This is a genomic window from Sphingobacterium sp. UBA1498 (assembly GCF_002325125.1).
Lineage (GTDB): Bacteria > Bacteroidota > Bacteroidia > Sphingobacteriales > Sphingobacteriaceae > Sphingobacterium.
The window spans coordinates 461,371-519,041 of the sequence record NZ_DCRG01000005.1 but is presented as its reverse complement, the minus strand read 5'-3'; the positions used below and the strand labels follow the sequence as shown (position 1 = coordinate 519,041).

General features: G+C 39.5%; 45 protein-coding genes (2 of these 45 only partly in view). 26 read left to right on the top strand and 19 right to left on the bottom strand.

The features are described from left to right. Positions 1 to 1,995, top strand: the 3' portion of a protein-coding gene (locus tag B3139_RS07045) for a GH92 family glycosyl hydrolase (RefSeq protein ID WP_293881262.1). Its footprint begins 306 nt before the window's first position; only the last 1,995 of its 2,301 coding nucleotides appear in the window; the start codon falls outside the window, past its left edge; its stop codon occupies positions 1,993 to 1,995. A 33-nt stretch (positions 1,996 to 2,028) separates the two neighbouring features. Next, complete coding sequence (locus B3139_RS07040; RefSeq protein WP_293881260.1) at positions 2,029 to 4,275, top strand: GH92 family glycosyl hydrolase; 2,247 nt, start codon at positions 2,029 to 2,031, stop codon at positions 4,273 to 4,275. A gap of 78 nt (positions 4,276 to 4,353) precedes the next feature. Here the strand turns inward: B3139_RS07040 and B3139_RS07035 are convergent, their stop codons facing one another. Genes B3139_RS07035 through B3139_RS07025 form a run of 3 tightly spaced genes read right to left on the bottom strand, consistent with a single transcriptional unit; the run spans position 4,354 to position 5,415 of the window. Continuing rightward, complete coding sequence (locus tag B3139_RS07035; RefSeq protein WP_293881258.1) at positions 4,354 to 4,902, bottom strand: GNAT family N-acetyltransferase; 549 nt, start codon at positions 4,900 to 4,902, stop codon at positions 4,354 to 4,356. Between the two features lie 26 nt (positions 4,903 to 4,928). Beyond that, positions 4,929 to 5,159: a hypothetical protein gene (locus tag B3139_RS07030; RefSeq protein ID WP_293881256.1), complete on the bottom strand. Its 231-nt coding sequence runs from the start codon at positions 5,157 to 5,159 to the stop codon at positions 4,929 to 4,931. Between the two features lie 7 nt (positions 5,160 to 5,166). Next, positions 5,167 to 5,415: a redox-active disulfide protein 2 gene (locus B3139_RS07025; RefSeq protein ID WP_209575907.1), complete on the bottom strand. Its 249-nt coding sequence runs from the start codon at positions 5,413 to 5,415 to the stop codon at positions 5,167 to 5,169. A 626-nt stretch (positions 5,416 to 6,041) separates the two neighbouring features. On the opposite strand from B3139_RS07025, the gene B3139_RS07020 reads away from it, so the two are divergent. Next, positions 6,042 to 6,947 (top strand): hypothetical protein, encoded by a 906-nt coding sequence (locus tag B3139_RS07020; protein ID WP_293881182.1) that lies wholly within the window; start codon positions 6,042 to 6,044, stop codon positions 6,945 to 6,947. Between the two features lie 62 nt (positions 6,948 to 7,009). Here B3139_RS07020 and B3139_RS07015 read toward each other — a convergent pair whose 3' ends face one another. Continuing rightward, the gene (locus tag B3139_RS07015) at positions 7,010 to 8,119 is read right to left on the bottom strand and encodes a glutaminyl-peptide cyclotransferase (protein ID WP_293881180.1); all 1,110 of its coding nucleotides are present in this window, start codon (positions 8,117 to 8,119) and stop codon (positions 7,010 to 7,012) included. Positions 8,120 to 8,314: 195 nt separating this feature from the next. On the opposite strand from B3139_RS07015, the gene B3139_RS07010 reads away from it, so the two are divergent. Further along, the gene (locus B3139_RS07010) at positions 8,315 to 9,079 is read left to right on the top strand and encodes a DUF72 domain-containing protein (RefSeq protein ID WP_293881178.1); all 765 of its coding nucleotides are present in this window, start codon (positions 8,315 to 8,317) and stop codon (positions 9,077 to 9,079) included. A gap of 13 nt (positions 9,080 to 9,092) precedes the next feature. Here B3139_RS07010 and B3139_RS07005 read toward each other — a convergent pair whose 3' ends face one another. The 6 genes from B3139_RS07005 to B3139_RS06980 all read right to left on the bottom strand — a co-directional run bounded on the left by B3139_RS07005 (position 9,093) and on the right by B3139_RS06980 (position 13,773). Beyond that, on the bottom strand, positions 9,093 to 9,425 hold the full coding sequence (locus B3139_RS07005) for a hypothetical protein (RefSeq protein ID WP_293881176.1): 333 nt from the start codon (positions 9,423 to 9,425) through the stop codon (positions 9,093 to 9,095). Positions 9,426 to 9,436: 11 nt separating this feature from the next. Further along, positions 9,437 to 9,757, bottom strand: a complete 321-nt coding sequence (locus B3139_RS07000) for a hypothetical protein (RefSeq protein ID WP_293881174.1) — start codon at positions 9,755 to 9,757, stop codon at positions 9,437 to 9,439. A gap of 30 nt (positions 9,758 to 9,787) precedes the next feature. Next, positions 9,788 to 10,102, bottom strand: coding sequence for a hypothetical protein (locus B3139_RS06995; protein ID WP_293881172.1), 315 nt, complete (start codon positions 10,100 to 10,102; stop codon positions 9,788 to 9,790). 365 nt (positions 10,103 to 10,467) lie between these two features. Further along, positions 10,468 to 11,547, bottom strand: coding sequence for an L-dopachrome tautomerase-related protein (locus B3139_RS06990; RefSeq protein WP_293881170.1), 1,080 nt, complete (start codon positions 11,545 to 11,547; stop codon positions 10,468 to 10,470). Between the two features lie 332 nt (positions 11,548 to 11,879). Continuing rightward, a complete protein-coding gene (locus B3139_RS06985) occupies positions 11,880 to 12,530 on the bottom strand; it encodes an alpha/beta hydrolase (RefSeq protein WP_293881168.1) in 651 nt (216 codons plus the stop codon). A 178-nt stretch (positions 12,531 to 12,708) separates the two neighbouring features. After that, positions 12,709 to 13,773, bottom strand: coding sequence for an NADH:flavin oxidoreductase (locus B3139_RS06980; RefSeq protein WP_293881166.1), 1,065 nt, complete (start codon positions 13,771 to 13,773; stop codon positions 12,709 to 12,711). Between the two features lie 111 nt (positions 13,774 to 13,884). On the opposite strand from B3139_RS06980, the gene B3139_RS06975 reads away from it, so the two are divergent. Further along, on the top strand, positions 13,885 to 14,232 hold the full coding sequence (locus B3139_RS06975) for a winged helix-turn-helix transcriptional regulator (RefSeq protein ID WP_293881164.1): 348 nt from the start codon (positions 13,885 to 13,887) through the stop codon (positions 14,230 to 14,232). 497 nt (positions 14,233 to 14,729) lie between these two features. On the opposite strand, the gene B3139_RS06970 is transcribed toward B3139_RS06975, so the two are convergent. Beyond that, complete coding sequence (locus tag B3139_RS06970; protein ID WP_209575891.1) at positions 14,730 to 15,263, bottom strand: NADPH-dependent FMN reductase; 534 nt, start codon at positions 15,261 to 15,263, stop codon at positions 14,730 to 14,732. Positions 15,264 to 15,503: 240 nt separating this feature from the next. Beyond that, positions 15,504 to 16,037: a GNAT family N-acetyltransferase gene (locus tag B3139_RS06965; protein WP_209575890.1), complete on the bottom strand. Its 534-nt coding sequence runs from the start codon at positions 16,035 to 16,037 to the stop codon at positions 15,504 to 15,506. A 327-nt stretch (positions 16,038 to 16,364) separates the two neighbouring features. Here B3139_RS06965 and B3139_RS06960 point away from each other — a divergent pair, with 327 nt between their 5' ends. Both B3139_RS06960 and B3139_RS06955 read left to right on the top strand, forming a co-directional pair. Beyond that, positions 16,365 to 17,063, top strand: a complete 699-nt coding sequence (locus tag B3139_RS06960; protein WP_293881160.1) for an RNA ligase family protein — start codon at positions 16,365 to 16,367, stop codon at positions 17,061 to 17,063. After that, the gene (locus B3139_RS06955; protein WP_293881158.1) at positions 17,063 to 18,172 is read left to right on the top strand and encodes an AAA family ATPase; all 1,110 of its coding nucleotides are present in this window, start codon (positions 17,063 to 17,065) and stop codon (positions 18,170 to 18,172) included. The genes B3139_RS06960 and B3139_RS06955 overlap by 1 nt, the downstream gene beginning before the upstream one ends. A gap of 61 nt (positions 18,173 to 18,233) precedes the next feature. On the opposite strand, the gene B3139_RS06950 is transcribed toward B3139_RS06955, so the two are convergent. Beyond that, on the bottom strand, positions 18,234 to 18,728 hold the full coding sequence (locus tag B3139_RS06950; RefSeq protein ID WP_293881156.1) for a hypothetical protein: 495 nt from the start codon (positions 18,726 to 18,728) through the stop codon (positions 18,234 to 18,236). 288 nt (positions 18,729 to 19,016) lie between these two features. Between B3139_RS06950 and B3139_RS06945 the strand changes: the two genes are divergently transcribed. Then, complete coding sequence (locus B3139_RS06945; RefSeq protein ID WP_293881154.1) at positions 19,017 to 19,592, top strand: Crp/Fnr family transcriptional regulator; 576 nt, start codon at positions 19,017 to 19,019, stop codon at positions 19,590 to 19,592. 31 nt (positions 19,593 to 19,623) lie between these two features. On the opposite strand, the gene B3139_RS06940 is transcribed toward B3139_RS06945, so the two are convergent. Then, entirely contained in the window at positions 19,624 to 20,109 is a 486-nt protein-coding gene (locus B3139_RS06940) for a hypothetical protein (RefSeq protein ID WP_293881152.1), read from the bottom strand. Between the two features lie 672 nt (positions 20,110 to 20,781). Here B3139_RS06940 and B3139_RS06935 point away from each other — a divergent pair. The 3 genes from B3139_RS06935 (at position 20,782) to B3139_RS06925 (ending at position 24,546) form a co-directional block, all read left to right on the top strand. Then, the gene (locus B3139_RS06935) at positions 20,782 to 22,173 is read left to right on the top strand and encodes a 3-keto-disaccharide hydrolase (RefSeq protein WP_293881150.1); all 1,392 of its coding nucleotides are present in this window, start codon (positions 20,782 to 20,784) and stop codon (positions 22,171 to 22,173) included. 11 nt (positions 22,174 to 22,184) lie between these two features. After that, positions 22,185 to 23,600 (top strand): Gfo/Idh/MocA family protein, encoded by a 1,416-nt coding sequence (locus B3139_RS06930; protein ID WP_293881148.1) that lies wholly within the window; start codon positions 22,185 to 22,187, stop codon positions 23,598 to 23,600. Positions 23,601 to 24,048: 448 nt separating this feature from the next. Then, a complete protein-coding gene (locus B3139_RS06925; protein WP_293881146.1) occupies positions 24,049 to 24,546 on the top strand; it encodes a DinB family protein in 498 nt (165 codons plus the stop codon). A gap of 29 nt (positions 24,547 to 24,575) precedes the next feature. Here B3139_RS06925 and B3139_RS06920 read toward each other — a convergent pair whose 3' ends face one another. Further along, positions 24,576 to 24,944, bottom strand: coding sequence for a winged helix-turn-helix transcriptional regulator (locus B3139_RS06920; protein WP_293881144.1), 369 nt, complete (start codon positions 24,942 to 24,944; stop codon positions 24,576 to 24,578). Between the two features lie 468 nt (positions 24,945 to 25,412). On the opposite strand from B3139_RS06920, the gene B3139_RS06915 reads away from it, so the two are divergent. From B3139_RS06915 to B3139_RS06860, 12 genes are all read left to right on the top strand, one after another. Next, positions 25,413 to 26,093 carry a response regulator transcription factor gene (locus tag B3139_RS06915; protein ID WP_293881142.1) on the top strand — a complete coding sequence of 227 codons (681 nt, stop codon included), beginning with the start codon at positions 25,413 to 25,415 and terminating at the stop codon, positions 26,091 to 26,093. A gap of 2 nt (positions 26,094 to 26,095) precedes the next feature. Then, positions 26,096 to 27,442 carry a sensor histidine kinase gene (locus tag B3139_RS06910; protein ID WP_293881140.1) on the top strand — a complete coding sequence of 449 codons (1,347 nt, stop codon included), beginning with the start codon at positions 26,096 to 26,098 and terminating at the stop codon, positions 27,440 to 27,442. A gap of 90 nt (positions 27,443 to 27,532) precedes the next feature. Beyond that, the gene (locus tag B3139_RS06905; protein ID WP_293881138.1) at positions 27,533 to 28,804 is read left to right on the top strand and encodes a TolC family protein; all 1,272 of its coding nucleotides are present in this window, start codon (positions 27,533 to 27,535) and stop codon (positions 28,802 to 28,804) included. Beyond that, positions 28,804 to 29,910, top strand: coding sequence for an efflux RND transporter periplasmic adaptor subunit (locus B3139_RS06900; RefSeq protein ID WP_293881136.1), 1,107 nt, complete (start codon positions 28,804 to 28,806; stop codon positions 29,908 to 29,910). Before B3139_RS06905 ends, B3139_RS06900 begins: the two co-directional genes overlap by 1 nt. A 1-nt stretch (position 29,911) precedes the next feature. Continuing rightward, a complete protein-coding gene (locus B3139_RS06895; RefSeq protein ID WP_293881134.1) occupies positions 29,912 to 33,007 on the top strand; it encodes an efflux RND transporter permease subunit in 3,096 nt (1,031 codons plus the stop codon). A gap of 439 nt (positions 33,008 to 33,446) precedes the next feature. Further along, positions 33,447 to 34,346, top strand: a complete 900-nt coding sequence (locus B3139_RS06890; protein WP_293881132.1) for a dihydrodipicolinate synthase family protein — start codon at positions 33,447 to 33,449, stop codon at positions 34,344 to 34,346. Between the two features lie 168 nt (positions 34,347 to 34,514). Next, positions 34,515 to 35,972 carry an aldehyde dehydrogenase (NADP(+)) gene (locus tag B3139_RS06885; protein WP_293881130.1) on the top strand — a complete coding sequence of 486 codons (1,458 nt, stop codon included), beginning with the start codon at positions 34,515 to 34,517 and terminating at the stop codon, positions 35,970 to 35,972. Positions 35,973 to 36,010: 38 nt separating this feature from the next. Continuing rightward, the gene (locus B3139_RS06880; RefSeq protein ID WP_209575847.1) at positions 36,011 to 37,009 is read left to right on the top strand and encodes a 4-hydroxyproline epimerase; all 999 of its coding nucleotides are present in this window, start codon (positions 36,011 to 36,013) and stop codon (positions 37,007 to 37,009) included. Positions 37,010 to 37,032: 23 nt separating this feature from the next. Continuing rightward, positions 37,033 to 38,295 carry an NAD(P)/FAD-dependent oxidoreductase gene (locus tag B3139_RS06875; RefSeq protein WP_293881126.1) on the top strand — a complete coding sequence of 421 codons (1,263 nt, stop codon included), beginning with the start codon at positions 37,033 to 37,035 and terminating at the stop codon, positions 38,293 to 38,295. Between the two features lie 31 nt (positions 38,296 to 38,326). Then, on the top strand, positions 38,327 to 40,099 hold the full coding sequence (locus B3139_RS06870; protein ID WP_293881124.1) for a DUF885 family protein: 1,773 nt from the start codon (positions 38,327 to 38,329) through the stop codon (positions 40,097 to 40,099). A 6-nt stretch (positions 40,100 to 40,105) separates the two neighbouring features. Then, positions 40,106 to 41,530: an APC family permease gene (locus B3139_RS06865; protein ID WP_293881122.1), complete on the top strand. Its 1,425-nt coding sequence runs from the start codon at positions 40,106 to 40,108 to the stop codon at positions 41,528 to 41,530. After that, entirely contained in the window at positions 41,517 to 43,748 is a 2,232-nt protein-coding gene (locus B3139_RS06860) for a S9 family peptidase (protein ID WP_293881120.1), read from the top strand. The genes B3139_RS06865 and B3139_RS06860 overlap by 14 nt, the downstream gene beginning before the upstream one ends. Before the next feature lie 130 nt (positions 43,749 to 43,878). On the opposite strand, the gene B3139_RS06855 is transcribed toward B3139_RS06860, so the two are convergent. The 3 genes from B3139_RS06855 to B3139_RS06845 all read right to left on the bottom strand — a co-directional run bounded on the left by B3139_RS06855 (position 43,879) and on the right by B3139_RS06845 (position 49,217). Further along, positions 43,879 to 45,552 (bottom strand): M1 family metallopeptidase, encoded by a 1,674-nt coding sequence (locus B3139_RS06855; protein ID WP_293881118.1) that lies wholly within the window; start codon positions 45,550 to 45,552, stop codon positions 43,879 to 43,881. A 21-nt stretch (positions 45,553 to 45,573) separates the two neighbouring features. Next, positions 45,574 to 47,748 carry a S9 family peptidase gene (locus B3139_RS06850; RefSeq protein WP_293881116.1) on the bottom strand — a complete coding sequence of 725 codons (2,175 nt, stop codon included), beginning with the start codon at positions 47,746 to 47,748 and terminating at the stop codon, positions 45,574 to 45,576. Positions 47,749 to 47,828: 80 nt separating this feature from the next. Then, positions 47,829 to 49,217: an aminopeptidase P family protein gene (locus B3139_RS06845; RefSeq protein WP_293881114.1), complete on the bottom strand. Its 1,389-nt coding sequence runs from the start codon at positions 49,215 to 49,217 to the stop codon at positions 47,829 to 47,831. A gap of 505 nt (positions 49,218 to 49,722) precedes the next feature. Here B3139_RS06845 and B3139_RS06840 point away from each other — a divergent pair. The 3 genes from B3139_RS06840 (at position 49,723) to B3139_RS06830 (ending at position 55,990) form a co-directional block, all read left to right on the top strand. Then, entirely contained in the window at positions 49,723 to 50,607 is an 885-nt protein-coding gene (locus B3139_RS06840; protein ID WP_209575832.1) for an AraC family transcriptional regulator, read from the top strand. 594 nt (positions 50,608 to 51,201) lie between these two features. Then, positions 51,202 to 54,435 (top strand): SusC/RagA family TonB-linked outer membrane protein, encoded by a 3,234-nt coding sequence (locus B3139_RS06835; protein ID WP_293881112.1) that lies wholly within the window; start codon positions 51,202 to 51,204, stop codon positions 54,433 to 54,435. A gap of 52 nt (positions 54,436 to 54,487) precedes the next feature. Further along, positions 54,488 to 55,990: a SusD/RagB family nutrient-binding outer membrane lipoprotein gene (locus B3139_RS06830; RefSeq protein WP_293881110.1), complete on the top strand. Its 1,503-nt coding sequence runs from the start codon at positions 54,488 to 54,490 to the stop codon at positions 55,988 to 55,990. Positions 55,991 to 56,825: 835 nt separating this feature from the next. Here B3139_RS06830 and fabF read toward each other — a convergent pair. Beyond that, a protein-coding gene (fabF, locus tag B3139_RS06825; RefSeq protein WP_209575826.1) for a beta-ketoacyl-ACP synthase II crosses the window boundary here: on the bottom strand, positions 56,826 to 57,671 show its 3' portion. 393 nt of this gene lie beyond the right edge of the window; only the last 846 of its 1,239 coding nucleotides appear in the window; its start codon lies off the right edge, out of view — the gene reads right to left on this strand; the stop codon is at positions 56,826 to 56,828.

Here is a 57,671-nt window from a genome sequence, read left to right as displayed (position 1 = left end):
GGTTTTTCACATGTCAATTTAAGTGGAGTAGGGTGCCCAGATATGGGAAGTTTGTTGTTAATGCCAACCTCAGGAAAACTGGAGGTTGATTATCATCAATATGGGAGTACCTATACGGAGGAGGTTGCCCATCCAGGCTATTACAGCAACGTATTGAAGAAATATGGCATTAAAACGGAAGTTTCAGCAACAACCCGTGTAGGTGTTTCTAAATTTACTTTTCCAAAAGGACAGGCAAATATCCTGCTTAATTTGGGCGAAGGTTTAACAAATGAAACGGGAGCAACGGTTCGTTATGTGAGTGATACTGAAATAGAAGGGTCTAAGTTGTTGGGTTCTTTTTGTTATAGTAATAATCAGGCTGTTTACCCAATTTTCTTTGTCATGCGTGTCAATAAAAAGCCCGCGAAAAGAGGTTACTGGAAATTTCAGCGTGCGGGAGAAAAATGGGAAAATGACTGGAATAAGGATGCTGGAAAATATAAAATTTTCACAGACTATACAGATCAGCTTTCTGGAGATGATCTTGGTGCATTTTTTAGCTTTGATGTGCAAGAGAATGAAAGTTTAGAAGTTCAGCTTGCCGTGTCGTTTGTGAGTGTCGATAATGCCCGTAAAAATCTGGAAGCTGAGCAGGCTGATTTCGAATTTGAGAAAACGCATCAACAGGCTTCTTTGCAATGGAATAATGCCTTGTCGAAGATACAGGTAGAGGGAGGAACGGAAGATCAGAAAACAGTATTCTATACAGCACTATATCATGCCATGATTCATCCTAATGTTTTACAGGATGTGAATGGCGAGTATCCCGCCATGGAAAGCAGGAAGACTCTGGTAGCAGATCATAATCGTTATACGGTGTTTTCACTATGGGATACCTATAGAAATGTACAGCCGCTTATGTCGTTGGTTTATCCGGATAAGCAGGTTGGTATGATACGTTCCATGATCGATATGTATAACGAAAACGGCTGGATGCCCAAATGGGAATTGTATAGCCGAGAAAGCTATACGATGGATGGCGATCCCGCAGTTCCTGTGATCGTTGATGCCTGGATGAAAGGTATTCGGGATTTTGATATTAATACAGCTTACGAGGCATTTTTGAAATCTGCCACTACAACTGACTCAACAAATAAAATTAGGCCTGACAATGCGGATTATGTGAAGTATGGGTATGTTCCGTTGCGCGATTCATTTGATAATTCCGTATCTCATGCGATAGAATATTATGTTGCTGATTGGAATTTAGCGCAGTTGGCCGGATCATTGGGGAAAACCAAAGATGCTCAGCTTTTTGCTAAGCGAGCACAAGGATATAAACATTATTATTCTTCGGAGTATGGGACTTTCAGACCTATTCTTCCTAACGGCGAGTTTTTAAGTCCATTTAGCCCATTGATGGGCGCCAATTTTGAACCTAATCATGGTTTCCATGAAGGTAATGCTTGGAACTATAGTTTTGCAATCCCGTTTGATATTCCTGGTTTGGTGAAATTGATGGGCGGAAAGCAAAAATTTGTAGATCGGCTTCAGGCAACGTTCGATAAGGGATATTTTGACGTGACAAACGAACCGGATATGCTGTATCCACACGTGTTCTCAGAAATTAAAGGCGAAGAATGGCGCACCCAAAAGTTAGTTAAAGAAATACTTGAAAAACATTTTACCAATAGCCCCGGCGGTATACCTGGTAATGATGACACCGGGACGATGTCTACATGGGCACTCATGAACATGATCGGAATTTATCCTTTCTGCCCGGGTAGACCAGATTACACCGTTGTAACCCCTGTGTTTGATAAGGTAACTATTCAGCTCGATAAGAAATTCTATCCACATGCCGATAAAGTAACCATAAGACGCCAAAAACTGGGTAGTGGTGAATATATCAAAAAAATAGTTATCGACGGAAAACCATTCAATGGATTTAAAATCAGTCACCAAACTTTAGTCAATAGCAAGGATATTCTAATAGTTACTGGAAATAGATAGATAAGCCAACTAAATTGAAAACTGATTTACACAATGAAATATATTAATTATGCGGTTTGCGCAGGCCTTTTGTCTTTAATTGGTTGTGCTTCACTAAAAAGCTCTGATAAAAGTTTTTATGCAACGGATGTAAACCCTTTTATCGGAACGGACTTTACCGGAAATACATATCCAGGTGCACAATTGCCCTTTGGGATGGTACAGCTAAGTCCAGATAACGGGCTGCCTGGCTGGGATCGTATTTCCGGATACTTTTATCCCGACAGTACAATTTCTGGCTTTAGCCATACACATTTAAGCGGTACGGGGGCGGGTGACTTATACGATATATCTTTTATGCCGGTAACATTGCCCTACCACGAAGCGGAAGCTCCTCTTGGTATACATTCTAAGTTTTCACATAAAGACGAAAAAGCACATGCAGGATATTATCAGGTGAAACTACTTGATTATGATATCAATGTAGAGCTGACGGCAACAGCACGGTGTGGCATTCAGCGCTATACTTTTCCAAAGGCAGAATCTGCCGTATTTTTAGATTTAAAGAAAGCAATGAACTGGGATGCGACTACAGATTCACGCATCGAAGTGGTAGATTCTGTGACTATTCGGGGCTACCGTTTTTCTGAAGGTTGGGCCAGAGGACAACGTGTTTATTTTGAAACTCGTTTTTCCAAGCCTTTTAGAGCTGTTCATATTGACAGTACGGAAATATTATCACGAGCCGATTCAATAGCCAAGAAAGCAATGCGAATTGGTACAGCATATAAAGCCCGATTTGATTTTAAAACTGCCGATGGAGAACAGGTAACGCTCAGCACAGCACTTTCGGGTGTAAGCATGGAAGGTGCGTCCAAAAATTTGAAAGCAGAAGTTCCAAAAGATGATTTTGACTATTATTTGAAAGAGGCAGAGCAAAATTGGAACAAGGAATTGGGCAGGGTAGCCATCGAAACCAAAAACAGAGAAGAGCAGATCAAATTCTATACAGCGTTATATCATTCCATGCTTGCACCGACGATTTTTAGTGATGTTGATGGTGGTTATATGGGGGCTGACCGAAAAATACATCAGGCTGAAGGATGGACCAACTACAGCACGTTTTCGCTTTGGGACACCTATAGAGCTTCCCATCCCTTATTTACTTATATTGATCCTAATCGTGTAAACGATATGATTAAGTCGTTTATCGCTTTTTATGAACAAAATGGCCGACTGCCAGTATGGAATATTTATGGAAGTGAAACTGATATGATGATCGGGAATCATGCAATTCCTATAATTGTAGATGCATATTTAAAAGGAATCGGTGATTTTGACGTTTCAAAAGCATTAGAAGCCTGCGTTGCGACAGCAAATATCGACAATTATAGAGGCATAGGACTGTATAAAAAATTGGGCTATGTACCTTATGATGTCAAGGATGAGTATAATGCTGAAAACTGGTCACTATCAAGGACACTTGAATATGCATATGATGATCACTGTATCGCCATGATGGCAGATAAGATGGGAAAGAAAGAGATTGCAGGAAAATTTTTGGCTAGAGCGCAGAACTACAAAAATGTGTATAATCCGTCGACTTCATTTATGCAACCCCGGGATAGTAGAGGTAAATTTATTACCCCATTTGATCCCGAAGACTATAGTGCACACATCTGTGAGAGTAATGCTTGGCAATATTTCTGGTCTGTCCAACATGATATCCCTGGATTGATTAAACTTGTTGGTGGGACCCAACGTTTCGCCCAGAAGTTGGATAGTATGTTCACATTTCATCCTTCGGATACCAGTAAACTTCCAATTTTTAGCACAGGAATGATTGGTCAATATGCGCATGGTAATGAACCAAGCCACCATGCCCTCTATTTATTTAATGCCGTTGGACAGCCTTGGAAAACACAGCAATATGCTGCAGAGGTTATGAATAAACTTTATTTAAATACACCTGCTGGATTGAGTGGAAATGATGATTGTGGGCAGATGTCAGCTTGGTATGTATTCAGCTCATTGGGTTTTTATCCGGTAGATCCTATCAGTGGAAAATATGAAATCGGCACACCTTTGTTTGAAAAAGCCGAATTGAAGCTTTCCAATGGAAAGAAATTTACTGTGAAAGCTAATCAGGTGAGCAGATCCAATATTTATATCCAAGCGGTTACCCTTAACGGTAAACCTCTTGAAACAAGTTATATTACACACGAACAGATTATGTCTGGTGCTACATTAGTGTTTGAAATGGGCAATAGACCGGGACCGGTGTGGTACAAAAATAAGTAGCACTATTCCTATTTACGTAGATCTTTTTAAGAGCAGCCTTCAAATGAATAGTTAATGAATTTGGAGGCTGTTTGTTTGCTAGGCCGGATTATTCAGGCTTTTGTAAAAGTAGGTTGTACTACATGGCAAACCATTGGGAAGAAGTGCGTAATTGGGAATATCACCGACAATAGTCCAGCCATATTTTTGGTACATAAAATATGCAGGGCTATCCGTTACCGTGTCGAGTACCATGAGTGTCTTATTTAGAGCAATGGCTATCTTTTCAATTCGCTGAAGCAATTTCTGTGCAATGCCCATTCTCCGAAAGTCAGAATGAACTAACATTTTTGCAACGTCTGCACGATGTGCTTGATTAGAAGGAAGATCCGTTTGCAATTGAACCGTTCCTGTGATCTGATTTGTCACGTTATTTTTGGCAACAATTAATACAGTTTTATGCTGTTTGACCTTATCCAGCACTTCGGTCCAAAATCTGTTTGCCTGTTCAACCGTCAAGTCGTCCATAAAACCGACAGAGGCGCCTCCTTGAACAATGTTTAAAGTTAAGTTTGTAAGTTCGTTGATTAAGATGTCACTAGATTCTTTGATTTCCTCAATGACAAAATCTGTATTGGAAGTAAGCATGGAGCTGCATGTTTGATTGTAAATCTTTATTCACTACGAGTAAATGCAAAATAGATGACATATAACCATCCGAGTATTCCGTGAATTAAAGCTAAAAGTATTGATCTATTACGGTCCCAAGAAGTGACGACGGCAATGACTGATCCAAGGCCTATTCCCGATTGCGTAATAGTCTGTGTCGTTGATTTACTTATCTCCTGACCAAATAATGTACCCGAAGCGAATATAAACAGGATAAATAACGTAAGCTGTTTCATTATTATTTTAGTGAGCTTCTCTTATTTTGAGCTCTTCATTGATTTCTTTTACTCTTTTGAAATTGAGAATTGCAATTGGGGATAAAGCAAAGGGAATGGCCATTAGTGCACTAAACCCTTTAGCGATTGATGTATATATTCCCATTCCCAATAAGATAAAGAGCATAATGGTTAGCATCCAAGTGACTACAAGTGTAGTTTTTCTATTGTTATGCAACTCTTCGATAGTCATTCCGTTTAAAGGTCTATTATTCATAATTTCTTCGGTTTATACCTCTAATTTCTGTAATTCTTTTTAAGAAACAAAGTGTTTTATGTTAAATGTCGTGTAAATATTGATAGATTCAACGCTTTTTATGAAAATGTTAAAGAAATTTTGGGAGTTTGGTCATTTTAAAGCGAAATGATGGGGCTGTTTTATTTCAAAGTTGCATAAAATAACATATCGCCATCTGATTCGTAAGGATTATTTAATCGGCTGCGAATCTTAAAATAGACATGGCGAATATAAAGTGCCAAGGAAGTAAAATTTTAAAAATATGTTATTTGCAGAATAAGATTGATACGCTAAATTGTTATTCAGTAAAGCAGCCGGTCATGGTGGATGGCGATCGTGATGTCAATAAATAGCCAATAATTGAATGCGGCACGCGCTTTGACAATGATATTTTGGGCATAAGAATCGGTGCAGATGAGTTTGTAAGCAGCAAAAGCGGTAAAAAGGTAGCTATGGTTTTTACGAGGTTCAGATCGTCGATGAAATGGTGATTATCGATTAAATACGGGAGGAGAAGTCTGCTCAAAGATCAATTGTCTCTCTTGAATCCATTTGGATAGAAATTTGACAGGAAAATAGTGTAAAATATTTAACTTAATGTTGCGATGATAAAACAAAGAAATATGTGGTATTTGCTCATCATTTTATCAATGATGGCATCATCCTGTAAGAGTAAAATAACGGGACAGCAGTCATTGATAAAACCGTCGCCAACACCACACTCACTTGCGGATACAACGAGATCGGATGAAGTGAATCCCGATTGGTATCGTGAATATTTTCGTCAGGTTGTAATGATAGACAATGGTTTTGTGACCCAAAAAAAGGGGAGTTATTTAATAGATCTTCCTTTGCAGATCCTTCCAGATTCTACCTATATTTTCTTTTTGAACGCTAGAATTCCAGTGGAGTTATTTAAAAGAGCAAATGAATTTTATCCCGATCTTCAACAATTTGTGTTGATTGTACCAGATTGGGCATTTTATGATCAGATCGCTGAACAGGCGTCAAAACAAGGAATGTGTATAGAACCGACGACGACCAATTTTTATTATTTGATAAATAGACAGGACGGTGTGGTTAGGGTTGATAGTATTCGTCGTTCAGGTGACGACAATCCGGGCTTTGATTTCTTTAAACCCGTATCTCCTAAAAATATGCTGACAGTTTATAGGAAGGAAAGTTATGGATCCGTCTGTTGTCCACGTGATCCGAAATGGGATAGTGCTGATGAAGATGAATCTTTCTTACGTGATTTTGAAAAACGGAATTACCTGAACGTTACAAGGGGGAGATATGTACAAATGGAAGGAAAAGAAGGTGAAAAGAGTATCTACTACACGTTGCCTGAATTATCCTCTGTACAGCGATTGGATTTCTTAGCTAATAAATATGCACAATGGACTGGTGCTAAAGATAACCACGAAACACCTATTTTATCTCAGCTATTCGCCCCACAAATTGTTCCAATGGTAACGAAAGGATTTAATAAAATGAAGGAGTTGCCCTAACGCGAGAAGTCATAGGTCAGATGATTCGATAATACCATATTTTTTCCTCATTTGGGATAAAGCTATTCGATCAGCTTAATCTCAAACATTTTATCCCAATTTTTGCCAGTCACAAAGAAGGTGTTCGATTTTCGATTGTAGGCGATACCATTGAGTACATCCAAATCGACATGTTGCGTTACATTTTCACGTAATTTGGAAAGATCCACCAATGCCTCCACAGTACCTGTCATAGGGTCGATCCGTCCAATGACATCTTCCATAAAGAAATTTGCATAGATTTTTCCCTTTACCCATTCCATTTCATTGATTTGATCGATCATAGCTGTGTTCGTCGCGGCACGAATATAGTCCAATTTTGAGAAGTTATGTGGATGGAGTGTATAAATGTAATCCGAACCATTGGACATGTATAGGTTTTTACCGTCAGAAGTCAATCCCCAACCTTCCATTGGCTGAAAGTAAGGTAGTGTACTAATAACGGCTAAGGTGTTTATATCGTATACATAGGCTATATTATTCTTATAGGTCAATTGATACAATTTGCCATTTAGGACAGTGGCGCCTTCGCCAAAAATTGAATCATCCAATTCAATTTTCTTGATGGGTGCACCAGTTTTAGGATTTGTAATGCGAATGCTCGATTTACCTTTATTTCCACTTGGGCCAATACCATTTCCCGTGCTTTCGATCAGGTTATCACCATAAAACTCTAAGCCTTGAGTATAAGCTTTAATATCATGTGGATAAATATTTACAATGCTATACTGGAGCAAGCGAGGAGGAGTAGAAGCGAATAAATCTATACTTACTGTATTTTCTTCTTGTTTTCCATCACTAAACACGACTGCTTTAACAATCTGTTTGCCAAATTTTTCATGTTTTAATGCATATTTGAAAGACTCATTGCCACTTACTTGTCCAATTTGTTTATTATTGATGTAATAGACCACAGTGTCTAATTTCTGCTTCTTCTCATGGTTTATTTTTAAAACCAGATCTTCTCCCAGTGCATAGTGCTGTTTGATACTGTCAAAGGTAAATGTTGGACTTTCCTCGGGCTGTCCAGATTGGGAATTTGAAGTGGTATTGGTGCTATTCTGGTTATTTTCATTACAGCTGCTCAAAACGGCCATAATCATGAAACTAATTAGATAAGATTTTTTCTTCATTGAGATGGTATGCTTGATTTATCATCCTGTAAGCAGGAAAAAGAGATTCCTGAAAAGAGCGGCTGTTAAATATCCCGTTACCCAAACTTAAGTAAATTGTTTTTTATATGCAATTCAATTACTTTTTATGTAAAAACGTGAATCTTTTTTGACGGAAAAATGAACCATTGTATACAGTTCAATTGTTATAACGATATGGAACACTCTTATTTTTCTGGAACAAGTGGTATTCTTTTGCCTTATAAAAATAGAAGTTTTTATCCCGAGCATTTAGAGGGGAAGAGCCGACTTGCCGTATATAGCTTATTATTTAATTCTTTGGAGGTGAACAGTTCTTTCTATAAAATTCCCCGTGAAGAAACTGTCCGAAGATGGTCCGAAGAAACAGCCGACAGCTTTCGATTTACTTTTAAGCTTTGGAAAGGAATTACGCATCAAAAGGAACTCGGGTTTGATCCACAAGATGTAGTAAGATTTCTCTCCGTTATTGATGCCGTCAGTCAAAAGAAAGGATGTCTGCTTATACAACTACCGCCATCATGTAAATTTACTTCCATTGGAAAGCTTACTGAACTATTGGACTGCATCAGTCAGGATAAGAGAAGTGAGGCCTGGCAGGTATGCGTAGAATTTAGAAATGACTCTTGGTATAGGGAAGAAACTCTGATTCTTTTAAAATCATATGGAATGCATTTGGTGATCCATGATAAGGATACTCTTGGAATGCGTCTTCAATATACCGACACAAAGATTATCTATATGCGCTTCCATGGGCCAGATGGTGATTATAGGGGAAGCTATTCGGACAGTGTATTGAAGGAATATAGTACCTATATAAATGGTTGGATTGCAGAGGAAAAAGAGGTATATACTTATTTTAATAATACCATTGGAGCAGCAATTGAAAACCTGAATACATTAGCTAGATATATCACAGTAGGCAAAGCATTTTCGATTTAAAGCTATCGTCTCTTTAAAAGATTTGATTACGTATATATTCCGTTCCCATATAACCATCCCAGCCTTCATGCCCACGCATAATTCGCTGGTAAACTGCTGCTAATGCCTGAACTTTCGTCAATAATGGGATACCCCTCCTTATGCAGTCATGATCGAAGAAAGTTCCAGTGTTATCGTACCATTGAAGCCAGCCAAGTAATTCTTGTCTAGTCATCAACTTTAATTTATCAAAGAGCATTTTATCCTTCAATCCTAAAAGCTGATAACGCCAATCATTTCGATTCGATTCCATTGCTATAATTTTTGGCAGCTGGAGATCGATGATGTGTTTGATAAAAGATTCCATTATTCCAAATTTTAGTTGTTGAACATAAGTTGTGCATGCGTGCTTGAAAGGGCACTATATTTTCTTTTCATGTGGATGCGTAAGATTTCTTTGTATATATATTCGATAGCCTTGCTTTTAGAGATTTGCTGTACTCCATTTTCAATGCATTTGCGATCTGTATAGTTTCCTTTAGGATTATTCCACTGTAGCCAATCAAGCAACATTTCTTTTTCAAGTTTTTCAAGCCTTTGCTGTAAGCCGGCTAATTCACTTTCTCTAAGTTGTTCGCGCCAGTCGGACCAAACGGAATTAGATATTGTTACTCTTTTCTCTTTAAATTTGTTTTCCATGTATTTTTTTAATCTGATTTATAAAATCTGTTAGATGACTAACTTGCTGATAATAGCGTTGCCTAGTTTATTTTGCATGAATAGCTTAATCTGTTTTAGTAATTCCGGGCTTACTTCGGGGATTCTTTCTAGGTCCCGTATAAACCACTTCTGAATAACTGGAGAGTGTTTAGAACTTGGGTCATATTTAACAACCTCAGCTCTGGATGATTTCCCTTCAGGATCGTAGTATGACCACAGTACGATGAAAATCGTATTTGGGTCTTCATCGGGGTAGGGGGTATGAAAGCGAACGATGTCACCAACGTGTAAATCCTTATTGTCATATGTTGCAATCTGTTCCATAAAAGGCGCGTCTAAAACTGATAACCAAATATACTAATAATGTTAGTATTTAAAAATTTTTACTAAAAATTTTATATTTTTGATAGACACGCGTTGGTGCTGATGGAATGAACGTATCCTTTAAGCTGTTTTTAGCTCCATTTTATTCGTATTGTGATCTGCTGGTTGAATTTTGGGGACTTAGATTTTGCCTATTCTCGCGTTTTGATGATCAATAATGTTGGGGCGTGATGCGTTCAACTTCATGGGGGGAAGAGTTCGTATGAATATGGATAGTTGCAACGCATGCACCGTTATATTTAACGGTGCATGGTATATCACTTCTGTAAACAGCAGTATCCTATAATGTGTTGTATTTAATCGTTTTATTTGTTGTTAGACTCACTATTTGAGTTAGGTAGTTTTACTTTAAAGATATAATAAGGCAATTCAACCTTGTCGATTCCCTTGTTCCATTGTGGATCCTTAAAAAGTTGTGGGCAAGAGAAATAAAGATATCCATCTTCGCCGATCCCCATAGAATCAGGCCATAATATGCGTGGGTCTTGAACTAGGGTATGCAGTTTTCCATTAGGACTTAAATATTTTATACTATAATCGATGGATGAAGTTAGGTAAATATTTCCGTTTATATCTGACAGTAATCCATGTGTGATACCTACTTCTCCTTTGTCTTCAACTTTCGCCTCCAAATCTTGTTTCGTTAACGTAGAATCGGCCAAAAATTCTGTCGCGATACAGTATAAATGAGTTTGATTGATCGGCTTGAAGTATAAATATCTAAAGTCGTGACTTAAGGCGATGCCATTCACATTGGAAGAAAAAGGTTTTTCGTTCAGATTACGCATATCATTACCTTCGTATCTTAAAATCACTTCGGGATCAGCGAGCGTAAAATGGCTTCCAGCTAAAGCCTTCCTGCTATTTCCAGTTTTGAGGTCCAAAACAATAATGGCCGCCTGACCGGGGTCGGAGAGGTAAGCTAAATTTTTCACCCTATCAATGCGCATATCATTTAGACCCGATTTGGTTTTATCAAGGTCGTCGAAACTATAAATACGTTCAATTTGATCTTTCTTTGTGTCGATTTTCAATAATTTGAACTGTCCTTCGGTTGGTTTTTCATCATTACCAAAAATTGATCCAGCAGATGATGGCTTAGAATCTAATACCCAGAGATTGTCATCGGCATCGACAAAGATATCCTGTACATTAACAAAGTGGGAATTCTCAATTCCTTTTTTATTCCATTCAGCATCAGGATAAGGGGTCGGTTTTCCATTGATGATTTCGGTCAGTGCATACTTGAAATGTTTAGTTTGTTTCGGGAAAGAAACAAATAGCCGGTTGCTGGATGTAACGCTTACACCAATGGGACGGTATGGTCCCAAATCCACTGCAATCTCTAGTTGTGGTTGTTTTGAATTATTAAGTTGAGCCTTCATGTTTAGAAAAAAGATGTGAAATAATAGAAAACTAAAAAGAAGCCTTTTTCGCATGTTCTTGTGTTAAGTTAAACAGTTTTATTCCCTCAGCGTTACAAAACGGTATGTTATAAACTTCATAGCCGGCAGATGCATTAATAAAATAACTGTCTTTCTGCAATTATTGTTTTAATAAAAAGAAGCTTTAAACAGTTTTATAGTTGTATGGTCTTAATTTTAATAATTTTTCTTTATAGCTATCCTTATAGCGAATAAATGGTTCCGATTTGGAATCCCTTGGATTTTATATACCAAAAATCTCAGGTAAGGTGATTTTAGTAAATGCCCAGCAATTAGATCAGTATTTCTCTTAAAAGCTTTTCAACTTCGCCAGCGTGTGTGACCGTCATAAAATGACCAGCGCCTTTAATCACAAAACTGGGCTTTAGACTTTTGATCGGGATAATACGGTCTTTGTCTCCATGTATATGGACTAAATTACTTGGAATAAATCTGTTTTTCCATCGGAGAATCTCATGTATTGCCCAGGCCATAAAGAGTGGATCCGTATCGAATAAAATCTGCTTTAATAGCAGAGAATCTTCTTTACTTCGGATACAAAAAAAATAGTCCGACAGAAAATTGTGCCATTTTAGGAAGCTATTGGGTACCAACCGATTGATGTGCAGCCAGCTTGCTAATCTGTAACTCAATGGGAACTCATGACTTCCTTTAGCCGAAGCAAGGAGAATAACTTTTTTGACAGCGATGATTTTGGCAATTTCAATCGCCAACATTCCACCAAAAGAAAGCCCGATAAGAATGGGCTGTTTTACCGTGATTTTTGCAGATAACCTTTTTGCATAAGTGGCCAGAGGCTCTTCGGCTATTGGTGTAATCCAATCCAGATATTCGATGTCAAGCGAACCAAAGTTTATTTTGTTAAATACCCTCTTGTCTACACCTAATCCACTAATGATATATATTTTGGTATCTGTTATCATTTTTTAGTATTGGTTACATGCATTGAATGAAGTTTCTAGATACATTTAAGGAGCCAAGTTGCTGAAACTGTCGCGATAAATGAATAGGGGCAAAGTAATGATTAAAAATCAATTTTTCACCCCTATCATTTATAATGTAATAACGCAATTTTTGTGAAGTGGTTATTAGAGATTCCTGTTAAGACAGGCTAGCTAAACTTTTAGCTTCAAAAGTAGAAAGTTCATTGTATTTTTCGACTTTAACTTTCTTTACCCAATTTGGATCTTGCAGGAGAGCCCTTCCCACGGCGACAAGGTCAAAGTCGCCACGTTCATACCGACGGACCAATTCGTCCAGCGAAGCAGGAGAAGATTTGAATTCGGAGTTTGTAAATACTTCGCCAAAGTCCTTATCAAGGCCTACAGATCCAACCGTGATCGTGGGTTGTCCTGAGATCTTTTTAAGCCAGCCGGCGAAATTTAAATCACTATCTTCAAACTCCGCTTCCCAATAGCGGCGTTGACTTCCATGAAAAATGTCAACACCAGCATCCGTTAATGGTGAAATCCAATCTTCCATCGCAGCAGGCGTCGGTGCGATTTTGGCAGTATAGTCCTGTTGTTTCCATTGCGATAATCTCAGGATAATCACAAATTCCGACCCTACGGCTTTTCGCATCGCTTTAACGACTTCAACTGCAAATTTAGACCGCTCCTTAATGGTTTTGCCGCCAAATTCGTCAGTTCGATGGTTCGTTCCCTCCCAAAAAAACTGATCAATCAAATAACCATGGGCGGCATGAATTTCAAAAGCATCAAAACCGAGCTCTTTTGCAGACTTGGCGGCGTCCGCGTATGCTTGTATTGTTGATTCAATATCAGCCAATGTCATTGTATCCGGACCCTCAAATGCTGAAGGTGGCGTCCACTGCATTGGGGTATAACCGACATGCCATAGTTGAGGCGCTATTTTGCCACCTTTGTTATGTACAGCTTCGACGATGTTCTTCCAGCCAGTAAGTGCTTGTTCACCATAAAAGTTGGGAATGTCCTTTAAATTCTTTGAAGAAGGTCTTTCGATTACTGTACCTTCCGTTAAGATTAGTCCAACATCACCAGCAGCACGTCGCTCATAATAACCAGCTACGGCACTATCGGGAATTCCGTCCAACGAAAATGCTCTCGTCATTGGTGCCATGACAAAGCGGTTTTTCAATTTTAAATTTTTATATTCAAATGGATTAAAAAGTGTTTGTATGCTCATTTTTCTTGTTTTAAATTATAAATCTTTACAAAGATATTCTAAATAGTGTATATTTGTAACTATTATTAGTATAAACTAGTTACCTTTGTGTAACTATTCTCAAAATATCAAATGAAAAGGACTGAATTTAAAAGTTGTTCCTGTGCAATGCAGCGCTCGATGGCAATTTTAGGCACAAGGTGGAAGCCTGTCATTATTTATACACTGCGGGACCGCAAAGCCCGATTTGGTCAGCTCGATGCACTTATAGAAAATATTTCACGCAAGGTTTTGACCAGCTCATTAAAAGAATTGGAGGAGGATGGTGTTATTCTTAGAGAAGAATATAAGGAACTGCCACCACGTGTCGAGTATTCTTTGACCGAAAAAGGTAAAGCCTTAATCCCCATTATGTGCCAGTTGGCACAATGGAACGAAATCTTTTATAAGGAGGATCAGGTACCAGAATTGATCGCGTAAAAAGTAAATCTCATATTACCGTTTCTGTACCGATTTTGTGTTAATCCTTGCCTGATGGATAGCATAGCATTGCCCCTATGTGACGGTGTATTCTTTCCTGGTGTCTTGATATTTGATCTTTCTTTGGGATTGCTGGCGTATTGGTTCGCTATTACTTTGCTATTCGTCTGCTGTTTCTCTGCTATTTGTCTGCTGTTTCTCTGCTATTTGTTTGCTGTTTCTCTGCTATTTGTCTGCTGTTTCTCTGCTATTTGTTTGCTGTTTCTCTGCTACTTGTTTGCTGTTTCTCTGCTATTTGTTTGCTATTCCTTTGGTAAGAAGACAACAAAATGGTAATAAAATAGTAAGTAGAAAGTCAATAATCAGCAAAGAAAGGCCAAGCCAGTATGCAACTTGGCCTATAGAGCATCTTTATAAAGCTTTACCCAGCAAATTCAATGCATTGAAGGAATGAATTGCAAAGCTTAGAAAAGTAACAGTGGATTACGAAAGTACGATTAGGCAGAAATCTGCTTTTTAAATCCAGCAATTCTTTCCTTTAGCGTATCACTGTGTTCTGGACTGATTACGCCATTATTCTGATCAAAATTTTCGTAAAATTTGGGAAGCGAAAATGTTTCTTTAATGATTGCTCCAAACTGCGGAAAGAACTTTTGGGCTTCCGCCATGACATTCCCACCGCCATATCCCCCTGGCGAGGTAGTCATAAGAAGCATGGGTTTATCTTGGAAAACTTTCACATTGATCCTAGATGCCCAGTCGAACACATTTTTAAATGCAACGCTATAGGAACGGTTATTCTCAGCAAGCGAGCAAATAATAACATCACAAGCAGCTATATTGTCTAGGAAAAGCTGTGCTTCCCGCGGAAACCCATCTTTTTCGAGATCGACGGAAAAAACTGGCATGTCATAGTCATTCAGATCGATCAAATTAATCTCGTGTTCATCAAAACTTTTAAGTACAAATTTGACCAGCTGTTTGTTGATCGAAGTGGAAGAATTACTCCCAGCGAATGCGAATATTTTCATATTTTATTCTTTATAATTCTCAGTTCTTTAAATGTAGCCATTTCCTAAATATAGTATATGTTTAAGTTTAGCATACTGCTTTTGGTAAGTTAATCAGCAAATTTTCCATATTATACCGAATATAGTCATGGAATACCTTGAAATTAATACAGAAAGAATAAGGGTACTGCCACATAAAATATGAGTATAGTAAATGTATAATCAGAGCTAAACTTGATTTTTTATTCACGAATACCTCTTTTATTTTTCCGTATTGAAAATAGAGTATAATGGAATATCATAATATTTTCCATCTTTTTTTAGATGCTGTTTCAATAGTGCTTCTTTTTCCATGCCTATTTTTTCCATGACCTTTCCCGAAGCTGGGTTATGTGGAAAGTAGGTCGCAAAAATCTTGTTAAAATGCAGTTCTCTAAATCCAAAGTCAATGATGGCTTTTGCTGCTTCAGTAACATAACCTTTGTTCCAATAAGGAATAGCAATCCAGTATCCCAGCTCAGCCTTATCCGAGCCTTCATCGTGTAATCCGATCGCCCCAATCAGTTTTTTATCTTTATTTCGAATAGCAAAAGTAAAACCTTTACGATTGATATATGCTTCTTCTGCTAATTTAAGCCAATATTCAGCATCTTCTTTTCGGTATGGGTAAGGAATATTTGATGTAAAGTCCGAATATACTTTATCTTTAAGATAGTCAACAATCTGTGGAATATCAGAAGTAGTAATTGCATTGAGAATAAGTCGTTCTGTTTCTAGTTGTGGGAAATCTTTCATTTCGATAAGTCCTCAATTCGGTTTAAACGATATTTCGAGTTATTTAGTTGTTGGCAAATGTAATGATTTTATTAATTTCAAACTAATAACATTACGCTTTGGTGTCCATATCCGCTTTCATTTTCTAGGATCGATAGCATTGATTATGTTTTTAAAATAAATTTTATAATTTTGCAGCTGTAGATCATTCATGTTATCAATTTTTAAAACGTAAAGCCATGTAATGCATTGTCGATATTTAGGAGGAAAAGTAATCAACGGATTTATCTGATTTGATTACCCTATTCCTACGTCTTCAATTTTTTAGTATGGACTTAAATTTTAAAAATGAATTCAACAAAATATGGTCGTACCTACCATTTCCCTTTTTCTCCGGGGACAAGCAGCGACGATCGTTTTAATCAGCATTATTGGACGGATATACAATCCTTCCATCAACTGTTATATACAGAAAAGTTAGATGGTGAAAACAACTGTCTTTCACAAAGGGGGGTATTTGCACGGTCTCATGCGGCCCCGACTACCTCGCCATGGACGGCCCAGCTAAGGGAACATTGGGCCAGATTAAAAAATGATCTGGATGATTTGGAATTTTTTGGTGAAAATCTTTATGCTATACATTCAATCGAATATCGGAAACTAGAGCACTATTACTATGTTTTCGCTGCTCGAATTAAAGATCAATGGCTTTCGTGGGAAGAAGTTACTTTTTACGCTAGTTTATTTGATTTGCCCATGGTACCTGTTTTAAAATTCGAAAATGTAAAGGATATGACAGAACAGCAGCTTCAACGTTCAGTCGAAAACTTGTCCACACAGCCCTCGGTGTTTGGATCTGTTGATGCTAAAACTGGACATATATGTACGATGGAAGGGGTGGTGTGTAGGAATGTCGACGCATATAGTGTTGGCGAATTTCAGCACAACGTTTTTAAATATGTAAGAAAGGGACATGTGCAGACTGATGAACATTGGACAAAGTCATGGCGTAGGACAAAAATGATTTGGGAAAGGAGAGATTATTAATGGAATGGAAAATAGCAGTAGATAAGGACTGGGCGACGTTAGAGAATAAATTCTCTTGGGTAATGGATATGGAAAAGGTACAGCAGGATCCTTGGCATCATGCAGAAGGAAATGTAGCAATTCATACACAAATGGTTCTTCAGCAGCTTGAAGAGCTCCCTGAATACCAAAAGCTGGACGGGCAAAAGCAGGAGTTGATCTGGGCTTCTGCCTTGTTGCATGATGTCGAAAAAAGATCCACCACCATTCTCGGGTCAGATGGACGTATCAGTTCGCCAAATCACGCTAAAAAAGGCGCGAAGACCGCGCGCGAGATTTTGTTTCGTGATGTGGAGACTCCTTTCGCCATAAGGGAGCAAATTGTGTCCTTGGTACGCTACCATGGTTTGCCATTATGGCTTATGGAGAAAGCTGATCCCCTGAAGAGCGCCCTGGAGGCTTCGCTCACTGTAAATATGAGTCAGCTCAAGCTGTTGGCTGAAGCAGATGCCAAAGGTAGATATTGTCGCGATCTGGATGCACTGCTCTATGCGTTGGATATGTTTGAACTGTATAGCAAGGAGATTGGCTGCTGGAATGAGGCTCGTCCCTTTTTAACAGACAATGCTCGATTTACCTATTTTAATGGAAAAGACAGCTACGTCGATTATGTTCCTTTCGATACATTTAAATCTACGGTTATCGTGCTTTCAGGGCTGCCCGGAATGGGTAAAGATTATCATATTCAAAAAATGAATGCAGATATACCCGTTATTAGCCTGGATGATATCAGACGCAAATATCGCATTGATCCCACTGATAAAAGGAGAAATGGATGGGTCATACAAGAAGCGAAAGAACAGGCAAAAAAATATTTGCGCTGTGGACAGGATTTTATCTGGAATGCCACGAATATAACTTCCCAGATGCGTCAGCAGCTGATCGATCTTTTTGTTGGCTACCAAGCCTATGTTAAATTACTGTATGTCGAAAAGCCCTATAAGGTATGGCGCACACAGAATAGAGATCGAGAATATCCATTACCTGACGCAGTGTTAGATAAAATGCTCCGTAGTTTGGACGTTCCTCAGTTGACAGAAGCTCATGAAGTTCAGTATATCACAACATAAATAGCATCTTAACAAAGGGTATTTTGAAATTATCCTTTGTTAAGATATGAACGATTCCTATTTACTGTGTCAATTTTTGATTTAATAGTGGAATAAGCTCCTCTTCCCTGATATTGATCACATCCATGTCGATCCATAGACGAGCTGGCTTTGTGGAAAGGTTACGGTCGATAAAGCTTAAGAGATGTATGAGACGGTTTGTTTTTTGTTTTCGTAGCAATGAAGAGTCTTTTAATTTTATAAATATAGAAGACGTTCGGTATAAACCGGTAACAAAGCAATCGATGTCCGTCCACGGAATTGGCTGGGGCTTTAATGCGCTGTTGTTTACGAGCATGTCCTGATCTATCGTGAGTGCTGCTATCCCTTTTTGATAGCGACTCATTTGCTGTATTCTGAGGTAAAATACGCTTGCTGCTGCTAGCGCCCACACCGTCGACGCCAGTTTTACAATAAGATCTTTATGTAACCAAGCATAAAGCGCAACGACTGTCGCGAAAAAACAAAGCACCATGCTTATGATAATTTTACCTTTGTTAAAATGAATTTTGATCATTAATTTTTCTTTTTATAAACATATAAACTCTGTTAAAAATAGGCGAAGATTATCTGCTGCAAAACGGCTCTTTCTGTTTATTGCTCATTTTAGACTTGCTTTTCATAAAGATAAGCAGTAAAAACGGTCTAATCTATTCGCATTTATTATTCGCAGCTGTTGAATGATTATCCGTAATATATCAATTTATTTTGTGAGTCCTTTTAAATTGAATGTTATTGAAATAGATTTGAACATTTTTTTTTAGTAAAATGAATAGTAGTTTTGTTTGTACAATAAATTGACAGAATGTTAGAAAATCTCAAAGAACATTTAAAGAAATTTATCGATGTAGATCCGATCCAATTAGAGGAAATACTGGGATATTTCAGAACAAAAACGGTCGCAAGAAAAGAAAATATACTGGAAAAGGGACAGGTTTGTAAATATCATTTTTTTGTATTGAGCGGTATGCTTCGAAAATTCTTTGTTAATGAAAAAGGTGTCGAACAAACGACGGAATTTGCGATAGAAAACTGGTGGATCACAGACAATATGGCTTTTGAACAGCGGGTAGTCACTACATTTTACATTCAAGCAGTAGAAAAATCAGAATTAGCATATATCAGCCAGGAAGATCAGGAAAAATTGGTGGCGGCATTTCCTACAATGGAGCGTTATTTCCGCTTTGTTTACCAAAGGGCGTATGCCGCGGCGCAGATGCGGATTAAATATCTATTCTCTTTATCCAAAGAGCAGTTCTATTTGGATATGCTTCAAAAGTACCCTCATTTTGTACAACGTGTTCCGCAATATCTGATTGCATCATTTCTTGGGTTTACGCCTGAATATTTAAGTGAAATCCGAAAGAGAATAATCCGCTGAATGCGCCGTTAAAATTAGCTACAACTAAAGACTAGTAACATTGGTCAGAATCAGCAACACGGAAGGGATTAATTCGAAATTGAAGGTTGTGCTCTTTTGCATAGTCATAGACTAATTTTTCGAATTTTTCCATAGCACTTTCTTCCGAAGCAGCAAAACAGTGCAGGTTTAGTTCAAGCGGTTTTTCTGAGGTTGCTGGATCTATGCGTAGTTGTTCAACTTCAGAGAGAACAACCGCAAAAGAAGTTTTGCAAATCTCTACCTCTAGCTGCGAAGCTACTAATTGAGATGAAATGCTATAATACGAATTTTTATTTTGGATTTCTTCTTGAAAAGGATCTAAATATGTCGTAATAATAGATCGATAACCATATTTAGCATTACCAAAAAACTGATCAATATATTCCTGCGCTTTTTCATATGTTGAGAAGACACCTTCGAGATTGGTGAACAAATCTGGATCTTCCCTTACTTCTTTTGAAACTACTGTATATACCTTAATGAGGTTGGTTGTCATATTTCGTATGCTACTTTTTGTACATTAAGTAAGTTTTTCTGCAAAAAAACTAATTTAGAATTTTATCCATGATCGATTATAAGATAAAATCATCGTTTTAAAATAAAAAATTTCCTCTACTAATTTGTAGCCTGTTTTAGATCAGGTGCTTGTGCTTTAAAGTTGTATATAATTTTCGTATTATCCAAATATTTTGCCAATTGTTTTCGTTTACACATCTTAAAGATCATCATATCACCAAATACGCCTTTCAGCATACGAAATCGATATCGGATGCAGCTTGCTGATTAGCTTCACTTTTGCATGTTGACACAAGAGGAACACGCCAATGTTTAGGTAGACTTGTCATCGGCTCTTCAAAAGGGCAGTCTAAAAGCACTATTTAAGAAGCTTTTTTACACTCGATCTTTTAACCTAAAAATATAGCCTAAACAATTTTACTTTTGAATGGAACATGCTTTCTTTGGTGCAGATTCAAACGTTTTCGTAAATAAATCATACCATTTGATTCATTTCACTTATATTAATTAATATATTGTTTTGCCAATTCAATTCAATTGAAATGAATAGCCCATACCTAAATTAGGATGTATGTGGCTTAAACTTGTTATGATTTACAAACCAATGATGAATAAATAAACCGGGTCTATAGACTCTAGATTAAATTATAAAATGAGAAGAAATACACTATTTAAATCTGTTTTAGTGGCAGCTATGGTCAGCAATGTTGTATTGACCCATGCCCAGACAGATAAGAGTAATGAAAAAGGTTGGACAAACCTTTTTGATGGAAAGACGCTAAATGGATGGAAGACTGTTGGAGGAAAAGCCCCCTATTCTATTGAGGGAGATGCTATTGTCGGCCGAATGACAAAAGGCACCCCCAATTCTTTTTTAATTACTGAAAAGGAATACGGTGATTTCATATTGGAGCTGGATATTAAACTCGAAGGAAATGAAACTAATTCAGGTATCCAAACTAGGAGCCATCTCGATCCAAAAGCCAATGATGGACGAGGGCGTGTATATGGAAGACAAGTAGAGATTGATCCATCCGAGCGCGCGTGGACGGGTGGAATATATGATGAAGCACGTCGTGGATGGATTTATCCTTTGGATTTAAATGAAAATGCCAAAAGAGCATATAAAGCAGAAGAATTTAATCATATCCGAATTGAGGCCATCGGCGATGAGTTGCGTACTTGGGTCAATGATATTCCAGTGTCTTACGTTGTTGATACTATTGATAGAATAGGGTTTATCGGACTACAGGTGCATAGTATTCCGGCGCAATTGGATGGAAAGAAAGTTTATTTTAAGAATGTAAAAATAAAGACAACTGATCTTAAACCGAAAGGTTTTCCTAAAGATGTATATATCGTCAATCTCAAGCCCAATGAAGTGGCCGATGCTGAAAAGAAAAAGGGTGTTAAACTCTTATTTGACGGTAAAACCAATAAAGGCTGGCGAAGCATACATAGCGATAAATTTCCAGAACGGGGGTGGGAAGTCAAGGACGGACAAATGACTGTACTAAAATCTGACGGCGGAGAATCAACTAATGGTGGAGATATTGTCACAAAAGATAAATATGCTGTGTTTGATCTTTCATTTGAATTTAAGCTTAGTCCAGGTGCAAATAGTGGTGTTAAATATTTTGTCACCTTGAAAGAAAAATCAAAAGGATCGGCTATTGGTTTAGAATACCAAGTGCTTGATGATGCTTTGCACCCTGATGCAAAGTTGGGTAGGGACGGAAACCGTACGTTGGCATCCCTATATGACCTCATCACATCCAACCGTGATGAGCGTGCACGCAGACCGATCGGTGAATGGAATAGGGGTAGAGTTGTTGTTACAGCAGATAATAAAGTTGAACATTATTTGAATGGCATTAAAATGCTGTCTTATGAACGGGGCTCCAAAGCGTTTAAAGATTTGGTTCAAATCAGCAAGTATAAAGACTGGGAGAACTTTGGCGAAGCTAAGGAAGGCTTTATTCTTTTGCAGGACCATGGTGATCGGGTCTCCTTTCGCAGTATAAAAATCAATACACCCAATTAAGACTACTCTTTATGAATCATTATTTATCGCGCAGAAGCTTTGTTAAACAGTCCGTTATTGCTGCAGGAGCTGTTATGTTGTCCAACAGTGTCTTAGGAAAGGTCAATCTGGCCAAACCCAATGAACGTGTTAATCTAGCCTGCGTAGGATTAGGCAATAGGGCAGCGGAAATCATTAAAGAACTCTATAAGACTGGACTCTGTAATATCGTAGCCTTATGTGATGTGGATCTTGGCGCTAAACATACACAGGAGATATTGGGTATGTTTCCCGACGCACCTCAATTTAAGGATTTTAGGGTGATGTTTGACAAAATGGGAAATCAGATCGATGCTGTGAGCATAGGAACCCCTGATTTCTCTCATTTTGCAATAACGATGCTTGCATTGGATTTGGGCAAACATGTTTACGTGGAAAAACCAATGGCAAGAACATTTCTTGAGGTTGAACTTATGACAGAAAAAGCTCGGAAAAATCCGAAACTTGCTACCCAAATGGGAAACCAAGGGCATTCTGAAGCAAATTATTTTCAGTTTAAAGCTTGGAAAGATGCGGGTATTATTAAAGATGTTACACGCATAGATGCGCACATGAATATGCCGCGCAGATGGCATGGCTGGGACGTGAATATGAAGGGCTTTCCTGCCGCGGAGATGATACCCGAAACGCTAGACTGGGATCTTTGGCAGATGCAGACTATTGGTCACAATTATAATAAAGATTTTGTCAATGGACAATGGCGTTGTTGGTACGATTTCGGAATGGGCGCTTTGGGCGATTGGGGGGCTCATATATTGGATACAGCACATGAATTTTTAGATTTGGGACTCCCAACCGAAGTCTCAGCGGTAAAGCTAGAGGGGTATAATTCGTATTTTTTTCCGATGTCTTCCACCTTAAAATTTCATTTTCCAAAAAGAAAAAAAATGCCTGCAGTAGATATTAATTGGTATGACGGCTTGGATAATTTGCCACCTATACCCGAAGGCTATGGGGTATCTGGACTGGATCCTAATATTCCTCCACCAAGTACAGGAAAATTAGAGCCCGCTAAATTAAATCCCGGAAAAATTATCTATAGCAAGGATTTGATATTTAAAGGTGGCTCCCACGCCAGTACGCTGCAGATTATTCCAGAAGCGAAGGGGAAAGAAATGGCGGCTCGTTTACCGGAAGTGCCAATATCACCATCCAACCACTTTGCTAATTTCTTAAAGGGGTGTAAAGGTGAAGAGAAGACGCGGTCGGCTTTTGAAATTGCAGGTCCTTTGAGCCAAGTGTTTTGTTTAGGTGTCATTGCCCAGCGATTAAACAGTAAATTGGTACTGAATACTCAGACAAAAGAAATTGTCAATGATAAATTTGCCAATGCACTTCTAGCCGGACCTCCACCGGCTAGAGGCTGGGAACAGTATTATAAGATGTAAAGAATCGAAGACTAAACATAGAAATGAAGGGCAATGTAAAACGTTGCCCTTTTACGTTAATAAAAGCGCTGTTCTTATCCTTATGATTCGCCTGCCATCAATACATATTAATGAGTGGAAGATAGTAATAAATACGAAATCTAGATGTAGAGAGAAAAATTAGGTCTATTTTGATGAACCGATACTTTACTTCAGCCCAAAAAAAAAGGTTTTCAAACGGGGAGAATGAAAACCTTAAATAACCAATTATAAACCTAAATTATGATGATACAAATGTAAGTGTATTTTCTACACTATGCAAATTTATTTTAAAATAATTTGATGTTCTTTATACAAATTAAAAGAAGTCATTATTTTTACGTTATCAAAGCTTGTTTTTACTTACAAATTTTCACGAGGTGGACATGGCAGTACATTAATAGTTGAAAATAACATATTAGATATTTATATGGAAAATTTAGAAGTGTGGATGCGCGGACCCATTGCTGGAATTCCCGATCTGCTGCAGCCTGTTGCACATACACTTTCGCAAGTCGCAGAGGATGTATCCACCTATACTGATCAGCTGTCTGCACAACAGCTCTGGACAAAGCCCTGTGGGAATGCCAGCATAGGTTTTCACCTACAGCATATCAGTGGGGTAATCGACCGAATGTTTACTTACGCTGAAAGCAAGCCCCTTTCGGATGAGCAATTGAATTATCTCCACAGAGAAGGTATAGAAGATGTCGATGCAAGTCTTGCATCTCTTATCGAAAACTTACATCAACAGATCAACAGATCTTTGCAAAAGTTAGCTTTAATCGATCCGAATATATTGACCGAGCAACGTTTTTTGGGAAGAAAACGCATCCCCACCACATTGATTGGCCTGTTGTTTCATGCTGCAGAACATGCTCAGCGTCACGTGGGCCAATTGCTGGTAACGGCACGTTGCCTCCAATAAAAATGAAACTACGTGAAGTTAGATAAAGCTTATTTATTAAATTCTGGAGCTTGTTTTAATTTTTCCCCCCATTTCCCCAGTTCCTCGATGATCGGTCTGAGCGGATAACCAAGCTTGGTCAGTTCATACATAACGCGTGCAGGTACCTCCGCATATACGTGACGCTTTACAACTCTATGCTCTTCCAGTTTCCGCAGCTGTAGGGTCAGCATGCGTTCGGTAATATTGGGTAAACATTTTCTGATTTCCGTATAGCGCAAACTTCCATTGATGAGATAGCAACATATTGCTAAAGCCCACTGACCGCCAATCACATTGGCCGCAAATACTTCAGGACAGTCATTTTCAAGTCTCTTTTTATTCGAAAAATTAGTAGAACACGCTTTAATTCTAGTCATACGCACATTTTTTATAGTACCTAACATTGGGTTGCCTATAAACCAAAATAGTAATTATGTTGCTATTTTTAAATCACAATCATGTCGTTTATTAAAACTGCTGTATGGGAGCAATATTAATTTATAAGTAATCTGGCAGGCTATTCAACAGCCATCGGTGACAAGAAACTCAACCTGAGGCGCAATCTTTTCTATATCCGGTAGTCCGCCCAATGCTGCTCTGTGCTAGGCAATTGATGCGGCGTTAATTATTTGGTTAAGGATAATCAATTTAGGTGATGCGAAGTATTTTATGCCAGAATCGATTAATGTTGATTGGGGATGCTCCTAAAACTTAGTGGACAGGATTGAAGAAGTGGGGGCGCCTATGGATTATCGGACGATTAAATTGTAAATTTGTATACTTGTAAGATTCTAAGAGGAATTCATGATTTTTATAATCCCACATAAAAATAAACAGCGTATACTATGCAGATACTTTTAGTAGAAGACGATCGCCGCATTAGCAGCTTCGTCGTTAAAGGCTTAGAAGAAATGGGAAACCAGGTGATCCTCGTTGAATCTGCGGAAGCGGCACGCGAATGGATCAATGTAGATTCATTGGATATTATTGTACTTGATATTATGTTGCCTGGTATAGATGGCATACAGTTTACAAAGACAATCAGGTATCGAAAAAATCATATTCCGATATTGATTTTAAGTGCTTTAGGAGAGATTGAAGATAAAGTCGAGGCCTTAGAAAGTGGGGCTGACGATTATCTTGTCAAGCCCTTTTCTTTTAAGGAATTGGTAAGCCGTATTAAAGCGCTAGTACGCAGGGACAACTATAAAAATGTACAAAATGATAGTAGTATAGAGATTCGCGATTTAAAGGTCGATCTTGAACGCTACGAAGTCTTCAAGAATGGTAAAAATGTCGATCTATCTCCTAAAGAATTCAAGCTATTGAAGTATCTGATCGAAAATCGCAATAAAACTCTTTCGCGAACAGCAATATTACAAGCTGTTTGGGGCATTGATTTTGATAATAATACCAATGTAGTCGATGTGTATGTTTCTTATCTAAGAGGTAAGGTCGACACTGGTCATGTGGCTTCCATTATCAAAACAGTGAAAGGTGTGGGGTACATGCTTACAACGGACTGATTATGAATTTAAAGATTCGGCTTACACTCTTTTCAACGTTGGTATTCACCATTATTTTCGCACTTGCAACAGTAGTCATTTACTGGATGTTTTACAATTCGTCTGAACGACATCTAATAAGCTCGCTGGAAAAAAATGCAAAGATTGCCGGTATTTATTACCTTGAAGCGGATGAACAGAGTCCATTAAAGCATTTGGAATCTAAATATCAATATGAAAGTTTGGTCAAACGTGCTATGGTAGCAGTCTACAATGCCGCAGGAAAAGTAAGTTACGGCGGTATGCGTTTCGATAGTCTAATTAATAAGGATTTATTACGCCAGCTGAAAACAGACAAAACAATCTATTTAAAAACAGAAGATAGCTTTTATTTTGGTTTGTATTATCCCGATAATCAAGGCGATTTCTTTGTGTTTGTAAAAGAATCAAGTGCTGACTTTGATCATCAATTGAATCGTTTGCTCATGACACTTGTCCTTGTATTTCTTGTAGCATTGATCAGTATTGCCTTGTTGTCAGTTTGGCTAAGTAAGTATGCCTATCTGCCCATTCGTAAAGTAATCCAGGAAATTCAGCACAAGGATTTAAGTACCATCCAAGAGCCCTTGACAAGTATAAATACCAAGGATGAACTGCAAGATCTTATTCAAAGTTATAATGCTCTCCTGCGGCGGATTAGCGAAAACATGATTATTAGAAAGAACTTTGTTAGTTATGTTTCACACGAATTTCGAACGCCTCTGGCAGGTATACTCGGGTCAATGGAGGTTTTCGGCACAAAAGTGAGAAGCGAAGAAGAATATCGTGAATTAGCTGAAACTATTACCGACCATGTGAAATTTCTGAATCAGCTAATTGGTAATTTTCTTTTACTCACAGATGATCAGGCCGTGAAACGTTCCCAAGAACTTTTTAGGATCGATGAGGTGGTTTGGGATCTTGTACCTAAGCTTTCGCGATCGTTTACTGCTCCTCTGAAGATTGATATACAGGTCGATGAACCGCAACATTTTAATTTTTGGGGAAATAAGATGCTTGTCACACTTTCTATCTCTAATTTAATAGAAAATGCACTTAAATATGCAAATAGGCAAGAAGTACTTGTCCGAATGACAAATTCAAATGGTAGATTGTCTTTGCAGATTATAGACCACGGCATTGGCATTCCAGCAGCCGAACTGGAGTCTGTGAAGCAGACTTTTTATCGTGGCTCGAATGTAGGCAACGTCAAGGGCAGTGGTATAGGTCTTTCTTTTGCCCAAATTGTATTTAAGGATCAAGGGGTTGACTTTGAAATCCATTCAACCGATTTGGGTACAACGGTATCGCTACTATTCCCTAAATTCTAACCGTTTTCTAATCTCTTCTAATCAAACTTTAATTTACCCTAAAGTTACCTGTAATCCTCGCCAGTTAGTTTTGTAGAAATTCAAAATTAGGTGAGAAAACTACAGATTACATTATTGCTACTACTTGGCCTGAATAGTAAGCTATTTTCACAGGAAGCCGGCGAAAACCGTTTACAAAAATCAGAGATAGAACAAATTTTCCTGGCCCATAACCTGAACTTAATGGCTCAACGTTTTCATATGCAACAAGCCGAGGCAGCTGTGCTTCAGCAAAAGTTGTGGCCCAATCCAACGATCTCAATCTCTGAGGTCAATCTTTGGAAAAACTCCTCCAGCGAATCGCTTCCAGCGCTGATCGGTAATTACGGTAAATACCAGCAGGTGTCGGTCGAATTGGAACAGACTATCGAAATGGCTGGTAAACGAAAGAAAAGGGTTCATCTGCAACTGCTGGAAAAAGAGAATGCGCAGCTTCAATTCCAAGAATTGCTGCGGAACCTGAAATATGATCTTCGGAGTCAGTGTCTCGAATTACAGATCTTGCAGGAAAAAGAAAAGTTATACGGTAATCAGGTCAATATCTTTCAGACATTGGCTCAATCCTATCAAAATCAATGGAGAGAAGGCAATGTAAGTGAGATGGACTACCTTAGGATTCAAAGCGAATCTATCGCGTTTGGGAACAAATTAAATGAAATCCAACAGGAGAAAATTGAAAAAATGAATGCGGTTGCGCGCTATCTCGGGAACGAAGGAGCCGCACTCACGATATCAGATACGATCGACATGCCACATTTCCTGCAGGGAAGAAAACAGGAGTGGAAAATGATGGCCCTCAACAATCGCAGCGACTATAAAATCGTCCGAAACGAATTGAAAAAAAGTGATGCTCAGCTGAAAATAGAAAAGGCAGAACGTATACCGGACTTGAAGGTATCAATCAATTATGACCGCGGTGGAAATATTATGCGTGATTTCGTAGGGCTGGGGGTGACCATGGATCTTCCTTTATTTAATCGAAATCAGGGCAATATCAAAATCGCTAAACTGGAACTTGAGAAAAATAAAGTGGAGATCGAGCAATTTCGTATCGACATCGAACGCGAAATTGATTTCCTTTCGGCGCGCTTGACCAATCTCGAAGTGAGTTTGAAAACGATGAATACAGGCTTTGATCATAATCTTGATGTAGCGCTGGAGCGCTATGTCCGAAATTTTCAAGAGCGGAGATTGACCATTGTTGAATTTATAGACTTTATCAATAATTATATGGAAAATAAGGAATCGATATTGGAACGTAGGGTCAAATACCTACAGTATAGAGAAGAATTGATGTATTTAATCGGAAAGGATATTGTCTAATGAAAAGAAACTTATTAATGCTATTGACCTTGATGTCCATCTGTGTAATTTGGGGATGTCAATCGACGAAAAACGAAGAGCAGGCTAACCTGTCAACCAAAGGTTTCTGCCTTAGTGCTGATTTCAAAAACCAAATCAAAATTGATGCTATAAAGAAGAGGGCGGTATCTGAACAGATTGCTTTGAATGGTGTGATCCAATATGATCAGGATGAACTTGCAGCGCTGAAGAGTCCGATACCCGGTATCGTGCAGTCTGTCTCGTTCAAAATGGGTGACTACGTGGAGAAAGGACAGATTCTTGTGTCGCTTAAAGGCACATCAGTCAATGATTTGGGAAAGGAGCTACGTGAGCTCGAAAATAGTAAGCGCTTGACGGAGCGTAAATTGGAAAGTCTGCACAGCTTGCTGAAAGATGGTATGGCTTCTCAACGCGAGCTGGAAGAGATGGACAGTGAACTGAAAGCCATACAGATCGGAATTCGCAATGTAAAGGCCAATATGAATCTGCTCAATGGATCATTAGAAAACGGTATGTTTTATATCCGTGCACCTAAAGCTGGTTATATTGTGGATAAAAAGGTGAGCCCCGGTATGACAGTTGGCGATGATACGGAGTTACTGTCGGTTAGTAAACTGAATGAAGTATGGGTTTCGGTCAATATTTATGCAAATAACCTGCCTTTTGTAAAAAATGGTGCTCCCGTCAAGATCACAACATTAGCTTATAAAGGAGAATCTTTTGAAGGTTATATTGATCAAGTAGCGAATTTTTTTGATCCCGATGAACGTGTTGTTAAAGCGCGTATAAAATTGTTAAACAAAGACTTGAGATTAAAGCCCGGCATGAGTGTAGATGTGTTGGTAGAAAAAGCCGTGTCTGGACAGGAAGAGCACATGTTGGCAATACCCAAAGATGCAATTATTCTTCACAACAATCAGAATTTTGTAGTTCTCTATAAGAATGATTGTGATTTAGCTGTAAAGCCAGTAGACATTGTTGCTGAGAATGAAACCTATGCTTTCGTCAAAACAGGAATGGCTGAGGGGGATCAGGTGATGACTGAAAATGAGCTGATTGTATTTGATGAATTGATAAATAAATAGGATGAAGAAAGTTGTACAAAATATTGTTTCATTCTCATTGAAACACTCCTTGGTCGTCCTTTTTTTTACGATGGCATTGTTATTCGGCGGTATATATGCCTATTTGCATACACCGATTGAAGCCTTTCCCGATGTTACCAATACAAGGGTTAGGATTATCACGCAATGGCCGGGACGCAGTGCTGAGGAAATAGAAAAGTTCGTCACACTGCCAGTCACCAAAGAAATGAATACGATTCCAAAGAAAACGGATGTTCGCTCGATATCATTATTTGGTTTATCTGTTGTAACGATTCAATTTGAAGATGGTGTAGCAGACTTTTACGCACAGCAATATGCAGGTAATAAAATGCGCTCTATTGAATTACCAGAAGGTGCTGAAAGTTCCATTGAACCACCCTCTGGCGCAACAGGAGAAATTTTTCGCTATGTGGTGAAGAGTAATCTTCCGATTAAAGAGGTTTCTGCCATTCAGGATTGGGTGATTGAACGGGAACTCGTTGGTGTGCCTGGGGTGGCAGACGTCGTTAGTTTTGGGGGCGAGGAAAAGATTTACGAAATAAAAATCAATCCAACAGAATTGGCCAATTATAACCTTTCGCCGTTGGATGTATATGAGGCCGTTTCGCGGTCGAATATCAACGTGGGCGGAGATGTTATCCAAAAGGGTAATCAGGCCTATGTGGTACGAGGTGTAGGGTTGTTGGATAAAATCGATGATATAGGCAATATATTGATCAAAGTGGTGGGCAATACACCGATACTCGTCAAGCATGTCGCCGAAGTAGAATTAGGGGCCAAGCCTCGGCTCGGGCAGGTAGGTCTCAATCAAGAAGATGATCTTGTCCAGGGAATTGTCATTATGCTTAGGGGAGAAAATCCATCTGCAGTCGTGACAAAGTTAAAAGAAAAAATAGCTGAACTGAATGAACGTATTTTACCCGAAAATGTCAAGATTGAACCCGTCATAGATCGTACGAAATTGGTGAACAATACAGTGCATACAGTCTCTAAAAATCTGATAGAGGGAGTTCTGCTCGTTTCGATTATCGTCTTTATCTTTTTAAACAACTGGAAGACAACCTTTATTGTCGCATCTGTTATTCCATTAGCTTTCCTATTCGCAATCATCTTATTGAAGATTCAAGGATTGCCGGCCAATTTGATCTCTATGGGAGCCCTAGACTTTGGACTGTTACTCGAAGGTACGCTGGTCATTGTAGAAACTGTTTTTGTCTCTTTGGAAAAAGAGGCACATCGGCTTGGGACAGCCCGTTTTAATAAGATATCCAAGTTAGGAATTATCAAAAAAAGTGCAGGTTCAGTAGCCGGATATATCTTTTTTGCCCTGTTGATTTTAATCGTCGCGTTGACTCCGATCTTCTCTTTTCAAAAGGTGGAAGGAAAGATGTTCTCACCATTGGCTTTTACACTCGGTTATGCTTTGCTGGGTTCATTGATCCTGAGTTTGACGTATGTGCCCGCCATGTGTAAATACTTGCTGAAAAAAAATATCAAAGAGGATGAAAATAAGATCACTAAAGTTAGTCGGAATGCCATTTTTAAAGGTTTTAAGAAGGCTTTTGATCATCCAAAATGGACGTTATCTATTTTTGTCTGTGTGTTGTTAGTTTGTATTGTTCGATTTAGTCACTATGGTTCAGAGTTTCTTCCTAAACTGAATGAGGGGGCAATTTATGTTCGTGCAACTCTACCCAACAGTGTCAATCTGGAAGAATCGGTTAAGTTGACCAAAACGATGAAGACAAAATTGATGAAGCAGTTTGATGAGATCGATTTTATTATGACGCAGACAGGTCGTCCCAATGATGGAACAGACCCAACAGGTTTTTTTAATATAGAATTCAATATTGAATTGAAACCTCAGGGTGAATGGAAACGTAAACTGTCAAAAGAGAAATTGATCGGTCAGATGCGGGACAGCCTACAGACATTTCCTGGAATCAACTTTGGTTTTAGCCAGCCCATCCAAGATAATGTAGAGGAGTATGTAGCAGGAGTAAAAAGTCCACTAGTGATCAAAATTTTTGGTGAAAACTTACAAGATTTAGAAAATAAAGCTAATAGATTTGCAGAGTCACTTAAAAAGGTGGATGGCATCACAGATGTCAATGTTTTTAAAAATATAGGCCTTCCTGAATTGCGTATCCAATTGCATGATTCAAAGATGGCTAAATATGGTGTTTCAACCAAAGATGTACAGTCCGTTATCGAAATGACTATTGGTGGGCAATCTGTTACGCATTTCTACGAAAATGAGCGGATTTTTGATGTTCGCCTGCGCTTCCAAAAATCATATCGTGATAATCCAGAAAAGATCGGAAATATCATCATACCGACGATGAATGATCAGAAAGTGCCACTACGCGAGATCGCAACAATAGATTATCATACCGGTCCGGCTTTTATTTATAGAGAAGGTAATTCCCGTTATATTGGCGTTGGTTTTAACATTGAAGGACGGGATTTGGGAAGCACTATTGCCGACGCAAAAAAACAGATAGATCAGGATATTCAGTTGCCTAAATCCTATAAAGTGGTATGGGCTGGCGAATTTGAAAGCAAAGAACGGGCAACCAAACAGTTGATGAACGTCGTTCCTATTTCTTTGATTTTAATATTATTACTACTTTATGCCAATTTCGGCAATGTAAAAGATACACTGATTTCTTCGCTGACCCTCGCCTTTGCATTTATTGGCGGATTTATCTCCTTGTGGGTCACCGGAACAACTTTTGGAATTTCGGCAGGTATTGGATTTATTATTCTTTTTGGTGTAGCCACGATTGACGGTATTGTTTTAATTGGGGTTATGAAAGAAAATCTGGTACATAAGATGAGTTTGAAACCTGCTATCTATGAAGCTGTAAAGAGCCGCATAAGGCCCATTTTAATGATCGCTTTAATGGGTGCAATGGGATTATTACCAGCCGCGCTTTCCAATGGAATGGGATCCGAAATTCAAAAGCCGCTAGCTATCATGATTGTGGGTGGATTGATTATGTGTATGATACTGTCCTTTTCAATATTACCCATAGTTTTTTATTATGCATATAGAAAGGAAAGCAACATTTAGTTAACCATTTTTAAGTATTTATAATACGATGCAAAGGTTGCCTGTTTGACAGTGCAGCCTTTGTTGGTTGTAGTCCCTATCGGTGTAATTTCTATTTAAGGAATACTCAAAACGTCAGATAATGACATTTTAAAAGCCGACGCGCCCCCTATGTATTGGAACGTATTTTTTTATAGCCCATTTTTTGTAAATATTATTATAAATGTTGAACTTACATTTACGTTGTTAAAACCGAACTTCATCTTAAAAAATAAATAATACATCGCGTACTGAAAAAAGTTCCAAGTCTGCATTTAAAGTTAAAAAGCCATTCTTCAGGTTTGTCATGAATGATTTTGCTGGAAAAGGTCAATATTAGGTCAGTGTTGATTAATTCATAAGAAGACTGTGTATCTTATTTCAGATAGATTTGTGATAAAGAAATAATAAAATATACGCTATGGCACAATTTAAATGGGAAGGAATTTACCCTGCAATGTTATCTCCATTTGATGAAAATGGAAATTTGGATTTTGATATGTTTGGTAAAAACATTGAAGCACAATTGGATGGAGGTGTTCACGGTCTAATTATCGCTGGATCGTTGGGAGAGGCAAGTGTTTTAAGTACGGAAGAAAAATATGATTTATTGACATATGCGTTGAAACTTGTCGATGGGCGCGTCCCGGTGTTGCTTAATATTGCAGAAAATACGACGGCTGCTGCAATTAAAGTTGCTCAGACCAGTGAAGAATTGGGGGCAGATGGTTTGATGTTATTGCCACCGATGCGCTATAGAGCTGATGACCGAGAAGCTGTGACATATTTTCGTACTGTAGCACAAAGTACCAAACTGCCAATCTTAATCTATAATAATCCCGTTGACTATAGTACCTACGTATCTCTCGACATGTTTGAGGAACTATTATTAGAACCAAATATTCAGGCAGTGAAGGAATCGACACGCGATTTAACCAATATTACGCGTTTAAAAAATCGTTTCGGTGATCGCTTGAAGATTATGGCTGGCGTTGATACGTTGGGACTTGAGTCTTTGATGTTGGGAGCTGATGGCTTAGTGGCTGGATTGGTAGACGCGTTTCCTAAAGAAACGGTTGCTATGTACGATTTAGTGAAGGCGGGTGAGTACAACAAAGCCGTAGAAATATACCGTTGGTTTATGCCTTTATTAGAATTGGATATTCACCCTAAATTGGTCCAATATATTAAATTAGCTGCAACAGCCGAAGGAATTTCAACACCCTATACACGCGCCCCTCGATTACCATTGATTGGTGAGGAAGAACAACGGGTGAAAAAAATTATTGCAGATTCAATAGCAACCAGACCACAACTATAGGGACGTTTCTGAACTTTCTGAAAGAAGGTTCAGAAAATTTCCTTTTTAGGGTCTGTTAATAATAGGCGGAAAGAACCTTCTTATTTATATTCAAGCCACAAGGGATGAAAATATAGGGAAGGTTTTTATTGATTTTTGAAGATACTACTTACAATAAAAACAAAAGGAATGGATAGAACGCAAAATGACATTGATTACGTCGTAAAACAGGCAGATGCTGGATTTCAGTTTCTTCAGAAAACTGATGTCACTGAAAGAGCGGAATTAATGTATGCTATTGCCGCTGAAATTGAGGGACTGGGCGAAATATTGATTGAAACAGCTCATCTGGAAACGGCACTTCCTTTGGGAAGACTGCAAGGGGAAAAGGCGAGAACCGTCAATCAGTGGCGTCGGTATGCCGATGCCGTCCGCACAGGTTTATACAGTGAAGCGCGGATAGATCGGGATCCAAATGGCCAATTTGATTTAAGGAAATATAACAAAGGACTCGGTCCAGTTGTCGTCTTTGGCGCTAGTAATTTCCCTTTCGCCTTTTCGACTGCTGGCGGAGATACAGCAAGTGCCATTGGTGCAGGCTGTTCGGTTATCGTAAAGGCTCACCCTGCTCATCGCAAAACCTCTCAACTAATGGCCGACGCTATCGATCGGGCGATTTCAATGTATGGTGCTCCAAAAGGTGTTTTTAGTCATGTGGTGTCGGATTCTTTCGACGCCGGACAGCAATTGGTGCGCCATAGCTGTGTGAAGGCGGTCGCATTTACAGGCTCATTTCATGGCGGGAAAGCCTTGTTTGATCTCGGACAGTCAAGGCCCGATCCTATTCCGGTATTTGCTGAAATGGGAAGCGTAAATCCGGTCTTTCTTTTACCTGATTACCTTACTAACAATCTTGAAGCTTTTGCAAAGCAGTATATTTACTCACTACTTTTAGGTGTTGGTCAATTTTGTACCAATCCAGGTGTTTTGGTCAGTGTCGGAAGCGAACAGCTGGATCGACTTAAAGCGGAGTTGAAGAAAGAAATTCAAGCTGCCAATACTGGCAAAATGCTGCACGCAGGCATATTGGATACCTACAACCGTTTAAAAGAGGAAATGGTTCAATACGATGGTGTTCGTATATTAGAAGAAGGACAGGATAATGCAGCGCAAGATTTTGCTCAGGCACTACTTGTGGAAACCGAGGCAAGCCAAGTTTTAGCTAATCCTAAGTTATTGGAAGAGGTTTTTGGACCTTTTGGACTAATTATATATTGTGCGGATCTCAACGAAATGAAACAGGTAATGGAGCAGCTCGAAGGGCAGATAACCATCACTTTCGCAGCTTCGGCGCATGATATTCGCGACTGTCAGAATCTTTTTGCCTTGGCACAGGATAGATGCGGAAGGCTTTTGTTTCAGGGTATGCCAACAGGCGTAGAAGTTCAATATGCCATGCAGCATGGTGGCCCTTTTCCGGCAACCACAGATGCGCGTTTTACTTCTGTGGGACCCGATGCGGTAAAGCGTTTTCTGCGACCTTTGAGCTTTCAAAATTGGCCAAACGAATTTTTACCCAAAGAATTGCAGGATGGAAATCCATTACAAATTGATCGTTTGGTCAATCAACAATGGACTAAAGCATAATTTAAACAAATGACCATATCAACAACAAAGAATCAGAAATGAAGAAAACTTTTTTTTGTATTGATTCGCATACCTGTGGTTGTCCCGTGCGATTGGTCGCCGGGGGAGCCCCGTTATTAGCGGGAAATTCCATGATGGAGCGCAGATTACATTTTATACGTGACTACGATTGGATCCGTATGGGATTGATGTTTGAACCACGCGGACACGACATGATGAGCGGAAGTATGCTCTATCCACCATTCGATCCTCAAAACGACATTGGTGTTCTTTACATTGAGACGAGTGGCTGCCTTCCCATGTGTGGACATGGAACGATAGGTACCGTTACGATTGCCATTGAAGAAGGGCTCGTTCAACCTAAGGTTCCCGGAAAATTGAGGTTGGAAACTCCGGCTGGACTTGTACATATTGACTATGTGCAGGAAGGACCCAAAGTAAAAAGTGTCAAGCTTACAAATGTAAAATCATTTTTATATGCTGAAGGCCTAACGGTCGATTGCCCGGATCTGGGTGCAATTAGCGTTGATGTGGCCTACGGTGGGAATTTCTACGGTATTATCGATCCGCAGGCTAATTTTGATGATATTAGCTCCTATTCGGCGAGCCAATTGATCCATTATGGTAAGATAATCCGCCAGTTGCTAAACGAAAAATATTCCTTCGTACATCCCGAAGATGCCAATATCCATGGGTTGACACACATCCAATGGACCGGCAATCCAAAGCTTTCCAATTCATCCGGACGTAATGCCGTATTGGTTGGAGATAATGCCCTGGATCGCTCTCCATGTGGAACAGGTACTTCTGCGCGTATGGCACAATGGTATGCAAAGGGAAAACTCAAAAAAGGAACCGAATTTATACATGAAAGCTATATAGGTTCGCAATTCACCGGTAAAATCGAAGCGGAGACAACCGTGGATGGTCGGCCGGCTATTGTACCCTCCATAGAAGGCTGGGCGCGGATAACAGGGTATAATACCATTTTTTTAGATGATGAAGATCCTTATTTTGGAGGTTTTCAGGTGATTTAGTAATTTAATAAGACAATAGCAACGTGAAAGAAAACAATAGAGGTACAGTTGTCGTAATTGGCGCTGGAATTGCCGGACTTGCTTCGGCCTATTACCTTGTGAGAGACGGGTGGGAAGTGAAAATACTGGAAAAAAACACTTTGGATAATAACTGTTCTTACGGTAATGCTGGTATGATCGTTCCGAGTCACTTTACTCCCTTGGCAGCCCCAGGTATAGTAGCACAAGGGATAAAGTGGATGTTCAATAGCAAAAGCCCTTTCTATGTACGGCCTTCGCTAAACCCTCGGTTGGTCAATTGGGGACTAAAGTTTCTAAAACATGCCAATCGCGCCCATGTAGACCAACATGCATCTGCTATTCGCGATCTGAACTTATATAGCAGCAGGCTGTACAATGAATTGGCTGTGGAAGATGGCTTTGATTTTGAACTGAAGCAGAACGGTATACTGATGATGTATAAATCAAAGGAAATGCAGCATGAAGAGATTGAGCTGGCCCATCGTGCGCAGGATCTCGGACTGGATGTCGATATTCTGGAAGGGAATGCTGTTCAAGAACTGGAACCCAATCTGAAACTGGATGTATTAGGCGCCATACTTTATCGATGTGATGGAAAACTATATCCTTCCAAGTTAATGCAGCAATTGATTCACTACCTGAAAGCCGCTGGCGTAGCTTTTTTTGAAAAAACTGAAGTCCATAAGTTTGTTACGTCCGGAAATAAGATTAAAGAGGCAATCAGTGATAAGGGAAGTTTTCAAGCAGATGCTTTTGTATTGACCGGTGGTGCTTATTTGCCGCAGCTGACCTCAAAGTTGCACATAAATACACCGCTTATGCCTGGAAAAGGATACTCATTTATGTATCAGCCCGAGAAAGAGAACACATTGAATCATGCGGCATTATTACTGGAGGCTCGTGTTGCTGTAACGCCTATGAATGGCCAGATCAGATTCAGTGGTACGATGGAGTTGGGGCCTGCAAATGATCGGATTTATGAAAACCGTGTCCGCGGAATTGTAGAATCTATTCCTAAATATTATCCCGAATTGAAGGTAGATTACCCAAGCGAAAAAATATGGTATGGTTACAGACCATGCTCGCCTGATGGATTGCCCTATCTGGGCAGATTGAAAAAATTTGATAATGTCCTAATTGCGGGCGGGGGTGGAATGATGGGGTTGAGCTTGGGACCTGCCTATGGGAAAGTTGTTGCAGATTTATTGGCAGGACAGAAAATCGAGGCTGAAATCGCTGGTTTTAGGCCTGATCGTTTTGACTGATAAAATTAGGATATAAACCAACACCCAAATTATGAATCGTTCTTTTTCTTTTAAAGCTCCCAAAACATTGTTTTATGGGCTACTCTTTCTATTCCCCATCTCCATGCATGCACAGAAGATGAAATTATACGACCATACAACCCCTATAGAACCTTTTATTGTGCAATACAAGCATGATGTTGAGGCGATAAATTATTTTTATGGCCCTATGCCCAAAGGCTGGGGCAATCAACAGGCTGCCGCTTCGCCCGAACAGTTGGCACGTCTCCAACGTTTGGATAACGAATATTTGAACAAACTGGACAAGTTTCCCTATGAAGAACTCGAGACATCGGGACAGGTAGATTTTATCTTACTCAAGCGCAAACTAAAAAGTGATCTCCTTTCATTGGAAGAAGATGAGTCGAATTACAAGCGGTTAGCCATGTATTTACCTTTTGCACAGCGAATATTTACACTTGAAAAGGAACGTCGTAGGGGGAAGCGTCTCGCGGGAGAAGATGTTGCGAAAGAACTGACGCTCGTTGTGGGAGAAATAGATCAATCAATCGCTGCATTGCAGGGAAAAACCAAAATTCCTGATGCCGATGTGAACTTTCTAACCGCCTTATTAAATTCGTTGGATTTAAGGATCACGAGCACCTTCGATTTTTACAATGGTTACGACCCCGAATTTACGTGGTGGGTACCCGCCATCTTTCAACAGGTGAAAAACAAGTTGTCAGACTACAAGGCAAAATTAGGTGCAAAAAGCGACCGGAAAGTGTTTGATGATGGTAGCCAGATTGCGGGTGTGCCAATTGGCGAAAAGGATATAAACCGAAGGCTCAAAGCTGAAATGATCAGTTATACCGCTACTGACCTTTTAAAATTGGCTGATCAAGAGTTTAAATGGTGTGAAGCGGAGTTATTGAAAGCAAGCCGTGAAATGGGCTTTGGGGATGACTGGCGGGCAGCGCAGGAAAAGGTTAAAAACTCCTATGTACCCATTGGGGAACAGCCCGAGCTCATTATGAAATTGTATAATGATGCACAGCAATTTATCGAACAAAATAAACTCATGGATATTCCCGAGCTGGCAGACGAGACCTGGGGTATGATCATGATGACACCTGAACGGCAGCGGGTCAACCCCTTTTTTACAGGCGGGCGGGAAATTAGCATATCCTATCCGACAAATACCATGGATCAGCAGGCAAAATTGATGAGCATGCGCGGCAATAATCCTTATTTTTCCCGCGGTACAGTTCAGCATGAGTTAATTCCCGGTCATCATCTGCAATATTTTATGAATCGACGGTACAAACCTTATCGCGAAGAGGCATTTAACACGCCGTTCTGGACGGAGGGATGGACATTGTACTGGGAGTTGCTGCTGTATAGCAAGGGGTTTGCAAAAACGCCAGAGGAGCGAATCGGAATGTTATTTTGGCGCATGCACCGTTGTGCACGAATAACCTTTAGTATCAAATTTCATTTGGGGGAGTGGACGCCGCAACAATGCATCGATTATCTGGTAAACCGCGTGGGATTTGAGTCGGCTAATGCGCACGGTGAAGTGAAGAGATCCTTTGAAGGCTCTTATGATCCACTGTATCAGTTGGCCTATCTCGTAGGTGGCTTGCAGTTGATGCGCATCAAAGAGGAGGTAGTAGATCAAGGGAAAATGTCATATGCTGCATTCCATGACCGCGTGATCAAAGAAAATTATCTGCCGATGGAAATGTTGAGAGCGATTATCAAGGGAGAGAAGTTAAAGCCCGATCACGAGACAAACTGGAAGTTTTACCATTTTAATAACTAGGTTTTTATGAGTGAGTCTAAACAAACTTTTCAAAAGTCGCTCGGGTTACTGGATGCCACTATGCTGGTCGTTGGGAGTATGATCGGTTCGGGGATTTTTATTGTATCAGCCGATATTGCACGTAACACAGGTTCCGCGGGCTGGATGATGGTGGTATGGTTGATATGCGGTTTTATGACATTGACTGCAGCCTTGAGTTATGGCGAATTAAGTGCGATGTTTCCAAAGGCAGGAGGGCAGTACATCTATCTTCGGGAGGCCTATGGACCCGTATTGAGCTTTGTATTTGGATGGACCTTTTTTGCAGTTATACAAACCGCGACTATAGCCGCTGTGGGGGTTGCTTTTGCAAAATTTACAGCCTATCTCTTCCCTTTTATGGATGAAGATGTTTATTTGCTTGAATGGTCTGATTATCGGGTATCAGCAGCGCAGCTATTGGCGATTGCCATCATCGTTGTGCTGACCTATATTAATTCAAGGGGCGTGAATAGCGGAAAGCGTGTACAAACCTCCATCACATTAATCAAGATCGGGAGTCTGTTGCTCTTACTGCTCTTTGGCTTCCTCGCATTGAAACATGAAGTTTGGTCTTGGAACTGGGACAATATATCACTTTGGTCGATGCGCCGCTTAAATACGGATGGAACGTACACATCTTATGATGGATTTTCAGCAATGGGGGCTTTTTCTGCGGCTATGGTCGGTGCCCTTTTCAGTAGCGATTCGTGGCACTCCTCTTCCGCAGTAGCTGGTGAAATTAAGAATCCACAGCGTAATATTGGTTTGAGTTTAGCATTAGGTACTTTACTCGTTACCGTAATTTATCTCCTGACTAATCTGATGTACACCGGCATATTGCCCTTAGAAGAAATGGTCAATGCGCCAAAAGATCGTGTAGCCATGAGTGTAGCCCAAGAGGTTTTTGGTCCTTTTGGGATTACTATTATAGCCATAATGATCATGATTAGCACCTTTGGCTGTAATAATGGAATTATTCTGGCAGGAGCGAGGGTGTATTATTCGATGGCGAAAGATGGTTTGTTTTTTAAAAGGGCGGGTAAGCTCAATGCGCATGCGGTACCTGCATGGGCCCTCTGGATACAATGTCTTGCTGCATCAATATGGTGCTTAAGTGGTAAATATGGTGATCTATTGGATATGATTACCTGTGTGGTCGTTATATTTTATGTGCTTGCGATTGCGGGCATTATTCGTCTCCGCATTACACGGCCAGATTTGAACAGGCCTTATAAAGCATTTGGCTATCCTTTTCTTCCCATACTTTATATTCTGATGGGACTCGCTTTTATCGGCCTAATGGTAATTTTCAAGCCAAATTATACCTGGCCGGGTATTATAATCGCATTATTGGGTATTCCTATCTATTATTTAATCAATCCTAAACGAAGAAAGCATGAAATTTCTTAGTACAGCGGTTTTGTTGTTGTCTGCACAGTTTCTGTTTGGTCAAGGAACTTTGGCAGACTATACACGTGCACAAAACTTAAAAAAACAATTGACCAACAAAATTGACAATCTGCCGGGCCAGTTTTATTGGAGTGAAAAGGGTGACCTGTTTTGGTATGATCGAAATACGGTGCAGGGGAAAGAGTATATGCTGGTCAATCCCCAGGCAAAAACAAAAGAACAGCTGTTTGATCTGACGAAGGTATTTTCGTTAGTGGAAGAAAAACTAGGACGAAAAGTCGAAAGCCGTTTTATTTCCAATGAACAGATAAAACTGATGGATCAGGATCAAGTGTCGCTCGATATTGCGGGCTATTTATGGATCTGGAACCGTCGTTCTTCGCAATTGAGCCAAGGGGCGGCAAGTGGAAGTAGAGATCGAAATACGCGGTATTGGGGTCAGCGTGAACAGGGAAATGCCTACAGGGAAGTCGAATCTCCAGACAAAGTGCATGTCGCATTTATTCGCAATAACAATGTATTCCTGGCAAAAAAGGGAAGTGTAAACGAGGCGCGACAAATTACGTTTGATGGCAATCCGGCAAATTATTATAGCAATGATATTCAATGGGCGCCAGATAGCCGTAAGCTCGCTACAGTAAAAACTCAAAAAATAGAGATCAGACAACTGACGCTAATCGAATCATCCCCTAAAGATCAGCTGCAGCCCAAAATTCAGACACGCGATTACGTTAAGCCCGGAGATGAGCTGGCACAGAAACTACCCATCTTATATGATCTTGAAAAAGACCGGCTGTCCGTGTTTGATGCCGCGCTCATACCGAATCAATTTTCCCTTTCGGATCTAGCTTGGCGCGATGATAGCAGAGCATTTACCTTTGAGTATAACAAACGGGGGCATCAAGTTTATGGCCTTATGCAGATGGATGCGAACAGCGGTACATCCAGTTATTTGATCCGTGAACAGAATAAGACATTTATTGATTATAGCGGCAAGAAATTTAGAGAAGATATATCCGACGGCAAGGAAATCGTATGGGCCTCTGAGCGGGACGGATGGAACCACTTGTATCTGTATGATGGAATTACCGGAAAAGTAAAGAACCAGATAACCAAAGGAAATTGGGTTGTTCGGAAAGTTGTGCATGTTGACGCTGATAAACGAACAGTTATTTTTGAAGGCAGCGGTATGAATGCCGGAGAGGATCCTTATTTGATCCACTACTATACCATCGGTTTGGATGGCAAGGGCTTAAAACTGCTGACCGAAGAAAATGCGAATCATCAAGCTTTTTTCAATAAAGACTATTCGCAATTTATCGATACATATTCCCGGGTTGATCAGCCGCCAATTTCAGTATTGCGCGACAAAGATGGTCATCTTATCATGGAACTGGAGAAAACAAACAGTAGTTTGCTAGAAACTGTTGGATGGCGTGCACCGGAGGTTTTTAAAGCCAAGGGGCGTGATGGCGCAACAGATATCTGGGGGATTATTATTCGACCGACGAATTTTGATCCCGCTAAAAGCTATCCTGTCATCGAATACATTTATGCGGGACCGCATAGTTCTTTTGTGCCCAAATCATTCTACAGCAACCCGAGTGGGATGTACGAACTCGCTGAATTGGGCTTTATTGTGGTACAGATCGACGGGATGGGTACGTCAAACCGTTCAAAAGCATTCCATGATGTCTGTTGGAAAAATCTGAAAGATGCGGGCTTTGCGGATCGAATTGCCTGGATGCAGGCTGCTTCAAAGCAATATAAATACATGGATATCGGTCGAGTAGGAATCTATGGGACATCTGCGGGTGGACAAAGTTCAACCGGTGCGTTGTTATTCCATCCCGAATTTTATAAAGTTGGCGTTTCTTCCTGCGGTTGTCATGATAACCGAATGGATAAAATATGGTGGAACGAGCAATGGATGGGTTGGCCAGTAGGTCCTGAATATGCGGCGAGCTCCAATATTGAAAATGCAGCTAAGCTGGAAGGAAATCTTTTATTGATTGTTGGGGAGCTGGACGATAATGTGGATCCCTCTTCCACCTTCCAATTAGTTGATGCCTTAATCAAAGCGCGTAAGAATCATGATTTTATCATGGTGCCTGGAATGGGGCATTCTTCTGGAGGAGATTATGGTGAACGAAAAAGAAGAGACTATTTTGTAAAGCACCTTCTTGGCGTAGATCCGCCCGCCTGGAATCAGTATTGATTCTTTCGATGTGACACAGCGCAGTCAATTTGTCTTTAACAAATTAATACGTTGAATGAGACAGCCCCCAGGAAGCACTAAACTTCTGGGGGCTGTTTAATTTGCGATGTTTTTAACGTTGTCGCCGTCTCTATTCCACCAATAGTCCGACATAATAATTGAACGTATCAATATCGATATTCTCTTTGGTCAATCCCTTTATTGTAATTGGTCTAAAATGCTGGTCCAATTGGATAAGTTCCCTTTTTTGACCTTTTAGTCCAATATGTATCGGCATATGAAAGCCTTTGACTTCACTGATCCAGCGGCCCAAGACTCTCCCTGAAGGATCTTGTTTGATTTCCAGTGTAGGAATAGCGGTATGCTGTATATACTGTTCAAATACTTTTAACAGGTCTAATCCAGACTGCTGGCTTACATAGTTGACAATATCATGATAATCGACTTGCTGATGATAAAACTTACTGTTTAATCCCCGTAGGATATTCCGCCACTTTTCATCATTGTCAATCATCGTACGGATCATGTTGAGCATGACGCCACCTTTGGGATACATATCCCCAGAACCTTCTTTATTGACATGGTAGGGACCCTGGATAGGGTTATCATTTTGGATTCCACTTCGGATACCATGGGCATAAGCCTGACTGGCTTCTTTGCCATAGAAATAGTCTATAAATAAGCCTTCGGAATAATTGGTGAAGCTTTCATGGATCCACATATCGGCCAAGTCGGCTGACGTAATATTGTTTCCGAACCATTCGTGCCCAGATTCGTGGACGACAATAAAATCCCATTTATGTCCCCATCCGGTTTCCGAAGCATCCCTGCCACGATAGCCATTTTGATAATGGTTTCCGTAGGCGATTGCACTTTGGTGTTCCATTCCTGTGTGATAGGTTTCAACAAGTTTATAACCATCTTCATAGAATGGATATGGGCCAAACCAATGTTCAAAAGCTTCTAAAGTCTGGTTAGCATTTTTTTGAAGATGGGCTTTTTTTTCTGCCGTATCGTTTTCGCGCAAAATATAGTAGTCTATATCCAATGGCCCTTTTTCCCCTTTATATTTTTCCTTAAAATGCACGTAGTCGCCGATGTTGATGGCGACATTGTAGTTGTTGATTGGATTGGCAACTTTCCAGTGGTATTTGGTGTAACCATCCTTCATCTTTTCAACCTTAACCAAACGTCCATTGGATACATTCATCACCTCTTTTGGGACAGCGATGGAAATCAGCATACTATCCACTTCATCGGATTGATGGTCTTTATTTGGCCACCAAACGCTCGCACCCATACCCTGGCAGGCTGTGGCCACCCAGGGTTTGCCGTTACTATCTTTCTTCCAGTCAAAGCCGCCGTCCCAGGGAGCTTTAACCGCTTCTGTAGGATGGCCTTCGTAATAAACCGTAAATTCTTCCTGCGCTCCTTTCTTGATAGCCGTTGGAAATTCGACAAAGACAGCATTATGTTCTCGAGTAAAGGAAAGTTTCTTTCCTTTGTAAACGACTTTGTCTACTTTAAGATTTGCAAAAAGATCAAATTGCAGGCGATTAAAATCAGTCGTGGCCTTGAAACGGAAAAGATTTGAACCCGAAATAAATTTATTGTCTATGTCTACCTTCACATCCAAATGATAATATTGGATATCGTAGCAGGTTCGCAGCGGTGACAGATATCCGCGCAGTGAATCAGCCCTGGTAAATTCATTTTTTTCTTTCATCAGCTGCGCTGCTGATTGTTGTATACCTGCGGTCAGTAGACTGCAGGTTCCCAATGCATATAATAGTATTTTTTTCATTGTAAATAATGGCTATTCGATCTATCTTCCTCCCGGAGGACAATGTAACCTGAGATAGTTTGTAAATAATGTTCTTAAATGCTCATGTGTACCCTGTCCCTCACTAATCGAATGGCTACGGTTGGGGTAGGACATCAACTGGAACTGCACGTTATTTTTAACCAATTCATTGATGAGGACTTCAGCATTTTGATAATGCACATTGTCATCCCCGGTTCCATGGATATAGAGTAAATTACCTTTGATATTTTTTGCATATTTCAGTGGAGAACCGTTTTCAAAGTCGGCAAGATTTTCTTGGGGAAGACCCATGTAGCGTTCTTGGTATACATTGTCGTAAAGTAACTGATTCGCTACTGCTGCAATGGCGATACCTGTTTTATAGATTTGAGGATATTGTCCCAGTAGGTTAAGTGTGCTTGATCCGCCACCGCTCCATCCCCAAACTGCAGTACGAGAGCTGTCTACAAAAGACCATTTCAGTATTTCTTGAGCTGCTAGGGCCTGGTCGCGGATGTTGAGCTGACCGATGTTCCGATAGATGCTTTTCCGCCACAAGCTGCCTTTAGGAGCAGGAGTTCCACGATTATCCAAAGAAATGTAAATGTAGCCGTCCTGTGCCATATTCCCTTTATATAGACTGTTGTAACCCGCACTAAAGTTGTCTATTACCGTCTGTGATGCAGGTTCGCCATAGACCATAAATACGACTGGATATTTTTTGTTGGGGTCGAAATCCAAGGGTTTTACCATCCATCCGTCCAATTCAACACCGTCGGTTGTTTTTACCTTAAAAAACTCAGCAATACCATCATTGGCCTTCTTCTCGCGTTTAAATTCAAAATCTACAAGCGTTTTATGTGTAGGTAATTCGATAACGGCATTGTGTTTTAATGTTGCCCGGTTACTAAAGCTGAAGATTGCTAGCTTACCGTCTTTTGAAATATCATAATCGCAGGTTCCTTCGTATGACGCCGGTGTTAGTCTCTTAGGAACGCCGCCTTTCGTAGATACACTATACAGATATTTTTGCGTTGCATTATTTGGAGAAGCGGTAAAATAAATAGTTTCATTTTTCGTGTCGAAAAAGTCGATATTGATCAGATCATAATCTGCTTTCATAACCAGTTTCTCATTGCCTGCGAGATCAATCTGGTAAATTTTGCGCCAGCCGTCCTTTTCAGACACCCAGATGAAGGCCTTTCCGCCTTGAACCCAGTCCCATCCAGAAGGATCGTTGTTGTTCCATCGTGATTTGATATCAATCCACGAGTCACTTTGCTCCTGATGTATGTTTTGCGCTTTATTGTCGGAGAGGGCGACAGTATAGATCTTGCTCTCATTTTGTTTTCTATTGAGCTGCTCTACGATGACCTGTTTGCTATCAAGACACCATTCCATGCGGGGAATATAGTGTTGGATGGGATCTCCCGGAATATTCAGCATCGTACTTTTTCCCGTGGCGATTTCATAGGTCCATATCGAACAGGCACTCGGTGGCTGTCCAACTTTAGGATACTCCACAGGGATGGTATAGGAATAGAGGCTATCCGTATTGTTGATCATCAAAAAATTACGGATGTTGCGGGCATCAAGCTTCCAATAAGCAATAGAAGTACCGTCCGGAGACCAGCGGAAACCATCTTTGCAGCCAAATTCTTCCTCGTATACCCAGTCGAAAGTACCGTTGATTAGACGGTCTGTTCCATCTTTCGTAACGGCAACGATGCGGCCATTCGCAAGATCTTCCACGTAAACATTATGATCGGCTTTATTGACGTAAGCTACTTTATCTGCTTGCGGGTTAAACTTCGCAAACATCAGTTGCGAAGCCGGGAATTGTTTGCCTAGCTGCTGTAACTGACTGGACTTTTTATTATAGACCCAATAATCACCTCTTGTATTCTCGCGCCAGACTCTCTTGCTATTGGTATACAGTAAAATAAGCTCCTTGTTTTTGGAAATCGAAAAATTCTCAACCTTTAGTGCTGTTGTTGTCCCTTTTGGAATAAGCGATTGCTGTGAAAGAAAGATGGATCTCATCCCATTTTTAGGGTTGACCATTTCTATTCCCTTATCAGAAAATTCATAATACTGATCACCTTGATCTGTCCATAGTCGTTGCGCAAAAATGGAGGCTGGAACCTGAAAAATCAGTATTAAAATAATAAAGATCGACTGTTTAATGCTGTTCATTTGTTTATCTATTTGAGCGTTGGCCCTAAAGTGATCAAAGTTCACTTTTCGGGTTTATTGCTATGTTCGTTATCTGTTTTTTAATTAATTGGGTTGTCTTTAAGCTGATATATTTCGTGTATTTCACGTTCAAGATATTTCCCTAAACGACGATATCCATCTTTTTCAATAAGATAATTGTCTTCGATACGAACCCCTCCGAAATTGAGGTGCTTTTTTAAGAAATCATAATTAATAAAGTCCTTGTGTAAATTTTGCTGTTCCCAAAGCTGCGTTAATTCAGGGATAATATAGATTCCAGGCTCAACAGTGAGTACATTGCCAGCTTCTAGTTCCTTGCCTAGTCGGAGTGATTTGATACCGAAAGTCTTGGTATCTTTTGGCTCAGCTTCGGTATAGCCTACATATTGTTCACCAAGATCTTCCATATCATGGACATCAAGACCGAGCATGTGCCCGAGTCCACATTGAAAGAAAAGTGCATGCGCGTGATTCATGACCGCATCTTGCGCGTTACCTTTCATAAATCCTGTTTGTATTAGTCCGTCTACAAGCGCTTCACAGGCTTTTAAATGTATTTCTTTAAAACGTATTCCGGATGTCAGCAGCTGTTCAGCAGATTTAAAAGCATGTAGAACAATCTGATAAATTTCTTCTTGCAACGCTGTAAATCGTTTTCCTACGGGAAATGTTCTGGTTAGATCAGAAGCATATCCCATAGCGGTTTCCACGCCCGAATCATTAAGGAGAATATCACCTTCACAAAGTTGGTGAAATTGCATATGGTTATGCAGGATTTCACCCCGTTTTGTAACTATCGGAGGATAGGAGAATGGGGTTCCCTGATCTTGCGCAAAATGTTGCATAGCATTGCTGATCTGATATTCATAACAACCAGGTTTTGTCATTCGCATAGCTATGCGATGCATATCAACAGCGATATCTACCGCCTTTTCTAGTTCCGCGATCTCCTCTTCCGATTTGACGCTTCGTTGAGCAACCACGGCTTTAATTAAAGCGACCGAGGGTTCTAACTGACTTACAGAATGGCCAGTTATTTGTTGAAGTAATAATTTGTTGTGCGATTGATAAGGCGGAAGGTAGTGAATTTCTGCTTGCGTTTTCTTGTTAAGATAGTCGAAGAGTTGATTGAAAGGAAGTACCGCACTTATACCCGAAAGTTCTGCCTTTTCCGCTAAAGTTTGCTGCTGACCCATCCACACAATATCGTCGATCGTCATTTCGTCACCAAATAGTATAGTCTCATTTTTTTCAATATCCAATACAGCAGCCAAACCTGGACTTTTTATTCCTATGTAATATAAAAAGCTGCTGTCCTGACGAAATGGATAGGTGTTGTGCTCAAAATTAATCGGGTTTTCAATGTTGCCTAACAAAAGAATTTTGCCAGAACTGAGCGATGATAAAAGCTTATTTCGGCGATGAAGATATATTTCTTTTTTGAACATAAATTTTGGAAATTTTAGAATGTAATGCTTTTTATTTTGTTAAAGCCATAGATTTTTTGTTATATTTTGTTTTGCAATTGGCTTGCCCCTTAGATGTACATTGTCTAACACGAATATCGTAAAATTTAAGCGCTTCAAAACGATTTATTTAAGAGGTTTATCTTTGATAGTGCAATTTTTGCTGTTGTTACAAACGAATAAGATTCATTTTTATACACTATGAAGAATCGAAAACGAAATTTAATAAAGTTCTATCTTTCTGTTGAATTATAATTATCACAATTTATCAAAGTCTAATTGTATTTTAACCCATTTTTTTAATATTAAAGCGTTTTTAATACCAATTATACCTTTCCTTAGAAGATTTGTTAAAGCATTATTAAATATTGTCGGATTCTAAACATATTTTAGTATTGTAATTTTATGAACAAACTAAATATATTGTTGTTGCTTTGCAGTTGTTATATTTATGTTAACTAAACAGTAACATAAACTAAACATACCTATGAAAACGCTCCAATTTAATGTTCCTACCATGCGAGGCCAGAGCCTTACTATTCAAGAAGATGTTTTGGAAAATTTCTACCCCCATTTTCATCGACATCAAGAAGCTCAATTAATGTGGATAAAAAAAGGCAAAGGAGTTTTGATTGTTGAAGATACCTTACACCCCTTTAAGGAAAATGATATTTTCTTTTTGGGGGCAAACCAACCGCATGTGTTTAAATCGGCCTCTCAGGACGGCTTTTCAAATGAATCTCGCTCTGTTTCCATTTTTTTCGATCCAAACGGAAAGCTTAAATCTCTGTTTTCCCTGGATGAATTTGAATCGCTGAATCAATTTATCTATAGTAACTCCAGAGGATTTAAAGTTCCCGAGACTTATTTTGACCAGATATCACAAAGGGTTTGTCAGTTGAAATCTGCGGATCAGATGGACAAGTTGATGCATTTTTTTTATCTATTGAGAACGCTAGCAAATATTTCTAGGGGCGCCGATGCGCTTTGTAACGAGCGCGTGGAAGCAGGCTTGGAAACAATACATGGATCAAATCGTATTAATTTTATCTGCAACTATATCAGGGAACACTATAGAGACGAACTGACGTTGGAAGAAGTTGCTGATCACGCCAATCTTACGCCACAAGCTTTTTGTCGCTATTTTAAAAAGCATTGTGGGGTTACCTTTGTGACCTATCTTAATCGCATAAGAGTCAAAGAAGTGTGTAACCAGTTAAATGAAGACCACTTGGACAGTGTTTCTTTTATTGCCTACAACTGTGGCTTCAATAGCATTACCAACTTTAATCGCGTATTTAAACAAATCGTCGGCTGCAATCCAAAAGAGTATGTGCAGCAGTACAAACAAACGCTCTATTCTGTGATCTAATGCTAATCGGGAATACAGTATGAAGGATACTTTAAGCCATTAAATATTCTTTTATTTGCTCGCTTTGATTAAATAGCTATTAAAATCCAGCGGTAATAAAATCTCGTTAAATTGTAATGTTAAAATTCTTTTTAATGAGATTTTTGCTTTTATATTTATCTGTCTTTTTCCCTAAAGAAACGGATATAGCTTACCAAATCCGATCGTAATACCTATTCATCTCATCCCTATTTTTTTTGAGGAAAAAATCATCTTTTTTTTCTCACTATCTTAAAAAAAACACATCAATCATTTTTTTTATTGATTTTTGTGAAAAATAAGGTGTTAAGTCGATCTTATGTCAATGGGTTGATTTATTTTTTGCTTTTTTGTTAGTTGTTTTTAAGTCAAAAAAGGGTATTTAATGCGTTTTGACGTATTTTTCTTGAGGAATACAGGTGTTGTGAAGTTTTTCTGCTGCTATTATGTTGTTTATTTAACACTTTGGGTTAAAAATCGGGTATTAATGATCAAAATTCGGTTATCAATGCAAGCTAAGTACCCCTAACTTAGTTGTTATAAAAACACTAAAAACTAACATCTGAAACTAAACTTATGAACAGAAAAAGCATTGCTATGCTAGCCGCTACCGTTTTGGTAAGCTCGGCGGTATATGCGCAAACAGTTTTAAAAGGGAAGGTGGTCGACCAAGACGGAAAGCCTATACCCGGAGTTACAGTGACACTGAGGGATGGAACAGCGACACAAACAGGGCAAAACGGCGAGTTTACGATCAACTACAAGCAGGCGGGGACTCTAAGCGTTTCGGCTATCGGTTATGGTCGTAAGGAAGTGAACTTAACCAATCAGCGTACAATTCAGGTTACATTAACGACCGATGAACGCAATTTGGACGAAGTTGTGGTCACTGCGATGGGAATTACGCGCTCTAAAAAGTCCATGGGAGCGGCAGTTCAAGAAGTGAAAGCGGAAGAGTTGACGGATGCAGGACAATTATCCCTTACAGGTTCATTATCCGGTAAAGTTGCCGGTGTTCAAGTCAATCAATTTGGTGGAGCTGTTGGATCATCCGCAAGAATTTCCGTTCGCGGCAATACATCATTGCTTTCTGATCAGCAGCCCTTAATCGTAATAGATGGGGTACCAATGTCAAATACGACTCAACGTACAGGTGATAATACATATGGTGGCGTGGATTATGGATCAGGGTTAAATGATATCAATCCTGAAGATATTGAAAGTGTTACCCTTTTAAAGGGAGGTTCAGCAGCTTTATATGGTATGCGTGCTGGAAAGGGCGTACTTATGATTACAACCAAATCGGGCAAGCGCGCGAAAGAGGGGGTTGTATTGTCTTATGATGGTAATTTTACTGTAGATCAAGCCTCGACGATACCCAAATATCAGAATTTGTACGGACAGGGTTCTAGAGGTGATGAATATAACTATGGATTACTAGCAAAAGGTAAAGGCATAACGTATCAACAATTTGCGCGAGATAGTTCGTTTGCGTATGTCAATGGTGCCGGTGGAGGTATTAATGATGGTTTTGACGAATCATGGGGACCGAGATTAGACATTGGGCTACAGTTGCCACAATTTAACAGTCCAGTAGTAAATGGTGTAAGACAGGCAACGCCCTGGGTATCGCATCCAAACAATGTAAAAGACTTTTTCCAATTGGGCTATTCTCAGAATCATAATCTTTCTTTGCTAGCGAAAAACGATCGTTCTTCAACGCGCGCTTCCTTATCTTTTCGGGATCAAAAAGGAACTGTACCAAACACCGATCAGAAAAAATATTCTGCGCACTTGAATAATACATATAAAATTAATGAAAAGTTCTCATACGATATCATGTCCACATTTGTTCGGACAGAAAGCGGAAACTTGATTACACAAGGATATGATGGTGCTAATCCTATGAACGGTTTAATTTGGTTTGGCCGTCAGGTGGATATGAAAGATCTTAAAGCGAATTGGGATCAAAGAGACGAACAGGGAAACTATACTTATTATAATTGGAATTCCAATTATCATATGAATCCTTATTATTCAATGTATAATTCGTTGAACTCTCTCAAAACAAACCGCATTTTTGGCCGATCCTCTTTGTACTATCAACCTTATGAATTTTTGAAATTTGAAGGACGTGTCGGATTGGATTACTACCATACCAATATTTTTGAACGAAATTATTTCAATTACGATCATCCATATGGAAGCTTTAATGAAATTAAAAATAGCAATACCGAATTTAATGCAGATTTCTTAGCTAATTTTAATAAAAAATATGGTGATTTCGATATTTTAGGATTGGTTGGTTTTAATTATAGGGACAATCAATATGAATCGAATAGTTTAGGTGCTAGCGGTTTGACTGTTCTTGGGGTGTATACCATTACAAATAAGATTGGAGACGCGGTGACGAACATGGATCACGCGCACAATCGCTCAAATTCAATTTACGGTCAAGCCTCTATTGGATGGAAAGATCAGTTATATCTAGATGCAACCATGCGTAACGATTGGTCGTCTACGTTAACTAAATCGTTTTTTTATCCGTCGGCTAGTTTAAGTTGGATACCTACATCGTCCTTTGAGAGCTTGAGGAGTGATGCACTTTCTTTTTGGAAACTGCGATTGAATCTAGCGAAAGTCGGTAATGCAACATCGCCTTATCGTAATGGAAATTATTATTATGCGCAAAATAACGCTTTTGATGGTATAGGACAGATGTACAAAAGTATGACCTATGCGATCGATAATTTAGAGCCCGAAGCTATTTATTCTTGGGAAGTGGGTACTGAAGTGGGCTTTTTGAATGATCGTATTCATGCGGATATTACCTACTATCATAAAAATGCTAAAAAGCAAATCTTGCCAGTGACAACATCTAATGTGGTCGGCTTTAGTAGCATGGTTTTAAATGCTGGAAATATTGAGAGTAAGGGGGTAGAGTTGCAATTAAGGGGGGATGTTCTAAGGAAAGAAAACGGCCTTAACTGGACAACGATGATTAACTTTTCTAGGGATCGGAACAAAATATTGGAATTATATCCAGAGCTAAATTTGCAGACCTATCAAGTGGGATGGACTTGGGGAATCGCAAACACAGCAACAGTTGGTGAGGCATGGGGTGCGTTGAAGGGTACAGGCTATGATCGCGTTGAAGATGGGCCCATGAAAGGAGCTATTAAAGTTAATAGCAGTGGTTTAGTAGCTTCAAAGGCAAGTCAAATTATTGGTAATGTTACCCCAGATTTTTTAGCGAGTATGCGAAACGATTTTAAGTATAAAGATTTCAGTTTTGGCTTTATGCTCGATTTCAGAAAAGGGGGTGATATTTGGTCCCAGACTATGTCTCATGCCTACACCGCAGGGATCGCAGAAATTACTGCTGCAAACGGAGTTCGGGAAAGAGCCATTGTCGCAGGGAAGGATGTGATGACTAATGAGAAATTTGTAATGTCAAATGGTAATGGAGGTTGGGTGACGAACACGATCGAAACAAATGCGCAGGATTGGTTTGAATCGGGTGGTGTTTCAGAAAGCTATGTATTTGATGGTTCTTTTCTCAAGCTACGTGAAGCGTATCTGACATACACTGTACCCGCTCATTTATATAGTCGAATTAAAGGAATCAAACGTGCCAACATCTCTCTAATTGGATCTAACTTAGCTCTGCTTTGGGTGCATAAGTCAAATACGATGCGACTTGATCCAGAAACAAGTGGCGTTTCCAGTGATAGTAGAGGAATAGGTTTTGAACAAGCTACAGTTCCTTCTTCGAGAAGTATTGGACTTAAATTAGGATTTTCGTTTTAACTGAATTAAAGAGTAATATAATCATTTTGTATTCCAAAAAATATAAAAAACTATGAAAAGTTTAATAAAGAATATAAGTATATCGGTCATTATCTTTGCAATTATTTTTTCAGGATGTACCAAAAAATTTGCGGAGATAAATACTGATCCAGATGCCTTACCCGATGTTCCACCAGCAAATATGTTAACGAATATACTCCGTAATACAGCCGAGTCTTTTGGTGGAGATGTGGATGGTTATGGAACATTTGCAGGATACATTGTTAAAATCCAATATATGGATTTTTTGAGTGGCTTAACTCCGACGAATAACACGTACGGTAATCGCTGGTATAACTGCTACTATAACAACGCGCAAATCAAAGATATTTTGGCCAAAACAGACGATAAGGCTGAGGCATATAAAAATATCAGAATTGTAAGTCGAATTTGGCGCAACTATATGTGGTTTTTATTGACAGAAGGTTGGCGAGATGTTCCTTATTCGGAAGCATTGAAAGGACGTCCAGAAGACGGCAGTATTCTATTGGCAAAATATGATAAACAAGAAGATATTTACCCCGCGGTAATGGCTGATTTGAAAAGTATTGCTGACGAGATGGCTGCTGGAATTGGTGATGACGATCTTGGAAACTTTGATATTGTCTATTATAACAGCGGTAGATCAACAAAAGAACAGATGCTTTTGTGGCAAAAATTCTGCAACTCATTGCGGTTACGCATGGCAATTCGTATATCCGGTGTCTCTGCAAGTTTAGCAAAAAGTACAGTAGAAGAGATTACCGGTGCCCCTACAAAATATCCGCTGATTGAAAATAATGCCGAAAATTGTGCTATTAAGTTCCCTGGAGAGCTACCTTATCTCGAGCCTTGGTATAATTCTGGAGTTTACGGGAAGCGAATTGACAATTGGGGAATGTCCGATATTTTTATTGATCATATGCTTAAAACAGCAGATCCGAGAATAAGTACAATAGCGACAAAGAATAATGCTGGAGCATATCTTGGTTATCAAAATGGGCTAACATCGGGTCCTAAAAAATTAGATACTATTTCCTGGATTGGCGACAAATATATTCGTGATCCGGCTGGATCTATACCATTTCTTAAATCTTGTGAAACCTATTATAATTTGGCTGAAGCTGCAATGCTAGGTTATAATGTTGGTATAACTGCAAAGGTTGCATACGAAAAAGCTGTGAATTTGTCTATGCAAGAAAATAATGTTTCCGATGCGGATGTTAAGACTTATTTAGCAGGCGCTGGACAGTGGAATAATACAAAGGAACGTATTTGGTGGGATATGTGGGTAGCGCTGTTTAAGGAGAATTACGAAGCTTGGAGTTTATATCGAAGAACAGGGATTCCATCGACAAATTATCCCTCAATTAATTCCATTTATGGAAAGGATCATAATGATCAACCTTGGCGTGTTCCATATCCGAACAGTGAATATGTAAACAATACTGCGAATGTGGAGGCAGCCGCTACTAAAGTAAAAGATTATGCTTGGGGTGAACAGATGTGGTGGGATAAACGGACAGGAAAATTTTAATTTCATATGTTTATTATTACCCAGCGAGGCAACTTCGGTTGTCTCGCTATTTTTTTTTATAAATTTTTATCCTGTCTTAAAGAATTAATCATTGCTTCTATAGATTTTTTTAAGTCGAATGCATCTACAAATCCAAGTGATTGTAATTTTAGACTAACTGTATTTCTACCATCCGGTTGTCTGGGAATATGTTGGAGAATCCCCTTCGTAGATTCTAGTCCGATAAGGTCGTGCAATTTCATATTTCCATTTGCATTTTCTGTCTTGTATAAACAGTTTTATTTGAACGCTTCAATTAAATTTCCCTTTGATTTGGAGCGGCAACACATTGGGACCAAAAGGTGACCAAATTGTACCTTTTGACACTACTTGTTCAGTGCTCGTTCAGTGCTTGCTCAGTGATTCGTCAGTCAGGACTGAATAATCAGTGACCGATAACTGTCTAAATATTGATTGAAAATTGTGATTAGCTATAATTTGGTAATGCTTTTGTATTTATTTTTGCAGCTAGCTTAAATTATGATCAGCAAGTGATTGCGTCAACGATTAAAAAGGCAGTATTCATTATCAAACCAAGTATGCGATCCCGCCTGCTGTTCTCATAGCCTGTGAGAAAGCGATAACAAGCTCATCTAAATAATGGTGGGATTGATTGAGGGGAGTATAGTGTCCGCAAAAAGTAGATCTACAAATAGCATTGGACAAAAAAATAGGCATAAAAAAAGGTTTTCAAACGGGGAGAATGAAAACCTTAAATAACCAATTATAAACCTAAATTATGATAGTACAAAGATAGTGTGTTTAATACACTTTGTCAAGAATTATTTCAAAAAAATTAAATCTTTTTGAAAACTATACTCGAATTGTGTCCTCCAAACCCAAATGCATTGCTCATTGCTGCAGTCACGGTTTTTTCCAGTGGCTGATTGATCACAATATTTACCCCTTCCGGAATCTCCGGATCTATATTTTCGATGTTTATCGTTGCGGGGATAACATTGTTGTTGATAGATTTTACGGCAATGATTGCTTCGATAGCCCCCGCCGCACCAAGTAAATGTCCTGTCATTGACTTGGTAGAACTGACCCATAAATTGTTGGAGTTGCCAAAAGCGCGTTGCATCGCTTTTAGTTCAGCGATATCTCCAACCGGAGTTGAAGTAGCGTGGAGATTTAAATAGTCGAGCTCGCTGATGTTAATTTTGGCTTCCTCCAACGCTAGAGACATGGCTTTTGCAGCAGCTATTCCTTCGGGGTGGGGAGAAGTCATATGGTAAGCGTCCGCAGTCATTGAAGCTCCTACAAGTTCTGCATAAATTTTTGCGCCTCTTTGCTTTGCATGTTCGTACTCTTCGAGGATAAGCGCACCGGCACCTTCTCCCATGACAAAGCCGTCGCGATCGCGGTCAAATGGTCTGCTTGCAGTCTGTGGGCTATCATGCCGGCTCGACATGGCCTTCATGGCAGAAAAGCCTCCAACGGAAGCGGGTGTGATGGGAGCCTCGGAGCCGCCACTGATAAAAACTTTTGCTTTCCCTAATCGAATGTAATTGAAGGCATCCATAAAAGCAGTATTGGATGTTGCGCACGCCGATACTGTTGTGTAGTTGATTCCTTTTAAACCATATTTCATCGATATCATTCCAGAAGCCATATTCACGATGAGGCGCGGAACGAAAAA

What these genes read in the sequence shown, in the direction of transcription:
- B3139_RS07040 (WP_293881260.1), top strand. Translation starts at nt 2,029, where the DNA reads ATGAAATATATTAATTATGCGGTTTGCGCAGGCCTTTTGTCTTTAATT.
- B3139_RS07035 (WP_293881258.1), bottom strand. Translation starts at nt 4,902, where the DNA reads ATGCTTACTTCCAATACAGATTTTGTCATTGAGGAAATCAAAGAATCT.
- B3139_RS07030 (WP_293881256.1), bottom strand. Translation starts at nt 5,159, where the DNA reads ATGAAACAGCTTACGTTATTTATCCTGTTTATATTCGCTTCGGGTACA.
- B3139_RS07025 (WP_209575907.1), bottom strand. Translation starts at nt 5,415, where the DNA reads ATGAATAATAGACCTTTAAACGGAATGACTATCGAAGAGTTGCATAAC.
- B3139_RS07020 (WP_293881182.1), top strand. Translation starts at nt 6,042, where the DNA reads ATGATAAAACAAAGAAATATGTGGTATTTGCTCATCATTTTATCAATG.
- B3139_RS07015 (WP_293881180.1), bottom strand. Translation starts at nt 8,119, where the DNA reads ATGAAGAAAAAATCTTATCTAATTAGTTTCATGATTATGGCCGTTTTG.
- B3139_RS07010 (WP_293881178.1), top strand. Translation starts at nt 8,315, where the DNA reads ATGGAACACTCTTATTTTTCTGGAACAAGTGGTATTCTTTTGCCTTAT.
- B3139_RS07005 (WP_293881176.1), bottom strand. Translation starts at nt 9,425, where the DNA reads ATGGAATCTTTTATCAAACACATCATCGATCTCCAGCTGCCAAAAATT.
- B3139_RS07000 (WP_293881174.1), bottom strand. Translation starts at nt 9,757, where the DNA reads ATGGAAAACAAATTTAAAGAGAAAAGAGTAACAATATCTAATTCCGTT.
- B3139_RS06995 (WP_293881172.1), bottom strand. Translation starts at nt 10,102, where the DNA reads ATGGAACAGATTGCAACATATGACAATAAGGATTTACACGTTGGTGAC.
- B3139_RS06990 (WP_293881170.1), bottom strand. Translation starts at nt 11,547, where the DNA reads ATGAAGGCTCAACTTAATAATTCAAAACAACCACAACTAGAGATTGCA.
- B3139_RS06985 (WP_293881168.1), bottom strand. Translation starts at nt 12,530, where the DNA reads ATGATAACAGATACCAAAATATATATCATTAGTGGATTAGGTGTAGAC.
- B3139_RS06980 (WP_293881166.1), bottom strand. Translation starts at nt 13,773, where the DNA reads ATGAGCATACAAACACTTTTTAATCCATTTGAATATAAAAATTTAAAA.
- B3139_RS06975 (WP_293881164.1), top strand. Translation starts at nt 13,885, where the DNA reads ATGAAAAGGACTGAATTTAAAAGTTGTTCCTGTGCAATGCAGCGCTCG.
- B3139_RS06970 (WP_209575891.1), bottom strand. Translation starts at nt 15,263, where the DNA reads ATGAAAATATTCGCATTCGCTGGGAGTAATTCTTCCACTTCGATCAAC.
- B3139_RS06965 (WP_209575890.1), bottom strand. Translation starts at nt 16,037, where the DNA reads ATGAAAGATTTCCCACAACTAGAAACAGAACGACTTATTCTCAATGCA.
- B3139_RS06960 (WP_293881160.1), top strand. Translation starts at nt 16,365, where the DNA reads ATGAATTCAACAAAATATGGTCGTACCTACCATTTCCCTTTTTCTCCG.
- B3139_RS06955 (WP_293881158.1), top strand. Translation starts at nt 17,063, where the DNA reads ATGGAATGGAAAATAGCAGTAGATAAGGACTGGGCGACGTTAGAGAAT.
- B3139_RS06950 (WP_293881156.1), bottom strand. Translation starts at nt 18,728, where the DNA reads ATGATCAAAATTCATTTTAACAAAGGTAAAATTATCATAAGCATGGTG.
- B3139_RS06945 (WP_293881154.1), top strand. Translation starts at nt 19,017, where the DNA reads ATGTTAGAAAATCTCAAAGAACATTTAAAGAAATTTATCGATGTAGAT.
- B3139_RS06940 (WP_293881152.1), bottom strand. Translation starts at nt 20,109, where the DNA reads ATGACAACCAACCTCATTAAGGTATATACAGTAGTTTCAAAAGAAGTA.
- B3139_RS06935 (WP_293881150.1), top strand. Translation starts at nt 20,782, where the DNA reads ATGAGAAGAAATACACTATTTAAATCTGTTTTAGTGGCAGCTATGGTC.
- B3139_RS06930 (WP_293881148.1), top strand. Translation starts at nt 22,185, where the DNA reads ATGAATCATTATTTATCGCGCAGAAGCTTTGTTAAACAGTCCGTTATT.
- B3139_RS06925 (WP_293881146.1), top strand. Translation starts at nt 24,049, where the DNA reads ATGGAAAATTTAGAAGTGTGGATGCGCGGACCCATTGCTGGAATTCCC.
- B3139_RS06920 (WP_293881144.1), bottom strand. Translation starts at nt 24,944, where the DNA reads ATGACTAGAATTAAAGCGTGTTCTACTAATTTTTCGAATAAAAAGAGA.
- B3139_RS06915 (WP_293881142.1), top strand. Translation starts at nt 25,413, where the DNA reads ATGCAGATACTTTTAGTAGAAGACGATCGCCGCATTAGCAGCTTCGTC.
- B3139_RS06910 (WP_293881140.1), top strand. Translation starts at nt 26,096, where the DNA reads ATGAATTTAAAGATTCGGCTTACACTCTTTTCAACGTTGGTATTCACC.
- B3139_RS06900 (WP_293881136.1), top strand. Translation starts at nt 28,804, where the DNA reads ATGAAAAGAAACTTATTAATGCTATTGACCTTGATGTCCATCTGTGTA.
- B3139_RS06895 (WP_293881134.1), top strand. Translation starts at nt 29,912, where the DNA reads ATGAAGAAAGTTGTACAAAATATTGTTTCATTCTCATTGAAACACTCC.
- B3139_RS06890 (WP_293881132.1), top strand. Translation starts at nt 33,447, where the DNA reads ATGGCACAATTTAAATGGGAAGGAATTTACCCTGCAATGTTATCTCCA.
- B3139_RS06885 (WP_293881130.1), top strand. Translation starts at nt 34,515, where the DNA reads ATGGATAGAACGCAAAATGACATTGATTACGTCGTAAAACAGGCAGAT.
- B3139_RS06880 (WP_209575847.1), top strand. Translation starts at nt 36,011, where the DNA reads ATGAAGAAAACTTTTTTTTGTATTGATTCGCATACCTGTGGTTGTCCC.
- B3139_RS06870 (WP_293881124.1), top strand. Translation starts at nt 38,327, where the DNA reads ATGAATCGTTCTTTTTCTTTTAAAGCTCCCAAAACATTGTTTTATGGG.
- B3139_RS06865 (WP_293881122.1), top strand. Translation starts at nt 40,106, where the DNA reads ATGAGTGAGTCTAAACAAACTTTTCAAAAGTCGCTCGGGTTACTGGAT.
- B3139_RS06860 (WP_293881120.1), top strand. Translation starts at nt 41,517, where the DNA reads ATGAAATTTCTTAGTACAGCGGTTTTGTTGTTGTCTGCACAGTTTCTG.
- B3139_RS06855 (WP_293881118.1), bottom strand. Translation starts at nt 45,552, where the DNA reads ATGAAAAAAATACTATTATATGCATTGGGAACCTGCAGTCTACTGACC.
- B3139_RS06850 (WP_293881116.1), bottom strand. Translation starts at nt 47,748, where the DNA reads ATGAACAGCATTAAACAGTCGATCTTTATTATTTTAATACTGATTTTT.
- B3139_RS06845 (WP_293881114.1), bottom strand. Translation starts at nt 49,217, where the DNA reads ATGTTCAAAAAAGAAATATATCTTCATCGCCGAAATAAGCTTTTATCA.
- B3139_RS06840 (WP_209575832.1), top strand. Translation starts at nt 49,723, where the DNA reads ATGAAAACGCTCCAATTTAATGTTCCTACCATGCGAGGCCAGAGCCTT.
- B3139_RS06835 (WP_293881112.1), top strand. Translation starts at nt 51,202, where the DNA reads ATGAACAGAAAAAGCATTGCTATGCTAGCCGCTACCGTTTTGGTAAGC.
- B3139_RS06830 (WP_293881110.1), top strand. Translation starts at nt 54,488, where the DNA reads ATGAAAAGTTTAATAAAGAATATAAGTATATCGGTCATTATCTTTGCA.